Here is a 57671-nt window from a genome sequence, read left to right as displayed (position 1 = left end):
CTACTTTGAAAAAGTTTGGTATAAATTTTAAGTTTGTGGACCCCAGCAATCCTGAAAACTTTAAAAGTCAAATAACAGATAACACAAAAGCTTTGTACGTTGAGACTATTGGCAATCCAAAGATTGACGTGGCTGACATTGAAAAAATAGCAGAAATTGCCCACACTGCAGGAATTCCTCTCATTGTAGATAATACTTTTGCAACTCCTTACCTTGCACGGCCTATCGAGTTTGGGGCTGATATAGTGGTACATTCGGCGACTAAATTTATAGGTGGACATGGGACTTCTATAGGTGGAGTTATAGTAGATTCTGGAAAATTTAATTGGGACAATGGAAAGTTTCCAGAACTTACAGAACCAGATCCAAGTTATCATGGTATAAGGTATGTAAAAGATGTAGGCGAAGCAGCTTATATTGTAAAAGCGAGGGTGCAACTTTTAAGGGATTTGGGTACTGCTTTGAGTCCATTTAATGCATTTTTATTCGCACAAGGATTAGAGACTCTATCTCTTAGGATGGAAAGGCACAGTCAAAATGCTTTAAAAGTTGCAGAGTTTTTAGCTTCTCATCCCTACGTTTCGTGGGTGAATTATCCAGGACTTAAATCAAGTCCCTATTATGCTTTGGCACAAAAGTATTTGCCAAGAGGGCAAGGAGGAGTTTTGACTTTTGGCATAAAAGGTGGATTAAAAGCAGGCATTAAGTTTATAGAGAGTTTAAAATTATTTACTCATCTTGCTAATATAGGGGATGCAAAGTCTTTGGTTATACATCCAGCCAGCACGACCCATCAGCAGTTATCAAAAGAAGAACAGTTAGCTTCTGGTGTTACGGAGGATATGATAAGACTTTCTGTAGGGCTAGAAGATATAGAAGATATATTAGAAGACCTTGATAATGCCCTTTATGCATCGCAAAAATAGATAAGGAAAGGTTGATGCAGATGATAGTTGAGGAAAAAAAGGTTACACTAAAAGGGAAAAATATATTCACTACAGAAAGTGGGTATAGCTTTGATGAAGTTACTATTGTTTATGAAACTTATGGGAAATTAAATAAAGAAAAAAATAACGTGATACTTGTGGAACATGCTTTAAGTGGCAGTGCCCATGCAGCAGGTGTGAATCCTGGGAAAAATAACGTGGGCTGGTGGGACCCTTTAATTGGCCCCGGTAAATATATTGATACAGATAAGTATTTTGTCATATGCTCTAACTTTCTCGGCAGTTGTTATGGAACGACAGGACCTTCTTCTATAGACCCTAAAACAGGGAAACCATATGGGCTTAGGTTTCCAAAAATTAATATAAGAGACATGGTGAGAGTGCAGAAACTTCTTCTAGATTATCTTGGCATAGACCGGATAAAAGTCGCTATTGGAGGGTCTATGGGAGGAATGCAGGCTTTAGAGTGGGCAGTGACATACCCGGATTTAGTGGATAAATCTATTGTCATAGCTGCTGATTATAAGCTTACTCCTCTTAATATTGCGTATAATCATGTAGGAATACAATGCATACTAAATGACCCACATTTTTACGGCGGTGATTACTATGATAAGCCCCATAAACCTGATAAAGGATTGAGCACTGCCAGAATGCTGGGAATGATAACCTACAAAAGTGGTGATTTATTTGACTATAGATTTGATAGGTTAAGAGATGAAAACAATTTTGAAGTGGAAAATTACCTCAACTATCATGGTTTGTCTTTTATAAACAGGTTTGATGCAAATTCATATTTATATATTTTATGGGCTATGAATGAACATGACATTACGAAGCCTTATGGTTCTTTGAAGATGGCACTTAAAAGGATTAAAGCGGAAATACTTATGATAGGGATAGATACAGATATGATTTTTCCTTCTAAGTACATGAGGGATTTCATTAAAAAACTTAATGCTTCAGGAGGGTGTGGCAAATTTGAAGAAATATCTTCAATGCAAGGTCATGACTCTTTTTTGGTGGATATAGATAAGATTGGACCTATTATTTCGGATTTTATAGAAGAAACATACAATAAAGAAATGGTTTGTGTATAATTGTAAAAGAACAGTCCCTTTTAAAAGGGGTTGTTCTTTTTTATGCTTTATTAATGTTATAATTAAAATATATCGTAATTTTATAAAGAGGTGATTTGGATGTCAAAAAAAGAAATAAAACTTGGCTTTATAGGGCTTGGCTTTATTGGGACAATCCATTCTATAGCTTGTTTTTCAATGCCTTTAATATTTAAAAACCTTCCTTTTGAAGTGAAACTTGGACCTGTGTACAAGAATAACATAGAAGATATACCACATTTTTTTGAAAAAGGTGTAAAAAGTATTGAAGAAATGCTGGAAGAGGGCGGCCTTGATGCTGTCGACATATGTACCCCTAATTACCTTCATTATGAACAGGCGATGAAAGTGATAGAAAAAGGCATTCCATTATATCTTGAGAAGCCAATGGGAGTTAACGGCAAAGAAGCCTATGAAATAATGGAAAAGGCAAAAGAAAAAAGGATAATACATCAAACAGCTTTAATGTACAGGTTTATGCCCGCTGTAAACCAGGCAAGGGACATGATAAAAAATGGAGAGATAGGTGAAATTTTAAATTTTAAGGCGTTGATGCTTCATTCGGGCTATATGGATCCTAAAAGGCCTATGTCCTGGAAAATGAAAAAAGCTACTTCTGGTGGTGGAGCAATAGTTGACATGGGGATACACCTTGTGGATGCAGTAAGATTTATGATGGGAGAAATAAAGTCTTTAAGATCAAATTCTAAGACATATTTTAAAAAAAGGCCTGTATCCAAAGGCTCTGAAATTTATGAAGAAGTGGATGTAGATGACTGGACAAATGTAGAAATAGAAATGAAAAATGGAGGATGGGGAAGTATCGAAGCCTCAAGGATATCTGCCGACCTTGAGGAGGAGACTCGATTTGAAATATACGGTACAAAGGGCTCAATAAAAATATCTACAAAACATCCTCGTTATGCTGTATTATATAAAAAGCAAGATAATATCCAAATAATTGGCGATTACGATAAAAAAAGCAAATTTAGCGAGTATGTGGAGTCAATATATCCTACAGAAAAGTATTCTCTTGGATGGATGGTAGATTTACACATGGCAAGCCTTATAAATTTTTTTACAAATATAGTAGAGGATAAAATTGTATTTAGTGAGACACCCACTTTTGAGGAAGCCTACAAAGACCAGGTTATTTTGGATAAAATATTATTATCAGCTGAAAATAATGGGAAAGTTATTAGTAATCTAAAAGATTAGTTGTCAGTATATTATTCAATCAATAAGATAGGGGTAGTAATAAGATGAAAATTACAGTAAAAAAAGAGTTTTTGAAGAGAATGGAGCAATTACTTAAAGAAGAGTATGAAGATTTTTTAAAGGAATACGACAAAAAGCCTCAAAAAGGCTTAAGAGTGAATACATTAAAAATCGGTGTAGAAGAGTTTAAAAAAATTGTTCCTTTTGAGATAACCCCAATTCCTTGGTGCCCAACTGGGTTTTATTATGATAAAGAAGAAAAGGCGGGCAACCATTTGTACCATATTTTAGGACTTTACTATATTCAAGAGCCGACAGCGATGGCAGTTGTGGAGGTGTTAGACCCTAAACCAGGGGAAAAGATTCTCGATGTAAGTGCAGCGCCGGGAGGTAAAACCACCCACATAGCTACGAAAATTGGCGATGAAGGAATAATTGTTGCTAATGAAATAGATAAAAAAAGAATAAAAGCACTGGTGGAAAATGTAGAAAGAATGGGAATAAGAAATATTGTCATAACAAATGAAACTCCTGAAAAGTTGGCTACCGCATTTGAAGGATATTTTGATAAAATTTTGGTAGATGCTCCTTGCTCAGGAGAGGGAATGTTTAGAAAAGACCCTACAGCAAGGAAAATTTGGTCTTTAAATAATGTTATGAGTTGTTCTATTACACAGAGAAATATTTTGCGAAGTGTAGCTCCTTTATTAAAAAAGGGAGGCATTTTGGTTTATTCTACCTGTACTTTTGCTCCTGAGGAGGATGAAGGAGTTATAAAAAATTTTTTAGAAGAACATCCTGAATTTGAAATTGAAGAAAGTGAGATTAGCAAATTCTTTGACAGAGGGCATCCCGAATGGGTTGAAGGTCCTAAAGATATAAAAAAATGCATGAGATTATGGCCACATAAGGTGAGAGGAGAAGGACATTTTATTGCGAAACTGAGAAAAAAAGAGGAAGAAGAGCCAGACTCTAGATTTAAAAAAACAAAAGGCAGAAAAAAGCAAAAAGAATTACAACTATTTTACGACTTTGCTGATAAATATCTTAATTTAGACTTAGATAATCTAAATATTGAAGTGCATAATGATTTTGTTTACCATGTACCAGAGGGTTTACCGGATTTGAGTAATATAAAGGTATACAGATACGGTTGGCAGTTAGGAGAGCTTAAGAAAAACAGGTTTGAGCCTTCTCACTGGTTGGCAATGGGAATTAAAACTTTACAAGCTAAAAGACTTTTGGAACTTGAAAGAGAACAAAAGGAAAAATATTTAAAAGGAGAAACTTTTGAATTGGACTTAGAAGACGGCTGGATTTTTTTTACTATAGAAGGGTTTCCTGCGGGATGGGGCAGAATTGCAAAAGGGGTAGTTAAAAATTATTATCCTAAGTGGCTTAGAGATATAGAAGTATGGGAGGAATAAAATGATTAGGTGTTTATCATATTCACAAGGGGAAATTGTCAGTATTTCCCCTAATACTATTACAGAAAAAATTAACAATAAAAATCTTTTATGGGTTGATTTAGAAAACCCAACTGATTCTGAAATCAAAATATTAAGCGATGTTTTTAAGTTTCATCCTCTTACTATAGAAGATTGTCTCCATAGGAAGCAGCGGTCTAAAGTAGAAAACTACAAAGATTATTACTTTATAGTAATGAATGTTTTTAAAGGGAGAAAATTGGAAGAGGAATTTAGAATTTCAGAAATTTTTCTTTTTGTTTCTCAAAATTATATTGTTACAGTTCATTGGGGTAATATGGAAGTTGTGAATACTGTTTATGAAAAAGCAAAGAGCGCAGCGAATATTTTTGAGAGAGGAATTGATTTTTTGCTTTATAATCTTGCAGATGAAATTATAGATGATTATTTTCCTATTGTAGATGAAGTGGGAAATAAAATTGATGAAATTGAAGCAGAAATTTTTGAAAAAGAGAGTAAAGAAATTCAAAGTAAGATATTTCTTCTAAAAAAGAACATGTTGAAATTGAGAAAAATCATAACAGCGCAAAGAGAGGTTTTAAATACGCTTTTAAGGCATGACTTCGTTATAATAAAAGAAGAAAACAAATTGTACTTTATGGACGTTTATGACCATATAATGCGCTTGTTTGACTTTATTGATACTTACTATGACCTTCTCACTGGTACTTTAGACCTTTATATGTCTTACATATCAAATAGAATGAATGGGGTTATGAAGACTCTTACAATTATAGCGACTATAATTATGCCTCTAACCCTTATTACTGGTATCTATGGGATGAACTTTAAAAATATGCCTGAACTTAATACAGAATATGGTTATTTTGTTACTCTGGCGGTTATGGGAATTATAGCTTTTGCAGAAATTTTGTATTTTAAAAGAAAGGGATGGTGGTAATAAAAGCCTAAATATTAGGGGCTTTTATTTTTTTATGCTTTAAAATTTCAAACTTGAGGGAATAATATTTTTAGCACTAAATTGCAGTGAGGGAGTTGACATACTATGGAGTATGTGTTGATAGGAGCTATCTTGCTTTTAATAGCCGCGTTTGTTGTACATATTTCAAAAAAGCCTACATGGGGTAAGGAAGATTCTATAGGAGATTTTGACGATATTATTTTAAGTTCGGAGGAAATGGAAAAACATGCAGCAGAAATAGCGCAGAATCACAACATAATGAAGAGAACTAAATTATCCTATTTGCTAATTCCGTGGATGAATAAAAACTACAACTACATAAAGAATGTTTACAGAAATTTGAACAGCATTTTAAAAGAAGAGGATGTCTATATTTCTCAAGAAGAGGAGTGGTTGTTAGATAACTTTTATATAATCGAAGAGCAAGTTAAGGAAATAAGGAAAAGTTTGTCAAAAAGTTATTATTCGGGGCTTCCAGGGCTTAAAAATGGTTTATTCAAAGGTTACCCAAGAATATATGCTATAGCCTTTGAGCTAGTTCTTCACACTGATGGGAAAATTGATGAAAAAGCCATAATTAATTTTATAAAGGCTTATCAGACAAAGGCTTTGCTTTCCAGCTCTGAGCTGTGGGCTTTAAGCCTTATGATACGTATTGCTTTGGTGGAGAAAATAAAAAGATTTGCGAGAAAATTGTAGAAACTCGCCACCAAAGGGAAAAAGCAGAAAAGATACTCACATTGCTTTTGGAAAAAGAAATGAAATATGAAGAAGTGGAAAAGCTTATAAGGAACAATATCAATGTTGCAGACAGATTCCCTCTACAATTTATTGAACATTTGGTAAGTAGACTTAGAAAAGAAGGGAGTAATTCTGTTAATGTCATACAGTCTATAGAAAAAATTTTAATGGAGTATGATACTAGCATTAACGATGTAGCAGAAAAGGCTCATCAAATACAGGCAAAAAGGCAAATTTCTATAGGCAATGCTATTACCAGTTTAAAAACTGTTTCCTCTCTCGATTGGGCACAAATTTTTGAAAGTTTGAGTTCCGTAGAGCAAGTTTTGAGGCAAGACCCGGACGGTACATATCCTAAGATGGATTTTGAATCAAGAGATTATTACAGACATGAAATAGAAAAAATAGCTAAATATTATAATACTTCAGAAACTTATGTTGCTAAAAAGGCAATTGAATGTGCAAAAGAAGTGACAGAACAAGAGGGAAAACTAGGATATATAAACCATGTAGGATTTTACCTTGTAGGCAAAGGAAGAAGTATTCTTGAAAATAAGCTGAGTAACAAATCAAAAAGGACAATAAGCTGGGGAAAAATTGCCAAAAAATCTCCAGAGACTTTGTATGTAGGTTTAATTTTAATCTTCCTATTGGTGGAGGAGTTTTTTGCATTAAAATATATAGCATATTTTTCTAATAAGTGGGGGCTATTATTTATCTCTGGTGTAATTCTTCTAATACCTTTTAGTGAAATGTCAGTTCAATTAGTAAATTGGATTTTAGTGCATATTTTTAAGCCAGTAGTATTGCCAAAAATTGAGTTAAAAGAAGGTATTCCTGAAGATGCTAAGACAATGGTAGTTATTTCTTCTCTTTTGCCAGATGAAAAAAGGACAAAAGAGCTGATTGAAAATCTTGAGGTGTATTATCACGCCAACAGAGAAAAGAATTTGTATTTTGGCTTATTAGGGGATTTTAAAGACGCTCCTTTTGAGGTTATGTCGGAGGATGAGAAGATTGTAAAGTGTGCTTTGGAACAAATTGAAAAGTTAAACGAGAAATATTCTAAAAACGGCGAAAAGATATTTTACTATTTCCACAGAAAAAGAAAATACAATCAAATGCAAAAAAGCTGGATGGGCTGGGAAAGAAAAAGAGGAGCTCTTGTCGAATTTAATGAACTTTTAAGAGGGAAGGAAGATACGAGTTTTTATGTAGTTAGTGGAGATGTTGCCAAACTAAATATAAAATATGTAATAACTTTGGATGCAGATACAAATTTGCCTATTGATACTGCTAAAAAATTAGTAGGTACTATGTTGCATCCCTTAAACAAAGCAGTGATTGACAGAGATTATGGTGTAGTAGTAGAGGGATATGGACTATTGCAACCTAGAATAGGCATTGATATAGAAAGCGCAAATGCTACACTGTTTTCTAAAATCTATGCTGGAGAAGGCGGTATAGATCCATATACTACAGCAGTATCAGATGTTTATCAGGATTTGTTCGGAGAAGGCATATATACAGGTAAAGGAATATACGATGTAGATGTATTTAGAGAACTTTTAAGAGATACTATACCGGATAATTCTATTTTAAGTCATGACCTTTTAGAAGGGTCCTTTGTGCGAACCGGTCTTGTCAGTGATATAGAATTGATTGATGGCTATCCTGCTAAATACAATTCCTATACCATGAGACTGCACAGATGGGTAAGAGGGGATTGGCAGTTATTGCCTTATTTGAAATCTAAAATAAAAAATAGAAAAGGAGAAATGGTAAAAAACCCCCTTTCTTTAATAACTAAATGGAAAATTATGGACAACCTAAGAAGAAGTGTTGTTTCAGTTGCCTTGATGTTAATGCTATTTTTAGGATTTAGCCTTTTGCCGGGAAGCAGTTTTTTATGGTTAGGGGTTGCGATTTTAACTGTATTCTTCCCCATTCTACCTGCTTTAGTTGACACTATTTTTAAAGGCCAGTTCAGACACTATTGGGAAAAAAGACATAAAGCCGTGATAACAAGCATAGAAGCCGCTTTTTATCAATCATTACTTAATTTTGTGTTTTTACCCTATCAAGCTTATATGATGGCAGATGCAATAGTTAGAACACTGACGAGACTGTATATAACTCGAAAGAATTTATTAGAATGGGTTACGGCTGCTGACATGGAGAAGCGACTTAGAAATGACTTTGCAAGTTTTTTTAAAAGAATGTGGATAGTTTTAGTAGAGGGATTAGCATTAGTTGCATTAGTTATGTATTTTAAACCCCAAGATTTAATTGGGGCAATAGTGCTTTTTTTCCTTTGGGCAATTTCTCCCTACATTGCTTTTTATATAAGCCAGCCAATAATTTCAAAAGAAAAAACTGTGTCACAAGAGGAAATGGAGGAATTGCGCTTAATAACGAGAAAAACCTGGAGATTTTTTGAAGACTTTGTGACAGAAAGCCAGAATTATCTACCACCAGATAATTTTCAAGAAGACCCGCCTAATGGGATTGCGGAGAGAACGTCACCTACAAACATAGGACTTTACTTGGTTTCAGTAGTTGGAGCAAGAGATTTAGGCTATATAACCACAACTGAGATGGTAGAAAGAATCAAAAAAACCATCACTACAATTGAAAAAATGGAAAAATGGAACGGCCATTTGTACAATTGGTACAATACGAGGACTTTAGAGCCTTTAAGGCCCTATTATGTGTCTACTGTCGATAGCGGAAATTTAGTAGGTTATTTGATTACAGTAAAGGAAGCAATAGGTGAATTTTTAAATAAACCTCTTATAGATATTGAATTGGCAAAAGGCTTAAAAGATACTATCAAAATGTTGGATATAGAAGGAATTACTGAAGATATTTTTAGAAACATTTTAAATAAAAAAACTTTAATGCCATCTGATTGGGAGGTATTCTTAAGTAAAATTAGGGAGAAACTTTCAAGTACAGAAGATGAGGTAGGAAATATTGAAAGGTTAAAGAATATAATTGGGGCTTTAAAAAGGGAGATGAAAGAATTTTTAGCATGGACAGAATTTGATGAAAGACAGAAAGAGCAAGAAATTTTTAAAAGATATAAGGAGGTTTTTGAAGAACATTCATCTCCAAAAGAATTGGAAAAAGTCTATAAAAACTATTTATTAGAAATAGAAGAAGTTTTTGAAAAAGCTACAGAAGAGGAGAAAGCTTTGTTAAAAAGTCAAAAAGATAAAGTTGCCCAGGCTCTGGAGAAAATTAAAAAGTTGGAGGCAGAGATTGAAAATATAAAGAGTACAATTGAAAATTTGGTAGAAAAAACAGAGTTCAGGCATTTGTATGACGAAAAAAGACAATTATTCTCAATAGGGTACAATGTTGAAGAGGAAAAACTTACAAAGTCTTATTATGATTTGTTGGCTTCGGAAGCAAGGCAAGCAAGTTTTATTGCTATTGCAAAAAGAGAAATTGATAAAAAACATTGGTTTAAATTGGGCCGGATGCTTGCCATTGAAAATCGTTATAAAGGCTTGGTATCTTGGTCTGGAACGATGTTTGAGTACTTTATGCCCCTTTTAATAATGAAAAATTACCAAAATACTTTATTGGATGAAACTTATGCCTTTGCTGTAAGAGTGCAAAAAAATTATGCTAAAGAATTAGGAATTCCATGGGGTATATCGGAGTCCGGATTTTACGCTTTTGACATAAATTTGAATTATCAGTACAAAGCTTTTGGAGTCCCAAGTCTAGGTCTTAAAAGGGGATTATCCCACGACAAAGTAGTAGCTCCTTATGGGTCTTTGCTGGCTATTGGAGTAGATGTAGAAGGGGTGCTACAAAACATAAGGTTCCTTAAAAAAGAAGGAGTTGAAGGGAAATACGGTTTTTATGAAGCGATAGATTATACACCAGAAAGAGTTCCTTTTGGCAAGAAAAGTGCGATAGTCAAAAGCTTTATGGCTCATCACCAAGGTATGGCTTTTGTGGCTTTAGACAATTTTATAAATAACAATATAATGCAAAAAAGATTTCATAAAGACCCAAGTATAAAAGCTACTCAAATATTATTACAAGAAAAAATGCCAATGTATTTAGATATAACGAGGGAAGAAAGAGAAGAAGCAAGAAAAATTCAAAAAGTTCGCAAAGAAGATGGAGACTTTGTAAGGGTTTTAGGAGAATCAAAAACTTGGCTGCCAGAGGTTCATATTTTGTCAAGCGGAAGATATTTTGTAATGCTTACAGAAAAAGGGACAGGATACAGTAAAAATAACAAAGGTATTTTCTTGACAAGATGGAGGAAAGACTTGGCGCAAGATTTTGGTACCTTTATATTTGTTCAAAATATAAACTCTAATACTGTATGGTCAGCCACTTACGCTCCCTTTTACGAAAAAGGTCAGAATTACAGGGTTGTTTTCTCTGCAGATAAAGCAGAATACTTTAAAAGAGTTGGAAATATAGATACTCACTTAGAGATAGTCGTTTCACCAGAGGATGATGTGGAGATAAGGCGATTGACTTTAAAAAATCATAGTAAACATCCGAGAATATTAGAAATTACAAGTTTTGGAGAAATAAGCTTAATAGATTTGCCAACAGATGTGGCACATCCTGCTTTTAATAAACTTTTTGTAAAAACAGAATTTTTAAAGGAAGAAGATGCAATTTTAGTCTGCAGAAAGCCAAGGGAACAAGGAAAAAATAAACTATGGGCTGTGCACAAGGTAGCAGTTTTAAGTGGAGAAATTGTGGGAGATACTCAGTTTGAAACTGATAGAGCAAAATTTATAGGAAGAGGAAGAAGTCTAAAAAATCCAATTGCTTTAGAAGCTGATCAGCCCCTTTCCAATACAGAAGGAGCAGTCCTCGATCCTGTTGTAAGTTTAAGGAAAAGAGTAAAAGTAATGCCAGGGGAAGTAGCAAAAGTAGTATATATTTCTGCAATAACTGAAACTAAAGAAGAAGCCATAAAAATTGCTGCAAAATACAAAGAGGAAAATGTAGTAGAAAGAGCTTTTGAAGTGTCGTGGACAAGAAGTAGGGTAGAATTAGATTATCTTAATTTAAAACCCAGAGAATTAGGCCTTTTGCAAAGAATGTTGGCTCACATTTTATTTGTGAGTCCTCAGCGCAGGTATAGAGAAGAGATGATTTTGAAAAATGTAAAAGGTCAATCTGGTCTGTGGGCATATGGGATTTCAGGAGATTTGCCAATTGTGTTAGTAGAGATAGAAAAGATGGAAGAAATAGAAATGGTAAAGTGGTTTTTAAAAGCTTATGAATATTGGAAAATGAAAGGGATAAATATTGACCTTGTGATATTAAATAAAGATAAAAGCGGTTATCTACAGCCCTTACATGATAAGATAAAAGAATTAATTAATACTACCTTTTCTTATGACATTTTTGGCAAATATGGAGGCGTATATTTGTTACAGCAAAATAATTTAAAAGAGGAAGATGTATATCTTTTAAATACTGTTGTTGCCCTTAAGTTTGAAGGAGGAAATGAATCTATTTACGACCAGATAATGATTAAAGAGACAAAAAACGCTCCAAAACTTAAAAATCGGGTCAAAAAAGTACAAAATTTTGAAGAAATCAAATTAGAGGAATTACCATTAGATTGTTACAATGGTTTTGGAGGATTTAGCTATGATGGAAAAGAGTATATCATAAAGTGGGAAGGCAAAAGTACTCCTGCTCCTTGGATAAATGTGATTTCCAACCCTTCTTTTGGCTTTCAGGTGTCAGAAACAGGAGCAGGGTATACTTGGGCAGAAAACAGCAGGGAATACAAATTGACTCCATGGTACAATGACCCTGTTTTAGACCCCCATGGAGAGGTAATTTATTTAACAGATGAGGAAACAGGGGACAGATGGTCAATTACTCCTTTACCTGCTGGTAAAGCAAAAGTTCATTATATAAAACATGGTTTTGGGTATACTTCATTTGAAACAATATGCTGTGGTTTAAGCCAACACTTAAAGATGTTTGTAGCAAAGGAAGATTCTATAAAGATAAATTTAGTTACCATCAAAAATTTAGGGAATGAAAACAGGAAACTTACAGTATCTTATTACATAAGGCCAGTTTTAGGAGTAACTGATGAGATTACTTTTCCGTATCTATTTACAAAGTACGATGAAAAAATAGGAGCATTAATGATTAAAAATGTGTACAATGAAGATTTTGCTAATAGATTAGCATTTTTGTCAGCTTCAGAAAAGATAAATTCATTTACAGGCGACAGAGCAGAGTTTATAGGAGTTGCTTCAAGTTTAACTTTACCCCAAGCATTGGAATATGAGACTCTCTCAAATTCTACAGGAATATCATTAGACCCCTGTGCTGCAATACAATTTCATGTAGAAGTAAAAGCTAAAGAAGAAAAGCAATTTACAATCTTGTTAGGACATGGTAAAAACGAAGAAGAAGTAAAAAGGTTGATTTTAAAGTATACAAATGTTGAAAATTGTCAGAATGAATTGCGAAGAGTCCAAGAATTTTGGCAAGAGCTTCTAAGAAGGATACAGATTAAAACTCCTGACAAGTCAATGGATTTACTTGTAAATGGATGGCTGCCTTATCAAACAATTGCGTGTAGATTGTGGGCAAGGTCAGCTTTTTATCAATCGGGAGGAGCTTATGGTTTTAGAGACCAATTGCAGGATGCTATGAATATGGTATATCTAGAGCCAGAATTTACAAAAAATCAAATAGTCAACGCTTGCCAGCATCAGTTTGTTGAAGGAGATGTGCAACATTGGTGGCATCCTGTATTAAATAAAGGTATAAGGACAAAATTTGCCGATGACTTGTTGTGGCTTCCTTACGTCACAGCTGACTATATAGAAAAGACAGGAGATTGGTCTATACTGGACATAGAAGTAAATTACTTAGAAGATTTGCCTTTAAAAGAAGAAGAGGAAGAAAGATATTCAACACCTCGTATATCTGAAACAAAAGGTACAGTATATGAGCATTGCATAAGGGCTATAGACTATTCGTTAAAATTTGGAGAACATGGTTTGCCTTTGATGGGGGCTGGCGACTGGAATGACGGAATGAATAAGGTAGGAAACAAAGGAAAAGGGGAAAGTGTATGGCTTGGCTGGTTTTTGTACACTATTCTTCAGAAGTTTTCGCCCATATGTCAAACTAAAAAGGATGAAGAACATGCAAAAAAGTATCAAGAAATAGCTAATAAATTAATAAAAGCTATAGAAGAAAATGCATGGGACGGAAGTTGGTACAGAAGGGCTTACTTTGACGATGGGACACCTTTAGGATCTGTAGACAATTCAGAATGTAAAATTGATTCCATATCTCAATCTTGGTCTGTTATATCTAAAGCGGGAAAAGAAGTAAGAGTAAAAGAGGCAATGAAGGCTGTTGTAAATTATTTGGTCAATGAGGAAGAAGGGATAATAAAGCTTTTAACCCCTCCCTTTGACAGTGGCGAATTAAATCCAGGTTATATAAAAGGATATGTTCCAGGAGTTAGAGAAAATGGGGGTCAATACACTCATGCGGCAGCATGGGTAATACTCGCCTTTGCAGAGCTAGGAGAAGGAGATAGGGCATGGCAACTTTACAACATGATAAATCCTATAAATCACACCAGGACCCCTATTGAGTGTATGAAGTACAAAGTAGAGCCCTATGTCATTGCTGCAGATGTGTATGCGGTAGAACCTCATGTAGGAAGAGGAGGTTGGACGTGGTATACTGGCGCAGCAGGTTGGATGTACAGAATAGCAATTGAGAACCTCTTGGGTTTGAAAAAATACGGAGAAAAACTTATAATAGACCCTTGTATACCAAAAAATTGGGATAAATATGTGATAGAATATAACTATAAGAATACGAAATATCTAATAGATGTAAGAAATCCCAATGGTGTTAACAAAGGTGTAAAAGAAGTATATATAGATGGGGAGCTTGTTACAGATAAGACTATTGATTTAACAAAGAAGGGAAATAGTCATCAGGTTTTAGTGGTAATGGGATAATAAGAAGCTATGACGACTTTTGTCATAGTTTCTTATTATCATTTTGCTTTAAGTTACAATCTTAACTAATGCTTAACAATTTGTACACAAATTTTTAATAATTTTGTGATATAATTTCCACACTATGTAAAATGGAGGGTTGAGACTGCTATGATGATAGAGCTAAAAAACGTCACAAAAGTTTATGGTACTCGTAAAGCAGTAGATAACATAAGCTTTTCTGTCGATAAAGGAGAAATAGTTGGTTTTTTGGGGCCCAATGGTGCTGGTAAAACTACCACTATGAAAATGATAACAGGATATATGCCCCCTACCAGCGGTAATATAAAAATTGCAGGATATGATATTGTTGAACAACCGATAGAGGCAAAGAAACATATTGGTTATTTACCAGAGGTACCTCCTTTGTATTTAGATATGACCGTAGAGGCATATCTCCATTTTGTAGGAGGTATAAAAGGTGTTTCTCCAAAAAAGAGAAGAGAAGATGTTGAACGAATTATACATGAAGTTGGTTTGACTGATGTGAGAAAAAGGCTTATAAAAAACTTGTCTAAAGGTTATAAACAAAGGGTTGGACTTGCACAAGCAATCATAGGAGACCCTGATGTTTTGGTATTAGATGAGCCGACAGTAGGTCTTGACCCTAAGCAAATTAAAGAAATAAGAGATATTATAAAAGAGTTAGGGAAAAAGCATACAATAATTTTAAGCACTCATATATTGCCAGAAGTTAGTATGGTATGTGACAGAGTTATTATAATAAATAAAGGGAAAATTGTTGCAATAGATAAGACAGAGAATTTATCAACTGCATTGCAAAATTCAAGGAGATATTTTATAAAAGTGGAAGGACCTTATGAAGAAGTAGTAAACAGTGTAAAAGAGATTGAAGGAGTAACTAATGTAGAAGCAGAAGTTGATTCAGATAATACGATAAAGTTGACAGTGGAATCTTCTGCTGATAAAGATGTTCGAAAAGATATGTTTTTTGCTTTTGCCAAAAAAGGCTTTCCAATATTAGAACTTAAAATGCTAAATTATAGTCTTGAAGAAGTATTTTTAGAACTTACAACAGAGGAGGAAAGTTACGATGAAAATGTGGGAAATACTAAAGAGGGAGCTTAAAAGCTATTTCTTTTCCCCCCTTGCCTATGTGCTGCTAGGATTTTATCTTTTGATATCTGGATACTTTTTTTCAACCTATGTGTTATCTACTCATTATGCTATATTAACTCCAATCTTAGGTAGTATGGTCACTGTTTTTATGTTTATAAGTCCTATTTTGACAATGAGACTTATTTCAGAGGATATGAAGACGGGAACAGATCAACTTTTACTCACGTCACCCGTTACAGTTACTGATATAGTGATTAGCAAGTTTTTTTCTACAGTGTTTGTGTATTTGATAGCACTTGTAATAACTTTTTTATACCCTATTTATCTTAAATTGTATTCTTCACCAGATATGGGCTCTATCATAGCAGGTTATATTGGAGTGTTTCTAATAGGAGCAACTTTTATATCAATAGGGCTTTTTGCTTCTTCACTTACAGAAAATCAAATGATAGCTGGAGTAATTGGATTTGCTTTAATTCTTGTGCTTTGGTTGATTAGTTGGCTAGGAGACGTGTTTAGTGGAAAAGCAAAAACTATTTTTCAGAATCTGTCTTTCTTTGACAGGCTAAATAATTTTCTAAATGGATTAGTGAATTTAAGTGATGTAGTCTTTTTCATAAGTGTAATTATATTCTTTATTTTCTTAACAATCCGTGTTGTAGATAAAAGACGTTGGAGTTAGGAGGATTAAAGAATGAATAGAACAAGGCTAAAATATGGGACTAATGCTTTTGTAATGACTGCACTTTTGTTGGCTATTCTGATATTAGCAAATGTTATTGTGGCTCAAAAACCTATAAAGTGGGACCTGACAAAAAATAAGCAATATACCCTTTCTGACCAAACAAAACAAGTATTAAAAAATCTCAAAACAGATGTTACAGTTTATGCCTTTTTCCAAGAGGGCACAACTTCAAGAGACATGGTAAAGAGCTTGTTAGACCAGTATAGAAATGTTTCTAAAAGAATAAATTATCATTTTGTAGACCCAGATAAAGAGCCGGCAATTGCTCAAAGATATGGAATTACGGATTACGACACAGTGCTTTTTATTGCAGGAAGTGGTGCTAATGAAAAAAGACAGATAGTAAATTCTTATGATATTTTTGGCATGGGTAGTCAGCCTAATACTGCTACTTTTAATGGAGAAGAACAGTTTACACAGGCTATAATTGATGTTACACAACCTAAAAAGTTAAATGCTTATATCCTTCAAGGACATGATGAATTAAACAGTATTGACTATTTGGTGACTTTTAAAAACGCTTTGAGAGGAGAAGGATATAATGTAGAAGATTTAAATATAGGACAGGCAGGAGGAATACCAAAAAATACAGACTTATTAGTTATTGTTAACCCAAGAAGAGACTTTACTGACAAGGAAATGGCTGCTTTAAAAGAATACTTTGACAAAGGCGGAAAAGCAATCATTGCAATGGGGGCAGAATATGGGCCTTTGACTCAAAAATCTGTAAATGAGCTTTTGTCTACTTGGGGTGTAAAATTTGACAATGACGTTGTAGTAGATCAAGGAAGGAATTATTTTATGGACCCGCTTTCTCCAGTTCCTCAGTACAAATTTCATACTATAACTAATAAATTGGATTTATCAAACTTGTACGTTGTAATGCCAATGTCAAGAAGTATTTCTTATCCTGATAAACCAACAGAAAATATAACTATAGAGCAATTGCTTTCAACCAGTGATAAAGCTTGGGGTAAAACCGATTTTAACTCAAAAGATGCTAATTTTCAAAAAGGTGATATCAAAGGTCCTTTAAGCTTAGGCTTAGCTATATCCGATTCAAAGACAGGAATGAAGATTGTAGCTATTGGAAGTAGCATGATGTTTACTGATAAAATAATTACATTGGAAGCTAATAGAGACTTTTTAATGAACAGTGCTAACTGGTTAGCGGATAAGACAACACAGATTTCTATACGTCCTAAATCCCTTGAGTTTAATCAGATTTTCCTAACCGGCAAACAAGCTGCTATACTCTTTTATACCACAGTTGTAACTATTCCACTGGTAATGTGGATAATTGGAGGATACATGTGGTATAGGAGGAAGACATTATGAAGATTTTTAAAACCACTATTGTTTTGCTGGTAATATTCGCTGTTCTTTTTGGCTACTATTTTTATGAAAGTAAGACCAATAAACCTGTTAAAAAGGACAACAAAATTTTTACCTTCAAAAATAACGATGTAAATTCTTTAAAAATAGAAAAAGAAGGGAAAACTTTAATTGATTTTAAAAAAGAAGGCGATACATGGTTTATAAAAGAACCTATTGACTACAAAGCAGATAGCATTTATGTTGATGAATTATTAGACAGCTTGACATCTCTCACTTTTGATAGAACGTTAGAAGGTGATTTATCCACTTATGGTCTTGACAAACCTTCTTATGCGATAAAAGTATCTTTGAAAAATGGAAAAAGCTATTCACTTTTTATAGGTAATAAATCTCCTGTAAAAGAAAATTACCAAGAGGGTTATTATGCAAAAACTGATGGAGATAAAATTTACAGAGTCAATGCTTCTTCTTTAGAGAATTTCTTTCTGACAGATGATTACGTATATAAATATATGGAAAAATTTGTAGTGTCTATTCCAAAGAATGAAATAACTAAATTAGTTTTCTATCAAGATGGAAAAGAGTATCAAATACAAAAAGGTGAAAAAGATAACTGGCAAATTGATGGGAAAGCTATTAAAGCTGATGATGTGGACAATCTCTTAGACGGAATAGTGTTACTTCAAATTAGTGGATTAGATGAAGGAAAAAATATTTCACAAGCAGATCAGCCTTTTGCTTTTGATGTGTATGGCAAGGACAAAGTAGAAAAAATAAGCTTTGCTAAAAGAGATGCAGAAAATAAATATGTGCTTATTAATGGACATTGCATAGGACAATATGTAACTTTGAAAGACATAAAAAATCTGCAAGATACTTTTGATAAACTTATTAAGTAAAATTATAGAAAGGCAGAAACTGTATGTTTCTGCCTTAAATTTATACTAAGCTTTTAAATGCAAAGTGCGTTGTAGGAGTATTTAATGTAATTTTTAAAATTACAAATTATACGCTATGCGAAAACCTTCGTGAATGGCATCTATAAATTTTCTAGGCTTGACACAATCTCCAATAGCATAAACGGGTATATTTTCTTCTTCAATGGACTTCAATAAATCATTTTTAGGTTTGGAGCCAACTGCCATTACGACTGGATAATGATGATACTCCAATTATTAGTAATGTCAAGAGCTTTGTGTATCTTTAGTAAAACTTTGTTTGCTTTTTATGGGTTCATTCCATTTAATACACTAAGCTGAGGAAGACGACCATTTTCTCTTACTGTTAGACTTAGCATCAACTAAATAAAAGAGGAGCTTTTTCTCTAAGAGACCTTAAATTCTAGGTCATAATAGTAAGGTTAAGGTTTTATTCTTTTTTCTTATCTTCTATAAGTTTAATTATATATTTCACAGAATTTTCAGCTTTTTCAAATGCCTTGGTAGCATTATCTTTATTAGGTTTGCCACCAGGTAAATAGCCAATAGGAGCACTTGGATATCTTGTTGGAATATAATAGGAGTCTAAAAATTCCATATCATCTCTCAAAATTTCAAATTCTTTGTCCAAGTTTATACACAATTCTAACAAAGTGATCAAATTGTGTACTTTAGGAGGATTTATATTATTAAAAACCAAATAGGCTTTTAAAGCTTTTTCTACAGCTTGCTGCGAATGGACACAAACAATAAGTTTTTAACAGTTCTTTTGCTGCCTTCAAATCGTCATTAGCATAATCTAACCACTGACTATATTTATGAACTTCTGTCATACAATATGACCCCCTTCTTGAGTACCTCTTCGGTATAAAATAGGTCTCTATTCTTCTTAAACAACTCTTCTTCTGGTGTATATACTAAAAAATCAACTCCTACTCTAGGATGGGTAAGCCTCATTAAATATAAAGTTCTGTCAGCAAATCTTAAATCTGTATCCATTATCACGACTAAGTCAATATCGCTCCATTCCTTAGCAGTACCATTAGCCATTGACCCGAAAAGTATTATCTTCTCTGGATTGCACTTTTCAATAATAATATTCGTTATCCTCTTTAGCTCATCTTCTAAGGAATACTTTAATAATTCAGTAGCTTCTATCATAAAAAACACCTCTTTATTAGACTCTCCCTTTTATCCATCAACGTTTGACAGGAGTAGCGACTGTAACATTTTTAGTTCCGGAAGAAATGTTAAAGAAAAAGGAATTCAGTCTACACAAAATTTTCTACAGTATCAGTTTCTATTCATATTAGTACTGTTTTTAAATCAATCACAAGATCTTCAAAAATAGAAACTTTAACTTTATCATCTTGTGTATATATGTCGGGTCGTCCATATCTTTCATTATCCTGTAAAATAAACACACTTAGGATTTTGTTTTCGGGTTCTACTATCCAATATTCTTTCACACCATACTTTTCATACAAGTTAAACTTGTGGAGTTTATCTTTCTGTGCTGTTGAAGGCGAAATAATTTCGATTATCAAATCAGGAGCTCCCGTACATCCCTTCTCATCAAGCTTGGATTCATCACACACAACAACTATATCAGGCTGAACTACAGTCTTTATATTTTCCTCGTCCTTCTCATTTCCGTCAGGAAACCTTACATCAAAAGGTGCCATATATACTTCACACGATTTATCTTTGAGATAATCAAAAAATTGGTAAAAAAGCTGTCCCAAGATCCTTTGATGAGTTCTTGAAGGGGAAGTCATCAAGTAAATTTGGCCATCAACCAGTTCTATTCTTTCATTTTCTGGCCACGCTATATAATCTGCATAAGTATATATTTTATTTTCTTTTGACAACGGCATATTTAACACCTTCTTTCAAATTAGATTAAAAGCTTTTATTTCTCTTATGTAAATTGCCAAAACATCCACACCTTTTTCATCTAACAGTAAATACATTATTCACATTTAACTCCTTTTATATTTAATTATACCACAACAACCTTAAGTCTTCTTCAAATAATGTAAAATTTCACTTTTTGATTTTGCGCGTGGATTTACAATGCAAGCAGGATAATATTCAGTACGTCTCTGCCTATTTGTCTATGCTTGACATACATTGAAAATTAGGATACAATAAAAGAAGTACAGTTTATTACTTTATCACGTTACAAAGACAGAGTAAATTGTGGGGTGTTTTAATGATATATTTGCCTGATGGTGTACAAGATTTTTTGCCGGAAGAATATAGAGTTAAGCGCAAAATAGAAGAAAAGTTTAGAGAGGTTTTTATAAAATTTGGCTATCAAGAGATAATGCCTCCTACGTTTGAATATAGCGATAATTTTTCTGTTTTGTTTGATGAAAACAATTTGTACAGATTTTTCGATAAAAAGGGAAATATATTAGCTTTAAGGCCAGATGTGACTACTCAAATAGCGAGAATTGTCTCTACGAAGTTAAAAGGTAGTTTCCCACTTAAGTTATGCTATGTCGCTAATGTCTATCGCTATGATGATCCCCAGGTAGGAAAAATGAGAGAGTTTACTCAGGCAGGGATTGAACTTATAGGTACAAATCATGAAGAATCTGATGCAGAGATAATAACAGTTGCGATAGAGGCTTTAAAGAGTATTGGAATAGAGGACTTTAAAGTGGACGTGGGACAGGTGGAATTTTTTAAAAGAGTAGTGGAAGATTTAGAGCTACAAAATGAAGAAATAAACCTTTTAAGAGAGTTTTTGCAACAGAAAAATCAATCTGCGATAGAAGAATTCATAAATGATAAAGGAATTAGGGGCAAAAAAGCAAAGTTTTTAAGTGAACTTCCTCTTTTATTTGGTGGCGAAGAAGTGCTTAAAAGAGTAAAAGAGCTTTATGATACTCCTAAACTAGGTGAAACGATAGATTACCTTGAAAGAGTATATAGAATATTAAAAGATTTTGGTATGGAAGAGTATATAAGTTTTGACTTAGGAATGGTGCAAAATCTTAATTATTATACTGGTATCATATTCAGGTGTTTTGTTAAAGGGATTGGTTATGCTATATGTACCGGAGGAAGGTATGATGGTCTTTTAGGGATTTTTGGAGAGCACATTCCGGCGACAGGTTTTGCTATAAGTGTGGAAAGGTCAATGTTAGCACTTCAAAAACAGAAAAAAGATATTATTGATAAATCCTGGAGAGTTTTAATAAAATACAAGGAAAACTTAAGAAGTAATGCTTACAAGAAAGCCACTTTGTTAAGAGGTGAGGGAAAAATTGTAGAGATGTATAGCTATGAAAAAGCGAAGCATGTTGATGAAAATAGCTTTGACGAAATTATAGATATGGAGGAATAATATGGAAAATATTTCTATTGCACTGCCAAAAGGTAGAATGGCAGATAGTGCTATAACTTTGTTTGAAAAGGCAGGAATTGCTGAGAATATTTTAAAAGATATTTCTCGAAAGCTTGTGGTTAATGACTATAAAAATTTAATGAAGTTTATGTTGGTAAAGCCGATAGATGTGCCCACATATGTAGAGCACGGGGCAGCTGATTTGGGGATTTGTGGAAAAGACATTCTCTTAGAGCAAAAAAAAGATTGTTATGAAGTTTTAGATTTAAAATTCGGTTTTTGTAAAATGGTGGTTGCGGGGCCTAAAGAGGCAAAGGACAGTTTTCTTACTAATAAAAGAGTTGCAACAAAGTTTCCCAATATTGCAGAAGAATTTTTCAGGCAAAAGGGAGAAAATGTAGAAATAATTAAGCTGAATGGTTCTGTTGAGCTTGCACCTATCGTGGGGTTGTCAGAGGTAATTGTAGACATTGTAGAGACAGGCAATACTTTAAGAGAAAATGGTCTTATAGTCATTGAAGAAATTTTTCCTTCCAGTGCGAGATTGATAGTGAATAAAGCCAGTCTTAAAACTAAAAGCCAGAGAATAAAAGAGATAATTATAAAATTAAAAGAGGTTGTGGAAAGTTTTAAGGAGGTTTAAAATGATTGAGATATTTGATTTTCGAAAGGGAATTGACAATGGTATTTTACAAAAGCTTCACAACAGAAGTAAATTAGAGAATAAAGAAATAGCAAAAAAAGTGGAAGAAATAATTTCAAACGTAAGAGAGAGAAAAGACAAGGCTTTGTTTGAGTATACTTACATGTTTGACGGAATAAATCTTGACAAAAGTACTGTAAAAGTTACGAAAGAGGAAATAAAAAATGCTTATAAAGAAGTGGAAGGAGAATTTTTAAAAGCGATTGACAAAGCTATCAAAAACATAACAGAATTTCATGAAAAGCAAAAACAGTCTACATGGATGGATTTTAAAGAGGGAATAATTTATGGGCAAATAATAAGGCCCCTTTCTCAAGTTGGAATTTATGTGCCGGGGGGAACTGCTGCATATCCTTCTTCAGTTTTGATGAATGGAATACCTGCAAAGGTGGCTGGTGTAGAGAAAATAGTGATGGTTTCTCCGACTGGTAAGAAGGGAATAAACCCTTATGTGTTAGTGGCTGCAGACAAGATAGGAATAGAGGATATATATAAAGTTGGAGGCGCACAGGCTGTTGCAGCCTTGGCATTTGGGACAGAGTCAATACCTAAGGTTGATAAAATAGTTGGCCCGGGAAATATTTTTGTCGCACTGGCTAAAAGAGCTCTTTACGGACATGTGGATATTGATATGGTGGCAGGCCCCAGCGAAGTTTTAGTTATAGCTGACGAAACTGCTAATCCTAAATATGTGGCGGCGGACCTGTTGTCACAGGCGGAACATGATGTAATGGCATCTTCAATACTTGTCACAACATCTTTGGAGGTTGCGCAACAAGTAAAAATAGAAATTGAAAGGCAAATGGAATATCTTGAAAGGAAAGAAATAATTGAAAAGTCTTTAAAAAATTTTGGCGCGATAATTGTTGTAAATAATTTAAAAGAAGGAATTGGTATTGCAAATGACATAGCTCCGGAGCATTTAGAGCTTAACATTTCCAATGCCTTTGAAATAATTGGTGAAGTCAAGAATGCAGGAGCAGTCTTTGTGGGAGAATATTCTCCAGAACCCTTAGGAGATTACCTTGCTGGTCCTAACCATGTGCTTCCTACCAGTGGAACAGCAAGGTTTTTCTCGCCTCTTTCTGTGACGGACTTTATCAAAAAGATGAATATTCTCTATTATTCTAAGGATTCTTTAGAAGAGGTAAAAAAGGATGTAATCACTTTTGCAAATTCAGAAGGGCTTACCGCTCATGCTAATTCTATAAAAGTGAGGTTTTAAAATGATTGAGAATTTGGTGAGAGAAGAAATTAAGGGATTCAAAAATTATGAAGTCCACAGTGTACCTTATAAATATAAAATGGATGCAAATGAAACGCCTTTTGAACTTCCTGAAGAAGTGATAAAAAATATTCAAGAGATTGTAAAATCTTCTCAAGTAAATGTATATCCAGACCCTACTGCAGAAAAGTTAAAAGAAGAATTGGCACGATATTGTGGAGTAGAGCCTACAAACATATTTGTGGGAAATGGCTCGGATGAGATAATCCACCTTATTATGCTGGCTTTCATAAACAAAGGCGATGTGGTAGTATATCCTCATCCTTCTTTTGCGATGTACAGTGTATACAGCAAAATCGCGGGAGCAGTCGAAATACCTGTAAGGTTGAGAGAAGATTATAATTACGATGTTGATAGTTTTATTAAAGTTATAGAAAAATATCAGCCTAAATTAGTGTTTTTGTGCAACCCTAATAATCCAACAGGAAGTGTCATAGAAAGAGAAGATATAATGAAAATAATACAAAAAAGCCATGGAATTGTAGTTGTTGACGAAGCTTATTTTGAGTTTTATGGTAATACAATTGTAGATGCTATAAATGAATTTGAAAACTTAATTGTTTTAAGAACCTTATCTAAGGCTTTTGGACTTGCCGGTTTGAGAGTGGGATATGCTGTAGCTAACGAGAATATTTTAAAGTATTTAAACCTTGTGAAATCACCTTATAACATTAACTCTTTATCTCAGGTAATAGCTTTGAAGGTTTTAAGGACAGATGTTTTAAAAGAAAGAATTAACTACATTTTAGAAGAAAGAGAGCGTCTGATAAAAGAGTTAACTAAAATTCCTGGCGTTAAAGTTTATCCCTCAAAAACGAATTTTATATTGGTAAAATTTAAAGATGCAGATTATGTGTACCAGGGGCTTTTAGAAAGAGGAATTTTGGTGAGAGATTTTTCAAAGGTAGAAGGGCTTGAAGGAGCTTTAAGGATAACAGTAAGTAGCCGAGAAGCTAATGATTATTTAATAAATGGGTTAAAGGAGTTATTGCTATGAGGAAGGCGGAAGTTAAAAGAAAAACTAAAGAGACGGATATATACGTTGAACTTAATATTGACGGAAAAGGAAATTATGACATAGCTACAGGAATAGGTTTTTTTGACCACATGCTTTCTTTATTTGCCAAGCATGGACTTTTTGATTTAAAAGTGGTGGCAAAGGGAGATTTAGAGGTAGACACTCATCACACTGTTGAAGACGTAGGTATTGTATTGGGCAATGCTTTTTTAAAGGCTGCCGGCGATAAAAAATCTATTAAGAGGTTTAGTACATTTTATGTACCCATGGACGAAGCCTTAGTGAGAGTTTCTGTAGACATAAGTGGAAGGCCTTTTTTATACTGTGATTTGCCTTTAAAAGCTGAAAGAGTTGGAAATTTTGAAACGGAAAATGTGGAGGAATTTTTGAGAGCCTTTGCTTACAACTTTGGCATTACACTGCATGTAGAACTTTTGCACGGCGGTAACAGTCATCACATTATAGAGGCAACTTTTAAAGCACTGGGGAGGGCCCTTGATGAGGCATTGAGAATAGATGAAAGGGTAGAAGGTATACCTTCTACTAAAGGGATTTTATAAAGATACAGTTTAAGGGAGATTGCATATACTTTACACGTAACTTAAGTGAGGTGGTGAAAACTTGATAGGGATTATTGACTATGGAATGGGAAATTTAAGGAGTGTAGAAAAGGCATTTGAATACGTAGGCTATGAAGCAAAAATTATAAAAGATGTAGATTCGGTAAAAGAGGCTCATGCATTAGTTCTTCCTGGAGTGGGCGCTTTTCCTGATGCGATGGATACTCTCATTAAAACAAGCATGTTAGAAGAGATAAAAAGACAAATTGATAAAGGTAAGTTGTTTCTTGGGATATGTTTAGGGATGCAGCTTTTATTTGAAAAGGGTTTTGAGATAGAAGAAACTGAGGGCTTTAAGATTTTTAAAGGGCAAGTAATAGAACTTCCAAAGCATAATAAAATTCCTCACATGGGATGGAATAGTCTTGAAATAAAAAAGGAAACTCCACTTCTTAAAGGAGTGGAGAATGGAGATTATGCGTATTTTGTTCATTCTTATTATGTAGCCAACAATGAAGAGAAATATGTGTATGCAGTGACTGATTATGGTGTTCAGATTCCTGCAGTTATAATTAAAGACAATGTTTTTTCTTGTCAATTCCATCCTGAGAAGAGCGGAAAAGTGGGGCTTAAAATTTTAAAGAATTTTGGAGAGATGGCAAAATGGTTTTAATACCTGCAATTGATATTATGGAAGAAAAATGTGTAAGGCTTACAAAAGGAGATTTTAATACCAAAGAGGTTTATTATGAAAATCCCGTTGACGTAGCTAAAATGTGGGAGGAATTAGGAGCAAAGAGAATTCATGTGGTAGATTTAGATGGTGCAAAACAAGGTCATTTGGTAAATGGTAATATCATTGAACAGATTATAAAAAGTTGTAAAGCCGAGATAGAAGTAGGTGGAGGAATAAGGAATAGAGAAACTATCGATTATCTTTTTTCTGCAGGTGTTAAGTATGTAATTTTAGGTTCGGCGGCAATATATGACAAAGACCTTCTTCTTTATTCCCTTTCCAATTACGGAGAAAGGACGATAGTGGGTATAGATTCAAAGAATGGAGAAGTTGCCGTAAGTGGATGGCTTGAAAAGACTAAAATAAAAGATATGGAGTTAGCTAAAAAAATGAAAGAAATAGGAGTAAAAACGATAATTTTCACTGATATTTCTAAAGATGGAACTCTTAATGGACCAAATTTTAAAGCTTTAGAAAATATTTTAAAAACAGGTGTTCAAGTGATAGCATCAGGAGGAATATCCTCAATTGAGGATTTAAAAAAGCTTAAAGAGATGGGAGCATATGGTGCGATAATTGGAAAAGCCTTATATATTGGAAAAATAAACTTTAAAAGTGCTTTGGAGGTAATATAAATGCTTGCAAAAAGAATAATTCCTTGTTTAGATGTGAAAGACGGAAGGGTAGTAAAAGGAGTTAACTTTTTAAATTTAAAAGATGCGGGAGACCCTGTCCAGATAGCATCAGAGTACAATGAATTAGGAGCAGATGAGCTTGTATTTTTGGACATTACTGCTTCTTATGAAAAACGAAAAATAATGATAGAAGTTGTAAAAAGGACTTCTGAAAAAGTATTTATTCCTTTAACTGTTGGTGGTGGAATTTCAGACCTTGACGATATAAAAGATATTCTAAGAGCAGGGGCTGATAAGGTTTCAATAAATACCCAAGCTGTGAAACAACCAACCCTTATTCGTCAGGCCGCTGTGCGTTTTGGAAGCCAATGTGTGGTCGTAGCAATTGATGCCAAGAGGCGAAGTGATGGCTCGGGCTTTGATGTGTATATAAATGGCGGAAGGGTAAACACAGGACTTGATGCTGTTGAGTGGGCTAAAAAAGTAGAGTCTTTAGGAGCAGGAGAAATACTTCTTACAAGTATGGACAAAGACGGTACTAAAGATGGGTATGATATAGAACTTACAAGGAGGATAAGCGAGGCTGTAAATATTCCTGTTATAGCTTCTGGAGGTGCAGGAAAGAAAGAGCATTTTAAAGAGGTTTTTACTGAAGGCAAAGCTGATGCTGCGTTAGCGGCTTCTGTGTTTCATTACAGGGAGTTGGAAATAAAAGAAGTTAAAAAATATTTAAAAGAAGAGGGTATACCAGTGAGAATTTAAATTTATCGAAAGGATGTAGAGAATGATTGATATAGAGAAATTAAAGTTTGATGAAAAAGGACTTATTCCTGCGATTGTGCAAGACTACAACACAAAACAAGTATTAATGTTGGCTTATATGAATGAGGAAAGTTTAAAATTAAGCTTGGAAAAGGGAGAAACTTATTTTTTTAGCAGAAGTAGAAAGGAAATTTGGCATAAAGGGGAAACTTCAGGTAATACCCAAAAGATAAAAAACATATTTTATGACTGCGATGAAGACGCTTTGCTAATTGAGGTGGATCCAAAAGGGCCGGCATGCCATACAGGGAATGTAAGCTGTTTTTATAGAAGCTTTTTAGGTGAAATTGAAAATTATGACATGGAAATACTTAAAAAGCTATATGAACGGGTAAAAGATAGAAAGACAAACCCGGTAGAAGGGTCTTATACAAACTATTTATTTGAAAAAGGCTTAGATAAGATTTTAAAGAAAATTGGCGAAGAAACTACGGAGGTAGTGATAGCTTCCAAAAATGACTCCAAAGAAGAGATAGTGTATGAGGTTTCAGATTTACTTTATCATCTAATAGTTTTGTTAGTTGACAAAGGGATAAAACTTGAGGATGTATACAGTGAGCTTGGCAGAAGGTATTATAAGCCAAAGGAATTTAAAGAAGAACATAAAGAGAGAAAGAAATAGGGAAAGTCAGTAAAAGACTTTCCCTATCTTCTTTATATGAGGTCCTCATAAAGAGGGTATTTTTTGAGCAGATTTGCTACTCTTTCTTTTGCTTTTTCTTTATAGTTTTCATCCCTTATTACATTGACTATAATGTCCGCTATTTCTACCATGTCTTCAGGTTTCATACCTCTTGTCGTAACAGCTGGAGTTCCCAGTCTCACACCAGAAGTTATATTTGGCCCTAATGGGTCAAAGGGTATAGCATTTTTGTTGCAAGTTATGTTTACTTCATCTAATCTTGTTTCTAACTCTTTGCCTGTTATTCCTGTATTTCTTAAATCCAACAACATCAAGTGGTTATCAGTTCCACCTGACACTAAATTTATTCCTCTTTCCATTAATGCATTTGCTAAAGCTTTTGCATTTTCGACAATTCTTTTTTGATATTCTTTGAATTCATCGGTGAGAGCTTCTTTAAAACAAACGGCTTTTGCTGCTATTATATGCATTAAAGGGCCACCTTGTGTGCCCGGGAAGAGTGCTTTGTCTATTGCTTTTGCGTATTCTTCTTTACAAAGAATAGCTCCTCCTCTTGGGCCTCTTAAAGTCTTATGGGTGGTAGTCGTAACGACATCTGCATAAGGAACAGGATTAGGATGAAGACCTGCTGCTACAAGACCAGCTATATGAGCCATGTCTACCATGAGGTAAGCTCCAACCTTGTCTGCAATTTCTCTAAATCTCTTAAAATCGATTATCCTTGGGTAAGCGCTAGCACCTGCAACAATCAATTTGGGTTTGTGCTTTTTTGCAAGTTTTTCTACTTCATCATAGTCTATATATCCTGTATCTTCTCTTACTCCGTAAGATACGAAATTATAGATTTGGCCTGAAAAATTGACTTTGCTTCCATGAGTGAGGTGCCCTCCATGGGCTAAATCCATTCCCAGCACAGTATCTCCTGGCTTTATAAAAGCAAAATAAGCAGCCATGTTTGCCTGTGCTCCTGAATGAGGTTGTACATTTGCGTGTTCAGCACCAAAAAGTTTTTTGAGCCTTTCTCTTGCTAACTCTTCAGCTATATCCACATATTCGCAACCGCCGTAATACCTTTTATTTGGATACCCTTCTGCGTATTTATTAGTAAGAGGGGACCCCATTGCTTCCATTACAGCTCTACTTACAAAATTTTCAGAAGCTATGAGCTCTATTTTATTTCTCTGCCTTATAAGTTCCTTTTCAATTGCGTCTGCAATTTCTGGATCGGTTTTTCTTATTATTTCAATATCCATGACTTTACCCCCTATGTTTCATTTCTACTTCTATTATAAATTTTTTGTATACTATATTCAATAACAAATCTCTCATCGCAGTGTCATAATTAACAAAAATTTAATATAAATTTAACAAAATTAACGAGATTTTAATTTTAAAACTCACAAATTTGGTTATAATATAAGATGAGCTCCCTTAAAGATACCCCCTATCCCTCAAAAAAATTTTATTGAGGTCTTGATTTTTTTGAAAAAGGACTGTATAATGTATACTTGGTCAAAACAATGACTCCCCCTTTAACATATGCAAGCCCTTGGAATATTCCAGGGCTCCTTTTGTTTTTATATCAAAATTTTCTTTATGAGATTTTCAAAATTTTTGTGAGTAATTTTAGCAATTTGTTCTTCAGTATATCCTCTTTTTATTAGGCCTTCTACAATTTTAGGAAAGTGTGATATATCTTCTAAACCTTCTGGTGTACTGCTAATCCCATCAAAGTCAGAACCAAAACCTACATAATCTTCTCCTACTAATTCGCATATATAATCTATATGATTTAAAACATCTTCTAATGTAGCTTGACCTTCATCTCTTAAAAATTGTGGAGCAAAATTTATTCCAATTACACCGCCTTTTTGAGCTATCGCTTTTATTTGCTCATCTGTCAAATTTCTTCTGTGGGAGCATAGGGTTTTAGCATTAGAATGAGAAGCTATAATAGGTTTCTCACTAAGTTCTACTACATCCCAAAATCCTTTTTCATTAAGATGAGATACATCTACAATCATTCCTAGGCGATTCATCTCTTTTACAACTTCTTTGCCAAAGGAGGTAAGCCCCGATTCTTTAACACCGTCTACTCCGTCCCCTAAATCGTTTCTCAAACTCCATGTTAAAGTGAGAGCTCTTACTCCTAATTTGTAAAACATCCTAAGAAGAGAAATTTCACCTTCTAAAACTTCGCCACCTTCTATAGAAAGCAATGCTCCAATTTTTCCTTTTTCTTTTGCTTTATCTATATCTTCTCCTTTTAATATTAATCTAAATTCTTTTGTTTCTTCGATTACTTCATGCATTTTGTCAATCATCTTTAAAGCCATTGTAGCAGCATTTTTTCTCATCTGTGTTGGGTCTACAAATACAGCAAAAACCTGTAAGTGAACTTTACCTTCTTTCATCCTTTGTAAATCCACATGACCTTCTTTTGACCTTTCAGTGAAATCTATTTTTTTGTCCACTAAATGATAAAGAGTATCACAGTGAAAATCTACAAACATATTCATCCTTCCCCCTTTTTATTTTTTCTTCGTAGTATGATTGTATCACAACAAAATATTTTTCAAAATTTGAGATTATTAATTAAAAATTAATTATCATGTAATAATTTGTTCATAAATGTATAGTACAATAATAGCATGAATGGAGGCAGAGTAGCATGATAAATAAACGGACTATTTACTTTTCTTTGTTTATTGCTTTATTAATAGGAATATCCTATATAATGAATTGGGAAATGGCTATTGCAAACTTCGCAGAAAAAGGTACACTGCCAACTTTTGATGACCCTGGGCAAAGAATCCTCATTATAGTTCCTCATCCTGATGATGAGACTTTAGGAATGGCAGGAATTATTCAAAGAGCTGTAGAACTTAAAAGGCCTATTAAAGTAGTAATAGTCACAAGTGGAGAGAGTTACAAGAAAGCTGCAATGTCATTTTGTGGTAAAACAAATCCTACTCCTCAAGATTTTTATCGTTTTGGACTTGCAAGACAGCAAGAAAGTATTGTTGCCATGAGAGTTTTGGGATTACCGCGACAAGATTTAATTTTTTTAGGGTTTGCTGATGGAAGCATCAGATTTTTGTGGAGCCAATATTGGGATAATGGCCGTCCAAGAGTGAGTGGCGGAATTCATGTGGCATATGCTCCTTATGATACAGTTTATAAGCCGGGTATTCCATATACAGGACAAAATTTAGTTAATGAACTTACGGAAATAATTAAAGATTTTAAACCTACTGATATATATTATCCTTTAGCAGATGATATGCATCCCGACCATTGGGCAGTAAGCAATTTTGTGAGATATACTATTACCGCTGTGAATATAAATGTCCGTGAGCATATGTTTTTAGTCCATCATCCACAATGGCCAGTGCCATGGATGGCGGAGAAAAATAGGCCCATGTTACCTCCTGTAGATATGAAAGATAGTAACACAGAATGGCAATCTTTTGACTTAACTCCAAAAGAAATAGATTTGAAACAAGTGGCTATAAAACAATATAGGACCCAAATAGATGTTATGGAACCATTTTTAATGGCTTTTGTAAGAAAAACCGAATTATTTGCTACAAAACATGTCATCACTATTCCTGTAGTTGATTCAAAACCAGATTTACAAAGAAGAGCTTTGCCTCATACTCTTTTAAAAGTGTATACTGGTGGCATGTTAAATGAGGAAATATACAGAAGTGCAGCTTTAACGCGATTAGGAGCTTTTTATTACGACAATAAATTGTACATCGGCTTAGAATCGGCAAGACCAATATCTAAAAAAGTAATTTACCATGTTGAAATGAGGCTATTTTATAAAGATCAAAATGATATAAAACGTATTGATTTAGGAATTGTAAATGGAAAATTATATCAGTATAAAAGGGCAGAAAATTCTTTGACAGATGTCATAGCAGCAAAACCTACAATTAATGGAAATAAAATTTGGGTTGAAATAAAAATACCACAGGTGGACAATTTAAGATATATATTTATGGGAGCAGATTCTATTTATAGGAATCGTCTTATAGATAAAATACCTTGGAATATGTATAAAATAAGTGAATAAAAGAGAAGGCTTTTAAAGCTTTCTCTCAGACTGTAGACAAACTTTCGTAAAGGAGATATTTTGCATAAGGAGTGACTTGTTACAAAGCGATAACAAAACTTAGCAAGACCGAGGGCGGAGGCAGGGCCGAAGCCACGGATGGCGGAGGCGGGCACCTTAAGGTATGGATGCCACCTGACGTAGGTACCCTGCCGGAGCCTGAAGGTCGAGCTTTAGTTTTGTCGCTTTGGAACATCGGAACGACGATGCAAAATATCTCCTTTGAAAATTTTTTAACTTTGTCAACAAACTGAGAGAAGGCTTTTAAAGCTTTCTCTTTTCTTTTATGTTTAAAAATAGAAATGTAATCATAGGTAAAATTATTTGTAGAGGTACATGTATGTAAAAAGGAGTAAATTTAAGACCTATAAGTATGTGGGTTTGATAACTGTCGGCAATTATAAAAGAAGCAGCAAAAATCATCGACAAAACAGGGAAAAGCAGGTATTTATAACTTTTTAATTCCAACGCATTTTTTATCATGGTAAGTCCCGCATAAGTAAATACGCTAATCTTAAAAAATACCCCTATAATCATTATAAATACATACAAAGTGTCTAGGTTTTTTAAATTTCCTAAATTTATTAATCTTATAACTTGATACAATGGGAAATTTTCTCTTGAAGCTTCATCTGCTCCTAAAGAAGAAATTATAATGATATTGTTAAAGGACAATAGTAGACCAGTAAAAACAGTGGTTATCAGCATTATCTTTTTTATTTTTCCTTTTGTTTTACTTTATCAAAAACTGTAGTAAAAGCAATAAGTTCACCAAAGGGAAAAGTCACAATTAGAGGAATTGCTGCTTTGATTACGGGAACAATTCCATTTTCTAAAATTGGTAAAAGCCTTGAAAAACTAAAATTATCTCCCATCATTATCATAGTTGTTTGAAAAGCCATAATAGCTAAAATAAGAGGGAGCAAAATTTTAGCAACGCGGGCAAGTACACATATATCAAATAGGAGGTAATACATTACTAATATAAGCATAAAAGAAGAAAAAATATATGTAGGTGTTCGAGAATATATTGTATTTACACTGAGTTCTACATAGTCTCTTACGTTTCTCGAAGCAATGTATAAAAAGTACAGAGCATAAATTAGAGATAAAGTTTTACCTATATATTTCCCATAAACAAACTCAAGTAACTGTGGAAGATTTTTTTGCGATTTTTCAAAAGAGGAGACGTACATAAGTGTAATTGGCAGAGAAATAAGCATTGCAATTAAAATAGAAAGCCAACAATCTTGTTTTGCTTCAATTCCCAAACAAAAGAGTACTGATGTTCCAATCTCAAAAGTTATCATTAAAAACAATAAATTGCTAACTTCTAATCTTTTGTTCATTGTTACCACCTTGAAAATAAACTTTAATATTAGGATTCCTATTAATTGAATTTTTTATTTATTTACTAATTTATCTATTAAAACAAAAAGTTGCTTAAGAAAAGGAATTATCAAAAGTGCAGAAAAAAGATTAAAAAATGTGTGGGCGTTTGCCACCTGTCTTAAAGGATTGTGGGGGGAGATGAGTTTCAAAAACTCTGCAAAAAAATTTGTAAAAGGCAAAAAGAGTATAGTGCCCCCTATATTAAGAAAAATGTTAAAGAAAGCTATTTTTTTCCCTTCTTTGTTAGAGGCAAAGCTCAGTATGATAGCCTCTGAGCAAGTTCCAATATTTAAACCATATATTATTGGCAATGCTTGAGGCAAGGTTATTAGTTGAGAGGAGACCAAAACTTGTAGTGTTGCTATACCTACATTACTTGATTGAAGGATTAATGCTGCGATTATTCCAGCAAGAATTCCCCAGAAAGGATTTGAAAGATTAGCACTAATAAGCTCGAAGTTAGAATTTTTTTAAGAGGCATTGTAGCCAGTTCCATTATCTTAAGACCATAAAATACTAATCCAAACCCTAAAAATACATTTCCTACAAATTTTAATTTAGTATTGCAATTTTGGAAATGTAGTACAGAACCTATAAAAACTAAATAAGGGGCTATTTTAAACAGATTAAATGCGTAAAGCTGCACGGCAATGGTAGTTCCAATATTAGAACCTATAATTATACCTGCTGCGCTTTTAAGAGTTAAAAGCTCTGCTCCTGCCATTGTTACTGCGATTACAGTTACCATGCTACTGCTTTGAATAATTAAGGTTATAAAAAACCTATTATTATTGATTTTAATAAATTGCTTGCAAAATTGTTAATAATTTGAGAAATTTTTTGGTGTGAGAAGACCTTTAATCCCCTTGTTAAAGTAAAAATTCCCCAAATAAATACTCCTATTCCTGCCGCGAAATATATTAAAGAGATTATCATTTTTACTCCCCCGCAAAGTCCTTTCCTATTTCAATTTTATGTTGCCAATGTCTTAAAATGAATAATTTTTCATTAAATAAAAAACACTAAGAATTAGGGGTTAATAATATTTTTTAGAGGTGGTTGGATGAAAGGGATAATCATGGCGGGTGGAGAAGGAAGTAGACTAAGACCTTTAACAGCCGATATACCTAAGCCTATGGTACCTGTTGCAAATAAACCTGCGATAAAGCATATAGTGGAACACTTACACAAATATGGAATCAAAGATTTAGCTGTTACGCTTTTTTACTTGCCTCAAAAGATTAAAAAATATTTAGAAGAAGAATATGGGGATGAAATAAAGTTTTATATAGAGGATAAGCCGTTAGGGACGGCAGGCAGTGTCAAAAATGCTAGAGACTTTCTAAATGATACTTTTATTGTTATGAGCGGAGATGTAATTACTGATGTTAATATAAAAGAAGCTTATGAGTTTCACAGAAAGAAAGGGGCAAAAGTTACTCTCATTTTGACAAGAGTAGATGTGCCGTTGGAATATGGTGTTGTGATTGTGGATGAGGAAGGCAAAATAAAAAATTTTTAGAGAAACCTTCTTGGGGAGAAGTGTTTAGCGATACAGTAAATACGGGTATATACATAATAGAACCAGAAATATTGGAGTTTATACCTCAAGATAAGCCTTTTGATTTTAGTAAAGATTTATTTCCTATGTTGTTGAAAAATGATATTCCAATGTACGGTTATATTACAGGAGGATATTGGTGTGATATAGGAAATACCAATCAATACATCACTAGTCATTTTGATATTTTAGAAGGAAGAGTAGATTTAGGATATAAAGATAAGTTACTTAAAAAGGGAAAGGTAATAGGTAAAAATGTTACAATTTCTCCTGAAGCTAAAATCATCCCTCCTGTGATTATAGGAGACAATGCAATAATTGAAGCTAACGCTGTTGTAGGACCTAACGTAATAATTGGTAAAAATAACTATATAAAGAAAGGGAGCAGTTTAAAAAATGCTGTATTGTGGGATGAAATAATTGTAGATAAAAATTGTGAATTAAGGGGTTGTGTAGTTTGCAATAGAGTGAGAATCGGCAATAATGTCCGAATTTTTGAAAACAGTGTTATAGGGGAGAGTTGTAAAATAAAATCCTTTGCTGAAATAAAGCCAGAGGTAAAAATATGGCCCTATAAAATAATAGATGAGGGCTCTGTGATCACAAAAGATGTAGTGTGGGGGAATGGAAGGAAGCCTTTGACTTTTGGGTATAGGGGGATTAAAGGAGTTTTTAATGAGGATATTACTCCTCAAATTGCAGTTGAAATTGGAGAAGTTTTTGGAAATATAGTGAATAGCAGTGTGTTGGTAGGACACGATGGGGATATTGTATCTCAATTTATAAGCGATTTAATAAGTTTTGGGCTTGTATCTGGTGGTTGTGAGGTCTTAAAAGTCAATAATACTCTTTTACCCACTTTAAGATATGGAATTAAGAAAAATAAGTGTGGAGGAGGAATCTATGTAGAGGAAGAAGAAGGAAATTTAAGGATTTTGTTTCTCGATAAAGAAGGGTGTGATATCGATAGAAACTTAGAAAAGAAAATAGAGAACAAATTGAGAGTATATGATATTGAACGAGTTGATGGGAAAAATTTAAAACCTATAAGAGAAATTGATATAAACAACGATTATCTTAACTTTCTTTTTGAAAAAAGGACTGCATATAAAAGTTTTAAAATTAAACCTTACAATGAAAAAACAAAACTGCTATTAGAAGCCATAGGTAAAAATGAGTTTTTTATAGCAGAGGAGTCTTATGATGTAGGGGTACTTTTTTATAAAAATGGAGAAAAAGTTAAACTCTACGACGAAAAGGGAAGAGAATTTGATGAAGATGAACTTGAGTTTATAAGAATGTTAATTGCTAAAGAGCAAGGGGTTAAAAAATTTGTACTTCCTTTTGATAGTTCCAAATATTTGACAGAATTTGCGAAGGAATTTGCAATTGAGACTGTAAGCAGCAAAATTTCTCATAAAGATAGAATGAAAACAATAGTGTCGAAGGAAGGTATAGAAAAAGACCTACAGATTAATTTAGATTTTGACGGCTTTAGTTTTTTACTAGACCTTTTAGAATACTTACAACATACCTCTCAAAAACTTTCCTCTATAAAAGATAGTTTTCCTTTAAGATATAGAATATCCAAAAGTATAAAATGCGATTGGAGAGATAAAGGGAAAATAATAAGAATGCTTTTTGAAAAGGCTGATGAAGGGGCAGAATTTTTAGATGGTTTAAAGTTTAATAAAGAAGATTCATGGGTGTTAGTAGTACCGGATTATGAATTACCTGCTTGTAATATCTATATAGAAGCTCCTACAAAAGAGAGAGCTGAAGAGCTATTTTCAATGTATGAAAATGAAATTAAAAGTATTATACAAAAATAAAATTTCTTTTTGCGCTTTTATAAAAACAATTGGAAAGTGATGTAAAGTGATAGATTACATAGTATACAATAGTTGTAACGCTTTACATCCTATTTTTTTGCGCAAAAAAGGATTTAAAGGCGAAAAAGTCTTTTTGATGTTTATTGAGTTGAATAATATAATATATATGGTACAATGAATAGTAAATAAATTAACAAAAATGATGGAAGACATGGCAATATGTAAAAGTGTTGTCATGTAGTCCGCCTCATAAAGAAAGAGTGCGGGCTTTTTATGTTTAAATTTAATATTTTTATAAAAAATCGATAATAATAATTAGAGGTGAAGGAGAATATGGATTTTATAATTCTATTAGGATTTGTAACATTGTACTATGTTGTAAAAGGAATAGTTAAATGGTGTTGTGATTTGGTAGAAGCTAATTCTTATGAAGTAGGGGTGTATTAAAGGTGGCCTTATTGTATGTGGTTTTTTTCTTTTACTCCTTTATTTGTTTTATGCTTTAATACATCCGGAAGAATTTTAAGGGAGGAAAGTGCATGTATTCGAATATAGAACTTTTTACTATGATATTGGTTGTAGTTCTTTTAACTAAACCAGTTGGGACTTATATGTACAAAATATTTGAGTATAAACCGATGAAATTGGACAAAGTTTTTTTACCTGTAGAAAATTTTATATATAAACTTTCAGGGATCAATGCAGAAGAAGAAATGAGCTGGAAAAAATATGCATTGTCCTTTTTGCTTGTTAATACGGTAATGATGATAATTGGGTATATTATATTGCGAATACAAAGATTTTTGCCTTTAAATCCTACTGGAGTTAAAAACATGGAGTCTTCTCTTGCTTTTAACACGGCAATAAGCTTTACGACAAATACAAACCTTCAACACTATGCTGGGGAAAATGGCGTAACTTTTTTAAGCCAAATGATCGTAATAGTATTTTTGATGTTTACTTCTGCGGCTTCAGGGTTAGCGACTGCAGCAGCTATAATGAGAGGACTTAGCAGAAAAACAGATGGATTGGGAAATTTTTATGCAGATTTTGTAAGAGTAGTAGTAAGGCTTCTGCTTCCTATCTCTGCAATTGTCACTCTTATATTAGTATGGCAAGGAGTTCCTCAAACTTTTGCTGGGAAAGTAGTTGTGGATACATTAGAAGGTGGTAAGCAAACTATTATAACAGGTCCCGTAGCTGTATTAGAGTCAATTAAACACTTAGGAACAAATGGCGGTGGATTTTTTGAGGCGAATTCTTCTCACCCATTTGAAAATCCTACTTGGCTTACCAATATGATTGAGATGCTTCTTATGATGCTTTTACCTGCATCTTTAATTTACACTTATGGGTTAATGATAAACAATAAAAAACACGCTTTGGTATTATACATTTCCTTGTTTGTGATTTTTATTCTTTTGGCTGTTGGAGCAGTTTATGCGGAAAGTCATCCAGGAGTGGCTTATTCGAAATTACATATTGATGGTACGCCTTATGGAAATTATGAAGGAAAAGAAGTTCGCTTTGGAGTCTCACAATCTCCACTATTTGCGACTGTGACTACTGCTTTTACAACAGGTTCTGTTGACAGCATGCACGATTCTTATACACCTTTAGGAGGAGCAGTGCCGCTTATCCTCATGATGTTAAATACCATTTTTGGAGGAGATGGAGCAGGACTTCAGAATATAATAATGTATACAATATTGACGGTATTTTTGACAGGGCTTATGGTAGGAAGAACTCCAGAATATTTAGGAAGAAAAATTGAAACTAAAGAGATAAAACTTATAGCCCTTGCAATATTGGTTCACCCTTTTTTGATACTTTTTTCATCTGCTTTGACAGTGATGCTAAAAGTGGGAGCTTCTTCTGTAACGAATCCACTGTACCATGGACTTACACAAGTTTTGTATGAGTTTTCTTCTGCGGCGGCAAATAATGGTTCTGAATTTGCAGGATTTATAGGAAACACTGTGTTTATGAATATAATGACAGGTTTAGTTATGTTCTTTGGAAGATATATAACCATTATTCTTATGTTAGCTGTTGCAGGTTCTATGGCGGAGAAAATTCCTGCACCGCCATCGCCAGGTACTTTTAGAACAGACAATGCTTTGTTTGGAGCAATTTTTATAGCGATTGTTGTAATTGTAGGAGCTCTTACTTTCTTCCCAGCGATAATATTAGGACCTATTTCTGAGTTTTTGAGCATGACGTAATGGAGGTAACGCTTTATGAAAAGAAAAAAGAAATAAAAACGATGAGTAGAGAAATTGTATTAGGTGCTATCAAAAACTCTTTTTTGAAACTTAATCCTCTTAAAATGTATAAAAATCCTGTGATGTTTGTGGTAGAGGTAGGTATGTTTATTACACTGTTGGCTACAATATTTCCTACTTATTTTGGAAGTACTTACGACGAAGTGGGATATAACGCTTTAATCACTTTTATATTGTTTGTAACAGTGCTTTTTGCTAATTTTGCAGAAGCACTGGCAGAAGGAAGAGGGAAAGCTCAAGCAGATACCCTTAAAAAGACAAAAAAAGAGACTATGGCAAAACTCATTAAAAGTGATGGAAGCATAAAAATGGTTAAGTCCTCTGAGCTTAAAAAAGGGGATATAGTGCTTTGTGAGGCAGGAGATATAATTCCGGCTGATGGAGAAATAATAGAAGGACTTGCTGCAATTGATGAGTCTGCAATAACAGGTGAATCTGCACCAGTTATAAAAGAAGCTGGTGGTGATTTTAGCTCGGTTACTGGTGGGACAAAGGTAATAAGCGATAGCATTAAAGTCCAAGTTACTGTTGACGAAGGGGAATCTTTTTTAGACAGAATGATAAAAATGGTAGAAGGAGCCAAAAGGCAGAAATCTCCTAATGAAATTGCTTTGACTACTGTTTTAGTGAGTTTGACAATAATTTTTATAATTGTTGTTATGACCCTATACCCAATGGCTAAATTTGTCCATGTAAGAATAAGTGCTACTACATTGATTGCTTTGTTAGTTTGCTTAATACCAACTACAATTGGAGGCCTTCTTTCTGCGATAGGCATTGCAGGTATGGATAGAGTTACACGCTTTAATGTAATTGCTATGTCTGGAAAAGCAGTAGAAGCTGCAGGAGATATCGACACAATGCTTTTAGATAAAACAGGCACAATCACTTTTGGAAATAGATTAGCAGCTGATTTTATACCAGTTGGCGGCCATAAAAAAGAAGAAGTTACATATTATGCCCTTGTATCCTCTTTAAAAGATTTAACTCCCGAAGGAAGGTCAATAGTAGACTTAGCTAAGAAAATGGGCGTAAAGGTACCGGAAGATATTTTAGATGGAGCGGAAGTTATAGAATTTACTGCAGAAACAAGGATGAGCGGACTAAATTTAAAAGATGGGACTATTGTGCGAAAAGGGTCTTATGATAAGGTGAAAGAATATATAAAAGAACAAGGAGGAGAAATTCCGGAAGATTTAGATAAAGAAGTTGAGAAGATATCTTTATTAGGTGGGACTCCTCTTGTAGTAGTGAAAGACAAAGAAGTATTAGGAGTAATATATTTAAAGGATACTATAAAACCTGGTATGAAAGAGCGTTTTAAACAGCTTAGAGCGATGGGAATTAAAACTATCATGGTAACGGGGGATAATCCTTTAACTGCAAAAACAATAGCAGAAGAGGCTGGTGTTGACGAATTCATTGCAGAAAGTAAACCAGAGGATAAGATAAATGTGATTAAAAGAGAACAGGCGGCAGGAAGGCTTGTTGCCATGACAGGAGATGGAACAAATGATGCACCAGCACTTGCCCAAGCAGATGTAGGACTTGCAATGAATAGCGGTACAATGGCTGCTAAAGAAGCTGCAAACATGGTGGACCTTGATTCTGACCCTACAAAGATTATTGAAGTAGTAGCAATTGGTAAGCAGCTTCTCATGACGAGAGGAGCGTTGACTACTTTTAGTATTGCCAATGACGTTGCTAAATACTTTGCGATACTTCCTGCCATTATGTCTGATACTTTGCCATCAATAAAGGTACTGGATATAATGAAACTCTCCTCACCGACTAATGCAATATTATCAGCTTTAATATTTAACGCCATTATAATACCTATTTTGATTCCTATTGCTATGAGAGGAGTAAAATATAGGCCAATGAGTGCTAATGCGTTATTGGCGAGGAATTTACTGATTTACGGACTGGGAGGATTGATTGCTCCTTTTGTGGGGATAAAACTTATTGACTTAATAATATCTTCTATCTTTTAATTTGGAGGATTTGCTATGAGTGAAGTTAAGAAAGCAATTAAATTTACACTTGTCTTGATGATATTGCTAGGGCTTATATATCCTTTTATTATGACAGCAATTGCAAATTTAATATTTCCTTATCAGGCAAAGGGTAGTATAATTAAAGTAGATGGTAAGGCAGTAGGATCCGAGCTCATTGGACAAAAATTCACTGATTCTAAGTGGTTTATGGGAAGACCTTCTGCAGTGGATTACAATGCAGAGTCTTCAGGTGGTACTAATTACGCTTTATCCAATCCTAAATTTAAAGAAGAAGTGGAAAGAAATATTGAGGAGTTTTTAAAGAAAAACCCTGGAGTAAAAAGAAGTGACATACCTGCAGATATAGTTACTTCTTCTGCATCAGGATTAGATCCTCATATTTCTCCGGAAGCTGCATATTTACAAGTCAAAAGAGTAGCTCAAGCGAACAACTTGCCAGAAGAAGTTGTAAAAAAACTTGTGGATAAAAATATTGAAGGCAGATTTTTAGGCCTTTTTGGAGAACCACGGGTAAATGTGCTTAAATTAAATTTAAGCTTATTAGAAGAAATTAAGAAAAATAAAAAGTGAGGCTTTATGATGGCGAAGAAGTCCCCTGATTATTTTTTGAGAGAAATAGAAAGAGCTAATAAGGGAAGGTTGAAGATTTATCTTGGTGCTGCTCCTGGTGTCGGCAAGACCTATCACATGTTGCAAGATGCCAATGAAATGAAGGCAAGAGGTATAGATGTGGTAATAGGCTTTGTAGAAACCTATGGGAGAAAAGACACTGAGGAGCAGATAGGGGACCTTGAAATTATTCCGCTAAAGGAAATAAATTACAAAGGTGCAATTCTTAAGGAAATGGATTTGGAGGCTATTTTAAAGAGAAAACCCCAGGTTGTGGTGGTAGACGAATTAGCCCATACAAATGCTCCTGGTTCAAAAAAATGAAAAGAGATATCAAGATGTTTTGGAGCTTATAGATAACGGCATAAGTGTGATGACTGCTGTCAACATACAACATTTTGAAAGTCTTAATGATTATATAAACCGCATGACTAATGTAAAGGTGAGGGAAACTATTCCTGATAAACTTTTAGAAATATGTGATGAAGTAGAAGTAGTTGATGTTTCGCCGGAGACTTTGATAGAGAGGCTTAAAAATGGAAAGATTTATAGTCCCGATAAGATTGAAACTGCTCTTAACAATTTTTTTAGAATTGGCAATCTTTCCGCGTTAAGGGAACTTACATTGAGGGAAGTAGCAAATGAGGTTGACGATAGGCTTTTGGAATATAAAAATAGAAAAAACGTTATAGGATTAAAAGGAGCACAAGAAAAGATATTGGTTTGTGTAAATTTGAGATTTAATGCAGAGTATCTGATACGAAGAGGTTATAGGTTAGCTAAAATGCTTAAAGCAGACCTCTTTGTTTTGCATGTTTACAATGATGATGACTTAAGAGACCATAAAAAACTCAAAAAATTAGATGAAATCACAATGCTGTGCAACAAATTAGAAGCAAAGTTTTACATGGTCAAATCAAATGACCCTGCTAAGGCTATAATAAAATTTGCTGAAGAAAATGCAATTACTCAAATTGTAGTAGGACAGTCTGTGAGAAGAAGAATTGATGAAATAATAAGGGGTTCTATTGTTAGAAGAATAATGAAAGGTACTAAATTTATAGATGTTCTTGTTGTAGCCGATCCACGGGGGTAAAAATGGGTTTTACCCCGTTTTTTATATGGTATAATAAGTCTGTAAAAATATTGTTTTTAAAGGTGTTATATTATGAAAAAAGAGGATAAGTATATATCTGCCACAGAGATAAATCAATTTCTTTATTGCCCCTATCAGTGGTATTATATAAAAAAATATGGAATAGAGTATATCAATAGTTTGAGAGAGCCAAAAGAGCAAGATTTGCAATTTAGTAACTTTAAGAAAGGGATAGAATATCATGAAAAATATTACAAGGATATTGTAAAATTGCGATATAAAAAATATGCGATTATTTTTGGAATTATAGCTATTTTATTAATAATTGCGATTATGAGGGTTTAAAATGATTTTCAATATAATTTTTTATTTTTACTATATATTTGCTTATTCAATCAGTTATCGAACAGAGGCCTTTTTATAAAAAAATGAGAAGAAGCATAGGATTTCGAGGAGGTAAAATAATCTACATAGATAAATCGCAAGAGGTAAAAGAAAAGGGATTAATATATGGGAAGTTATTAAAATCTGACAAATATGGCTTATCTGGAAAGCCTGATTATATTTATCAGTTGGGAGAAGAATTAGTCCCTGTAGAATTAAAAAGTAGTGAAGCTGATGATTCACCTTATTATAAAGATGTTATGCAGTTAGTTGCATATTTTTTGATAATAGAAGATGTATACCAAAAAAGAGTAAAAAGAGGGCGAATAGTTTATAGGAATACTATGTTTGAGGTTTATAATAGGCGACACTTAAGAAAAGAACTTTTTAATATATTAAAGCAAATGGAAAAAATGCAAGAAGGAGATTACTATCCTGAAGTAAATCCTTCTTTTGCCTTGTGTAGATTCTGCCTTTGTAGAGATACTGTATGTGAAATATACAAAAATACTTCCAAATAAAAACAGAATATTATGTTTATATAGAGAAAAAATAAAAACGGAATATAGAAAAATTGAAATGAGGTATGGCTATGGTAAGAAAAATATTCTCTATCTTAATGGGAATTTTGTTGTGTTTTTCAATTGCTTCTTGTGGAATAGCTAAAAAAGACATTACAAGGGCAGAAGAACAAAAAATGCAAAATGAAGCTTTACAAAAGCCTTTGGAAAAACCTAAAGAAAAAATATCTAATACGGTCAACAATGCTGTTTATACCAATACAGAAAATCTGGATAACACTTTGTATAGCTGGGGACTAAGGGTGTTGCCAAATCATCAAACTCCAGAAATTACCCCTTTGGCAATGGAGCTTATAAAAAAATACGATGCGGTTTTTGTAGGAGATACGACAAAAAAGGTAGTTTATTTGACTTTTGACGAAGGATATGAAAATGGTTATACACCTAAAATATTAGATATACTCAAAGAAAACAATGTAAAAGCTGCTTTTTTTGTAACTGGGCCCTATGTAAAAGAACAGGCTGATTTAGTTAAAAGGATGGTGGAGGAAGGGCATATAGTTGGGAATCACACAGTGAATCATCCAAGCTTACCTACCTTATCTGATGAAAAAGTAAAAGAGGAAATAACTAAGTTAGGAGATATGTTTGAAGAGCTGACAGGGAAAAAGATGAAGTATTTTAGACCGCCAAAAGGTGAGTATAGTGAGAGAACCTTGTATCTTACAAAATCGTTAGGTTATAGAACGGTTTTTTGGAGTTTAGCGATGGCTGATTGGCAGCCACTTCCTGGAGGACCAGAGGAAAGCTATAATACTGTTATGAAAAGGCTTCACCCGGGAGCTGTCATACTTTTACATGCTGTTTCAAAAGACAATGCTTTAGCTCTTGATAGGATAATTAAAAGTATTAAAGCCGAGGGATATGAATTTAAAACCCTAGATGATATACCATGAAAAATGTAAAATAAAGCCTTTGTGATGTAGGTTTTTCTACATCGCAAAGGCAAAATTGGGGGAATTATTTTGGGGACAATTCTTGAGAAGAAAAATTTATATATGATGGCTTTTGCATTACTTTTAAGCATTGGTTCAATTTTAGTCTTGTTAAAAATTACAGGCGTTAAAGAAATTGAAATGGCTTTTCACATACCCCTTTTTTATCTTGGGGCGATTTTTGGCTTGATAATATTGAGCTTGATAGTGGATACTTTGCGAATAAGGGATTTATTGAGAGAATTAGGAGAAAACTTGCCTTTTGATTATCTTTTTAAATTTAACCTTGCGACTTTTTTTATAAGCTACATAACACCTTTTGGCTCAGGAGCTTTACCTCTCATTGTATATTTACTTAGTAAAAAAGGAGTTTCACCAAATAAAAGCTTAATGATTTTTACTGCCAAGCTTTTGTTCTCAGGGATTTTTTTTGGGACTGTGCCTCCTATATTACTTATTTTTTTTAGAAATCAATTAGAATTAGGAACTGTTCTTTCTTATTTTGCAGTGTTAGTAAGTATATTTTTGATGTTTTTGTTATTTATATTAATTTATATCATATTAAAACCACGCTTTGTCATTGAGATTGTTAATAAAATAAGCAATATCTCGTTTTTTAAAAAGCCTAAACTGGAAAAGTATTTTGAAAAAATAAAAGAAGAAATCATACTTTATCATAAAAATTTTAATGACCTTTTTATAGGGCCTTCCAGTTATAAGCTGTTTTTTTCTCAATTATTTTATGCAGTAGCTTATTGGTTGCTTTTTTACAGCATTGCTCCAGTTTTATTATTAGCTATGAATATACCTTTTAATTTGTTAGCAGTAATTGGAAGACAACTCATATTTTATGACATTTTGGCGTATAGTTTTATTCCAAGTGGTTCTGGTGTAGTAGAAATAGGTTTTGCAACAATTTTTTCAAATATACTTCCTCCCAGTAAATTAGGAATTTTTGTGGGCATGTGGAGGTTTTTTACTTATTATGTTTACTTGGGAATTTCGGCTATAGGATTTTTTATGGCAATAAAAAATCAAGATGCAAAGAGAATGTTAATTAAATAACATTTTGGTACTAATTATCATACAGGAATAATAACCTTTGATATTTTGTATCAAAGGGGTATTTTTTTATATGTATTTTTCAGGTTTATTTTTTGGCATATTACTTGCATAAAGAAAAGATGGGGGTATAAAAATGAGAGAAAAGATTCTGGATGCAATGAGAGACTTCCCGATAATAGCTGCAGTGCGAGAGGCAAAAGATTTAAATACGGCTCTTTCTTCAAATGCACAGGTGATATTTTTACTTACTGGTGACATAATGAACATTTCTGAAATAGTTCAAGAGGTCAAAAGACATGATAAAATTGTTTTTGTGCATTTTGATTTGCTTGAAGGTTTAGGAAAGGACAACAAAGCAGTAGAGTATTTGGCTGAAAAAATAAAGCCCCATGGTATAATCTCTACCCGCAATAATATTTTGATACACGCTAAACAATTTGATCTTTTCTGCATCCAGAGACTTTTCATTTTAGATTCCCAGGCATTAAAAACAGGGTTTGCTTCAGCAAAACAAATAGTTCCAGATGCAATAGAAGTAATGCCTGGGATAATTCCCTCAGTGATAAGTGAAATATCAGTAGATGTGCATCAACCAGTCATCGCAGGAGGTTTAGTCAAGACAAAAGAAGAAGTTATAAATGCACTTAAATCTGGAGCTATTGCCGTATCAACGAGTGAAAAAAATCTGTGGTTTATTGAGTGAAAGGAGTGTGAGAGACATAAAAATTGAGTTTTAAAAAATAAAACTTAATAAATTTTGGAATCATGGAGGGATATTTTATGAGTGACCTTGCAAAATATGTTGCTGAATTTTTTGGTACGATGATACTTATATGGTTAGGTGATGGCGTTGTTGCAAACGTTGTCTTAAATAAATCTAAGGGTCAAAACAGTGGTTGGATTGTAATCACAGCAGGATGGGGATTTGCAGTGATGGTGGCTGTTTATGTAGTTGGCTGGATAAGTGGTGCTCACTTAAATCCAGCTGTGACAATTGGCTTAGCAACGATAGGCAAGTTTTCATGGAGTTTGGTGCCAGGCTATATTATAGCGCAAGTTTTAGGAGCTTTTGTGGGAGCTATAATTGTTTATTTGATGTACATGGATCATTATGCAGCAACTGAAGATCCCACAGCTAAGCTTGGTACTTTTGCAACTATTCCAGCTATAAGAAAGTTGGGTAAGAATTTTATGACAGAGGCATTTGGCACTGCTATGCTTTTAATAGGAATACTGGGTATAACAAATGGCAACAATCAATTAGTTGGAGGATTAGGACCGCTTCTAATTGGTTTACTTATTTGGGCAATAGGGTTAAGCTTAGGTGGACCTACAGGTTATGCAATTAATCCAGCAAGAGACTTTGGACCAAGGCTTGCTCATGCTATTCTTCCTATCCCAGGGAAAGGAGATTCTGATTGGGGATATGGTTTGATAGTTCCAATATTTGGGCCAATAGTTGGAGGAATACTTGGAGCTGTAGTTTACCAGCTTATTATGAGTATACACTAATACAAAAGTTTAAAGAGTTTAAATCGGCGAGAATTTATCTCTCGCCGATATGATATTATAAAAATTGTAAGGAGGAAAAAAGATGGCAAAGTACATTATGGCTTTCGACCAGGGGACAACAAGTTCCCGTGCGATAATTTTTGACCGCAGCGGGAAAATAATAGCTTCACTAAACCAGGAATTTAAGCAAATTTATCCTAAGCCAGGTTGGGTAGAGCATGACCCAATGGAAATCTGGGGTTCACAAATAGTGTTGCAAAAGGTGTTATAGAAAAAGCGGGTATTAATCCGGAGGATATTGCAGCTATTGGCATTACAAATCAGAGAGAGACAACTGTTGTATGGGATAAAAATACAGGAAAACCTATTTACAATGCAATAGTGTGGCAATGTAGAAGGACAGCTCCTATATGCGATGAACTAAAAAACAAGGGTTTTGACAAGAAAATTAGAGAAAAGACAGGACTTGTAGTAGATGCATATTTTTCAGGAACTAAAGTAAAATGGATTTTGGATAATGTAGAAGGGGCCCGTGAAAAAGCAGAAAAAGGAGAATTGCTTTTTGGAAATATTGATACCTGGCTTATTTGGAATTTGACAAGTGGCAAGGTACACGTAACTGACTATTCTAATGCGTCAAGAACGATGCTTTTTAACATACATGAGCTTAAATGGGATAAAGAGATATTGGCTGAACTTAACATACCAGAGCAAATGCTTCCGGAAGTTAAGCCTTCCAGTTATGTATATGGCTATACTGATAAAAGTATATTTGGAGTAGAGATACCTATTGCAGGAGATGCGGGAGACCAGCAAGCAGCATTGTTTGGTCAAGCCTGTTTTAAACCTGGAATGGCAAAGAACACCTATGGAACAGGTTGCTTTATGCTTATGAATACAGGAGAAAAGGCTGTACCTTCCAATACTGGACTTCTCACTACAATTGCTTGGGGAATTGATGGGAAAGTAGAATATGCTTTAGAGGGTAGTATATTTATAGCAGGTGCTGCGATACAGTGGTTGAGAGACGAACTTAGAATAATTGACAATTCACCGCAAAGTGAAGAATATGCGCTGAAAGTTGAAGACACAAACGGTGTATATGTTGTTCCTGCTTTTGTAGGATTAGGAGCACCTTATTGGGATATGTATGCAAGGGGCACGATTGTAGGACTTACAAGAGGCGCAAAGAGAGAGCATATAATAAGGGCAACACTGGAGTCTATTGCTTATCAAACAAGAGATGTATTAGAGGCTATGCAAGAGGATTCAGGTATTAAATTGCAGGCTTTAAAAGTTGACGGTGGAGCAAGTGCTAATAACTTCTTGATGCAATTCCAATCTGACATTTTAGGTGTTCCAGTTGACAGACCTCAAGTAATTGAAACTACTGCTCTTGGCGCTTCTTATCTTGCAGGATTGGCAGTAGGATTCTGGAACAGCAAAGAAGAAATAGAGAAGAATTGGAATGTTGATAAACATTTTGAACCAGCTATGGATAATGAAAAGAGAGAAAAATTGTATAAAGGTTGGAAAAAGGCTGTAGAAAGGGCTATGAAATGGGCTGAAGAATAAAATAAAAAATTGATAAAAAGTAGCAGGAATTTTAAGATGTTTGTAGAATATATTTATTAAAGAGAAGAAAAAATAAATATGAGTATGGTGGAGATTTGGAGAACCATATATAGCCGACAGGGTCGGTTATATATGGTTTTTTTATCTTTTAAGGAGGTTTTATGACTATGAAAGAAATGTACGATGTTTTAGTAATAGGTGCTGGAGTGGTTGGATGTTCAATTGCGAGAGAACTTTCAAAATACAAATTAAAAATATTAGTTGTAGAAAAAGGTGAAGATGTGGCTTCGGAAGGAGCTTCTAAAGCTAATAGTGCAATACTACATGCGGGTTATGACCCTGTACCTGGTACTTTAAAAGCTATGCTGAATGTCAGAGGAAATGAAATGTACGATGAGTTGTGTAAAGATTTGGATGTTCCAATAAAGAGAACAGGTTCTTTAGTTGTGGCTTTTTCTGAAGAAGAGGTAAAAGAGCTCTATGAATTGTTTGATAGAGGAATAAAAAATGGTGTCAAAGGGTTGTCTCTCATTACAAAAGATATGGTCAAAGAGATAGAACCACACATAAATGACACTGTAGTTGCTGCTTTGTATGCCAAAACAGCAGGAATAATATGTCCTTATGGATATACTATTGCAGTGGCAGAAAATGCTGCACAAAATGGAGCAGAATTTGTTTTTAATTCAGAAGTAATTGATATCAAAAAAAATGGGGACTTCTTTATAGTAAAAACTCACAAAGAAGAATTTTACAGTAAATATGTTGTCAATGCTGCAGGACTTTATTCAGATGTCATAAATAACATGGTAGGGGCGAAGCCATTTTCTGTGCATCCTAGAAAAGGAGAATATTTGATATTAGATAAAGACCAAGGATATCTTGCAAGGACAGTAATATTCCAGGTTCCAACTAAAATGGGTAAAGGAATACTAGTTTCTCCTACAGTTGATGGAAATCTATTGATAGGACCTACTTCAGAAGACATACAAGATAAAGAATTTAAAGCAACTACCAGAGAAGGGCTCAATAAAGCAATTACAGTTGCAAAAAGAAGTGTGGATAAATTTGATGTCAGAAAGACTATCACTCAGTTTACAGGACTTAGAGCGACTCCTGATACAGAAGACAAAGACTTTATAATTGGAGAATCTGATGTGAAAGGATTTATAAATGCTGCTGGAATAGAATCTCCTGGTTTTACTGCAGCTCCTGCTATCGCTGAAATGATAAGGGATATACTTAAAGATGCTGGACTTCAGTTGATTGAAAAAGTAGATTTTAACCCAAAAAGAAAACCAGTCATAAGATTTACTGAACTTTCAGACGAGGAAAGAAACAAGCTTATAAAAGAAAATCCTGCTTATGGAAGAATAATATGCAGATGTGAGACAGTGACGGAAGGAGAGATAATAGATGCGATAAGAAGACCTGTAGGTGCAAAATCTTTAGATGGTGTTAAAAGGCGTGTAAGAGCTGGAATGGGAAGATGCCAGGGAAGTTTTTGTGGGCCGAGAGTTGTTGAAATATTAGCAAGAGAACTTAATATTTCTCCTCTTGAGGTTACAAAGCATGGAAGAAATTCGAATATATTAACTGCAGAGACAAAAAAATTTTTATTAGAAAAAGCGGCAGAGGTTTTAAAGAAAGAGGTGTATGAGAATGCTTAACTATGATATAGTCATAATAGGTGGCGGCCCTGCAGGCTTGGGTGCTGCTGTAGAAGCCTATGAAAAGGGTGTAAAAAATATAGTCATAATTGAAAGAGATAAATATCTTGGGGGTATTTTAGAGCAGTGCATACACAATGGATTTGGACTTCAGGAATTTAAAGAAGAATTGACAGGACCAGAATATGCACAAAGATTCATTGATAAAGTAGAAGAATATGGTATAAATGTGATGTTGGAGACTATGGTTTTGGAAATAACTCCTGATAGAATTGTAAAAGCTGTTAATTCTAAGGAAGGTGTGTTCACAATAAAAGCTGGAGCTATAATTTTAGCTATGGGATGCAGGGAAAGGCCGAGAGGTGCTATTATGATACCTGGCACTCGCCCAGCAGGTATTCTCACAGCAGGTACTGCTCAGAGGTATGTAAATATGGAAGGATATCTTCCAGGGAAAGAAATAGTGATATTAGGTTCTGGTGATGTTGGGCTTATTATGGCGAGAAGGCTTACATTAGAAGGAGCAAAAGTCAAAGCAGTTGTAGAACTCATGCCTTACTCTAGTGGACTTACAAGAAACATCGTTCAGTGTTTAGAGGACTTTAATATTCCTCTTCTTTTAAGTCACACTGTCATTGAAATTCACGGCAAAGACAGGGTAGAAGGAGTTACAATTGCCAAAGTTGATGAAAATAGAGAGCCAATTATGGAGACTGCACAGTATATAAGTTGTGATACGTTAATACTTTCTGTTGGCTTGATTCCTGAAAATGAGCTCTCTCAAAAGGCCGGTATAGAGCTAGACCCTATAACAGGAGGACCTATTGTAAATGAAATGTTAGAAACAAGTGTTCCTGGAATTTTTGCTTGTGGCAATGTCCTTCAAGTTCACGACTTAGTTGACAATGTTACTGCAGAAGCGAGATTGGCAGCTAATTCAGCAATACGATTTATTCGAGAAGGTGAATTTGGAAAAAGCAATATTGCCGTAAAAGCTGGTAATGGCATACGTTATGTTGTTCCGCAAAAGATAAATGTAGATAACATAGAAAAAAGGATAAAATTCAGAATGAGACCTGTTAACGTTTATAACAATGCTATGTTAGCAGTAAAGTCAGGAGACAAATATTTACTAAGACAAAAAAGGCAGCGCTTAACCCCTGGTGAAATGATTGATGTAAATTTAAGTAAAGACATACTAAAAAATGCAAATCTTGAAGAAGGTATTGTCTTTTTAGTTGAGGAGGGATAAAATGGAACTAAAAGAAATTACATGCATAGTTTGCCCCTTGGGCTGCAGGATACAAGTTGAAATGGAAGGAGGGGAGATAAAAAGCGTAAAGGGATATTCTTGTTCTAGAGGATTAGAATATGCTAAAAATGAAGTTACTATGCCTAAAAGGACTATTACTACAAGTGTGAGAGCGATAGGGGGACATCTTCCACTCTTATCTGTTAGGACAAAAGAGCCTGTTCCAAAAGAAAAGATACAAGAAATAATGCTTGAATTGGCTAAGGTAGAGGTTAAAGCTCCTGTAAAAATAGGAGATGTAGTGGTGAAGAACATTTTAGGTACGGGGGTTGACATAATTGCTACAAGAAACCTTTATGTAAAATAAGTTTTTGCGTGGTGATAAAATGGAGGGAAGAAGGGAAATATTAAGAACTCCTGTGAGTATCCATTCTCAGATTGCTGCCCATATTGTTCAAAAGGTTAGTCACATAAGCAGACAAAACAATGTAAGCATATTTTTAAGGAAGATAAATGACAATAGGTTGATTCCTGCAAATAGTATGTTATCAATGGTGACTTTTTTTTGCTTCTCGGGGAGAAGAAATAGAAGTAGTGGTAGAAGGAGCAAATGTGGACAATGCTATAAAAGAGTTTAAAGGCTTTTTTTACAACGAGTTAGGGAAAGAAAAGGAAGAAAAAACTACTTATGAACTTTTAAAAAATACCTCAATAGCCTATGAGAAAATATTTAATTCTATTGGCTCAGGACTTATAGTTACTGATGAAAATGGGGCAATAATGATTTTTAACAAAGCAGCTGAAAGTATTACAGGGATTAATATGGACCAGGCTATAGGGAAAAAAATACAAGAAGTGATGCCGGATATAAAAATTGCTGATGTGTTAAAAACTGGCAAAGAAGAGATGAATAAAAAACTAAAAATAGGCACAAATGTGGTGTTAACAAATATAACACCTATTTATACAGGTACAAAAATAGAAGGGGCGGTTGTAGTATTTTATGACTTCCCTCAAATAGAATATTTGGAAAATGAGCTGAAAAGAGATAGAAAACTTGACAAAGCTTTTGACATAATAATAGGCAATAGCGGAAAATTAAAAGACGCTCTTACTATTGCTTCTAAAGCTGCAGAAACTGATTCAACAGTCCTCATAAGAGGGGAAAGCGGAACGGGGAAAGAGCTGGTGGCTAATGCGATACATTACGCCAGTAAGAGAAAGGATAAACCATTTATAAGGGTAAATTGTGCGGCTATTCCTGTGACTCTATTGGAGAGTGAACTTTTTGGGCATGAAAGAGGAGCTTTTACTGGAGCTGTAACTCAAAAGATAGGAAAATTCGAATTAGCAGATGGAGGAACGATATTTCTTGATGAAATAGGAGATATTCCACCTGAGATTCAGGTAAAGCTTTTGAGAGTGATTCAAGAAAAGGAATTTGAAAGAGTAGGGGGAATAAAAACTATAAAAGTAGATGTGAGGATAATCGCTGCGACAAATAAAGATTTAGAAAAAGCAATAAAAGAGGGGACTTTTAGAGAAGATTTATACTATAGATTAAACGTTATACCTGTGATTTTGCCTCCATTAAGGGAAAGAAGAGGAGATATTCCTCTACTTGTCGAACATTTTATAGAAAAGCTGAACAAAAAACTAAACAAAAATGTAAAAAAGGTTACGAAAAAAGCTATGCAAGCATTGATATATTATGATTGGCCTGGGAATATACGAGAATTAGAAAATATAATTGAAAGGTGTATAACATTAAGTGATACTGATTACATCGATTATGAAGATTTGCCCCAATATATTCGAAATGAAACTACTACTGTATCAGATGATGATATTATTTATCTTGGAGAAAATAGTGAGCTACTTACAATGGAGGAATATGAGTATAAAATAATAAAGGCTGCGATACAAAGATATAAAAGCTTTAATAAAGCAGGAAAAGTTTTAGGACTTACCCATAAAACTATTGCTGCAAAAGCAAGGAAATTTGGACTTGTTGATAGATAATACCAAAAGAAATAAATAGTTGATACTTTTTACCAAGATAGTCTTTCGAGGCTATTCTTTATTGTATGTTTGCTACAATTTATTTGGCACGTAAATTGCATTTAAAAACTAACAAAAGTAAATTTAGGAGGAGGTAAATTATGAAAAAGTTGATTAATAATCCTAATGATGTCGTGAAAGAAATGATAGAAGGTTTGCTGTCTGCTCACCCATCTTACCTGAGAAAACTTGACAACATAGATGTAATTGTCAGAAAAGACGCACCTGTAGAAGGAAAAGTTGGACTTGTAAGTGGTGGTGGCAGTGGCCATGAGCCTGCTCATGCAGGATATGTGGGCTATGGAATGTTAGATGCGGCTTGCCCTGGTGCTGTCTTTACTTCACCTACACCTGACCAAATTTATGAAGCGATTAAGGCAGTGGATGGAGGAAAAGGAGTATTATTGATTATTAAAAATTACACAGGTGACGTAATGAATTTTGAAATGGCTAGAGAAATGGCACAGATGGAGGGAATAGAAGTAGATGAAGTGATAGTTAACGATGATGTTGCAGTAGAAAATAGCACTTGGACGCAGGGAAGACGTGGCATTGCTGGAACTGTGTTTGTTCATAAAATTGCTGGAGCAAAGGCACAAGAAGGGGCTAGCTTACAAGAAGTAAAAAGAGTGGCTGAGAAAGTAATTGCAAATGTAAGGTCAATGGGAATGGCACTAACACCCTGTACTGTTCCAGCAGCAGGGAAACCCAGCTTTACTCTTGCAGAAGATGAGATGGAGATTGGTATAGGAATACATGGAGAGCCTGGAACTCACAGAGAAAAAATAAAACCTGCAGATGAAATAGTAGAACATTTAATGGAGAAGATAATAAATGACCTGCCTTATAAAGAAAATGACGAGGTTGCTGTTATGATAAACGGGCTTGGTGCAACTCCTTTAATGGAGCTTTATGTCGCGAACAGGAAAGTAGCAGAAATCTTAGAGAGTAAGAAGATCAAAGTTTACAAAACATACGTGGGAGAATTTATGACCTCTCTTGAAATGAGTGGATTTTCTATAACATTATTAAAATTAGATGAAGAACTTAAAACATTGTTAGATGCAAAGGCTGATACACCTGCTTTCAAACAATTATAAATTTTTAGGAGGTAGAAGATGGTTATCACAAAAAATGATGTCCTAAAAATTGTGGACAAAATTGTAGAGGTTATAAAAGAAAATAAAGAGTACCTTACAGAGTTGGATGCTGCTATTGGTGATGCGGACCACGGAATAAATTTAGATAGAGGATTTGATGCCGTAAAGCAAAAATTGACCACATTGCCTGAAACTACTGATATAGGGACAATATTAAAAACTATAGGCATGACTCTTGTATCTACGGTGGGAGGAGCTTCTGGTCCTTTATATGGTACAGCTTTTATGAGGGCTGGACAAGTAGTTCAGGGTAAAAATGAACTTTCTGAAGAGGATATAGTTAAAATCTTTGAAGCTGCTTTAGATGGCATCAAACAAAGAGGAAAAGCCGAAGCAGGAGACAAGACTATGATAGATTCTATTGAACCTGCATATAAAGCTTTAAAAGAGAGTTTAGAAAATAACATTGCATTACCTGAAGCATTAAATAGAGCAGCTAATGCTGCAAAAGAGGGAATGGAATACACTAAGAATATTTCTGCAAGAAAAGGAAGAGCAAGTTACTTAGGAGAAAGAAGTATTGGACACTTAGATCCAGGGGCAACATCAGCATATTTGATGATAAAGTCTTTTTCTGATGTTGTCAATTTATCATGATGGTGGAGGAAAAAATGGTTGGAATAGTGTTAGTCTCTCACTCAAGAAAAATAGTAGAGGGGATTTATGAACTTGCAAGCCAAATGACAGGTGGAAAAGTTCCTATAGGGATAGCTGGCGGGACACAAGATGGCAGATTGGGAACAGATGCTACAGAGATAATGGAGGAAATTAAAAAAGTAGACGAGGGAGAAGGAGTAGTAGTTTTAGTTGATATTGGAAGTGCTGTAATGAGTGCGCAAATGGCGATAGAACTCCTGGGAGAGGAATATGAAGGTAAAGTAAAAATTGCTGATGCACCTTTAGTGGAGGGAGCAATTGCAGCTAGTGTAGAGGCTTCTATAGGTAGTGATTTTGATAAAGTTCTTTTAGTGGCAGAAGAAGCAAAAAAACTTAATAAATTTTAATATTTTTGAGTCTGGACAAAATCCAGACTTATTTTTTGTGTAGAATTTTTACTCAAAAGGTATTAAAATAAAATAGGGATGTGCAAAATTAATTAAAATAATCATAATCAAAAACCAAAATATGTATGACATACAATATATAGTAATCAACACTGACAATCAAACATAAAGGAAGTGGTAAGGGAAAAGAAAAGACAAAAAGAGGAGCTAAAAAAGGGCATAAATATCCTGTAGAAGTCAAATGTTAAAAAATGGCATGAACTAAATTCAGCAAAAGTTAAGCCGATTGCATCAGAGCACTAAGAGACTTAAACTCATCAAATTTACCCAGTTTAATAGCTACAATAGCGACAGTAAGCAAAGTAATATGGCCAAAAGTATTAAGGTTGCTGACAGAATTAATATTTCTAACATAAGCCTTTTCAAAATCCAGAGCTTCAAAGCGGGAATTATATCTTTCTGATTCAATTCTCAATTTGTAGACGGACTTAAAATCTAGGGAGTCTCTATTAACAGACGACCTATAATCAAAAGATCTAATAGCGTACTTAGTACACCCTCTATACTTCCTGCCCTTTTACTATCTCCCATGCTCCATCTCCTATGCATAATCTCCCTTACAATTCCGCAACTTTCACACGATTTTTCCCTTCAAACACCCAATCAGATCCTCCCTTTACGTCTTCCAATTTTTTTGCTTCCCCCCTCCCCCCGACCCCAAAAAAATTCATTATGTGGGTAGGGGGGCTCTCTAAAGAGTGCCCCTCCCCCTTAAAAAGAACCAGTTTTTTCCCCCCCCTTTGAAGAATTGGAATCCCAACTTTTTTTTTTTAAAAAGGTGGATCTTCTTTGTTTTCCAAACTTTGAAAAAAACAACTTAAAACCCCCCCTTTCCCGGGTATTTTTCAATTTTTTGGGTTTTAAAAAAGGGATTTTTTGCCCCAAATTTTCCCGCCCCCTAATTTGCGAGTAAAAAAAAGAGGGAGCTCTTATTTTTTAGAAAAAAAAAAAATTTTTTACCCCGCGGAAATTTTTTATAAAACAAAAAAAAATATTTTAAAAGCCCCTCTATATACAAAATATTTTTTTAGGGTGGTGGTGCCTCTTTTTTTTTTTTGCCTCGGCGGAGAAAAAAAAATAGTGTTGCCCCTCCGCGCCCGAGACGAACCCACCCCCCCCTCCCTCTCTATTTATTATTTTTATTGTTGTTTTATTTT

Annotated in this window: 42 protein-coding genes and 8 pseudogenes (1 of these 50 only partly in view); 40 read left to right on the top strand and 10 right to left on the bottom strand. The window is 34.1% G+C overall.

Annotated features, from left to right (window positions below):
- The 10 genes and pseudogenes from THESIDRAFT1_RS03150 to THESIDRAFT1_RS03105 all read left to right on the top strand — a co-directional run.
- On the top strand, positions 1-926 hold the 3' portion of the coding sequence (locus tag THESIDRAFT1_RS03150; RefSeq protein ID WP_006569537.1) for a homocysteine synthase. It extends 358 nt beyond the left edge of the window; 926 of the gene's 1284 nt are visible here — the last part of the coding sequence; its start codon lies beyond the left edge, outside the window; its stop codon occupies positions 924-926.
- A 20-nt stretch (positions 927-946) separates the two neighbouring features.
- Positions 947-2047, top strand: a complete 1101-nt coding sequence (gene metX, locus THESIDRAFT1_RS03145) for a homoserine O-acetyltransferase MetX (RefSeq protein ID WP_039929128.1) — start codon at positions 947-949, stop codon at positions 2045-2047.
- A gap of 99 nt (positions 2048-2146) precedes the next feature.
- Entirely contained in the window at positions 2147-3283 is a 1137-nt protein-coding gene (locus THESIDRAFT1_RS03140; protein ID WP_006569535.1) for a Gfo/Idh/MocA family protein, read from the top strand.
- Between the two features lie 44 nt (positions 3284-3327).
- Positions 3328-4710: an RsmB/NOP family class I SAM-dependent RNA methyltransferase gene (locus THESIDRAFT1_RS03135; RefSeq protein WP_006569534.1), complete on the top strand. Its 1383-nt coding sequence runs from the start codon at positions 3328-3330 to the stop codon at positions 4708-4710.
- Between the two features lies 1 nt (position 4711).
- Positions 4712-5671 carry a magnesium/cobalt transporter CorA gene (gene corA / locus THESIDRAFT1_RS03130; RefSeq protein ID WP_004404430.1) on the top strand — a complete coding sequence of 320 codons (960 nt, stop codon included), beginning with the start codon at positions 4712-4714 and terminating at the stop codon, positions 5669-5671.
- 105 nt (positions 5672-5776) lie between these two features.
- Positions 5777-14442: pseudogene (locus THESIDRAFT1_RS03125) on the top strand (glycoside hydrolase family 94 protein).
- Positions 14443-14592: 150 nt separating this feature from the next.
- Positions 14593-15570, top strand: coding sequence for an ABC transporter ATP-binding protein (locus tag THESIDRAFT1_RS03120; RefSeq protein WP_006569532.1), 978 nt, complete (start codon positions 14593-14595; stop codon positions 15568-15570).
- Entirely contained in the window at positions 15536-16243 is a 708-nt protein-coding gene (locus THESIDRAFT1_RS03115; protein WP_006569531.1) for an ABC transporter permease, read from the top strand. The genes THESIDRAFT1_RS03120 and THESIDRAFT1_RS03115 overlap by 35 nt, the downstream gene beginning before the upstream one ends.
- Positions 16244-16255: 12 nt before the next feature.
- Positions 16256-17644: a GldG family protein gene (locus THESIDRAFT1_RS03110; protein WP_006569530.1), complete on the top strand. Its 1389-nt coding sequence runs from the start codon at positions 16256-16258 to the stop codon at positions 17642-17644.
- On the top strand, positions 17641-18543 hold the full coding sequence (locus THESIDRAFT1_RS03105) for a DUF4340 domain-containing protein (protein ID WP_006569529.1): 903 nt from the start codon (positions 17641-17643) through the stop codon (positions 18541-18543). The genes THESIDRAFT1_RS03110 and THESIDRAFT1_RS03105 overlap by 4 nt, the downstream gene beginning before the upstream one ends.
- Before the next feature lie 469 nt (positions 18544-19012).
- Here the strand turns inward: THESIDRAFT1_RS03105 and THESIDRAFT1_RS03100 are convergent, their stop codons facing one another.
- The 4 genes from THESIDRAFT1_RS03100 to THESIDRAFT1_RS03090 all read right to left on the bottom strand — a co-directional run bounded on the left by THESIDRAFT1_RS03100 (position 19013) and on the right by THESIDRAFT1_RS03090 (position 20459).
- On the bottom strand, positions 19013-19282 hold the full coding sequence (locus THESIDRAFT1_RS03100) for a HEPN domain-containing protein (protein WP_029687510.1): 270 nt from the start codon (positions 19280-19282) through the stop codon (positions 19013-19015).
- Entirely contained in the window at positions 19272-19415 is a 144-nt protein-coding gene (locus THESIDRAFT1_RS13805; protein ID WP_003867495.1) for a hypothetical protein, read from the bottom strand. Before THESIDRAFT1_RS13805 ends, THESIDRAFT1_RS03100 begins: the two co-directional genes overlap by 11 nt.
- A complete protein-coding gene (locus THESIDRAFT1_RS03095) occupies positions 19399-19743 on the bottom strand; it encodes a nucleotidyltransferase domain-containing protein (protein ID WP_006569527.1) in 345 nt (114 codons plus the stop codon). Before THESIDRAFT1_RS03095 ends, THESIDRAFT1_RS13805 begins: the two co-directional genes overlap by 17 nt.
- 143 nt (positions 19744-19886) lie before the next feature.
- Positions 19887-20459, bottom strand: coding sequence for a Uma2 family endonuclease (locus THESIDRAFT1_RS03090; RefSeq protein ID WP_003867497.1), 573 nt, complete (start codon positions 20457-20459; stop codon positions 19887-19889).
- Between the two features lie 338 nt (positions 20460-20797).
- Between THESIDRAFT1_RS03090 and hisZ the strand changes: the two genes are divergently transcribed.
- The 9 genes from hisZ (at position 20798) to hisIE (ending at position 28321) form a co-directional block, all read left to right on the top strand.
- A complete protein-coding gene (gene hisZ / locus THESIDRAFT1_RS03085) occupies positions 20798-21940 on the top strand; it encodes an ATP phosphoribosyltransferase regulatory subunit (protein WP_006569526.1) in 1143 nt (380 codons plus the stop codon).
- 1 nt (position 21941) lies between these two features.
- Complete coding sequence (gene hisG, locus THESIDRAFT1_RS03080; protein ID WP_006569525.1) at positions 21942-22583, top strand: ATP phosphoribosyltransferase; 642 nt, start codon at positions 21942-21944, stop codon at positions 22581-22583.
- A gap of 1 nt (position 22584) precedes the next feature.
- A complete protein-coding gene (gene hisD, locus THESIDRAFT1_RS03075; RefSeq protein ID WP_006569524.1) occupies positions 22585-23868 on the top strand; it encodes a histidinol dehydrogenase in 1284 nt (427 codons plus the stop codon).
- A gap of 1 nt (position 23869) precedes the next feature.
- On the top strand, positions 23870-24925 hold the full coding sequence (gene hisC, locus THESIDRAFT1_RS03070) for a histidinol-phosphate transaminase (RefSeq protein WP_006569523.1): 1056 nt from the start codon (positions 23870-23872) through the stop codon (positions 24923-24925).
- Positions 24922-25506, top strand: a complete 585-nt coding sequence (gene hisB / locus THESIDRAFT1_RS03065; RefSeq protein WP_006569522.1) for an imidazoleglycerol-phosphate dehydratase HisB — start codon at positions 24922-24924, stop codon at positions 25504-25506. Before hisC ends, hisB begins: the two co-directional genes overlap by 4 nt.
- A gap of 61 nt (positions 25507-25567) precedes the next feature.
- Complete coding sequence (hisH, locus tag THESIDRAFT1_RS03060) at positions 25568-26179, top strand: imidazole glycerol phosphate synthase subunit HisH (RefSeq protein ID WP_006569521.1); 612 nt, start codon at positions 25568-25570, stop codon at positions 26177-26179.
- Entirely contained in the window at positions 26170-26877 is a 708-nt protein-coding gene (gene hisA, locus THESIDRAFT1_RS03055; protein WP_006569520.1) for a 1-(5-phosphoribosyl)-5-[(5-phosphoribosylamino)methylideneamino]imidazole-4-carboxamide isomerase, read from the top strand. The genes hisH and hisA overlap by 10 nt, the downstream gene beginning before the upstream one ends.
- On the top strand, positions 26878-27639 hold the full coding sequence (gene hisF / locus THESIDRAFT1_RS03050; RefSeq protein WP_006569519.1) for an imidazole glycerol phosphate synthase subunit HisF: 762 nt from the start codon (positions 26878-26880) through the stop codon (positions 27637-27639). It abuts the gene before it with no gap.
- Positions 27640-27661: 22 nt separating this feature from the next.
- Positions 27662-28321, top strand: a complete 660-nt coding sequence (gene hisIE / locus THESIDRAFT1_RS03045) for a bifunctional phosphoribosyl-AMP cyclohydrolase/phosphoribosyl-ATP diphosphatase HisIE (RefSeq protein ID WP_006569518.1) — start codon at positions 27662-27664, stop codon at positions 28319-28321.
- A 32-nt stretch (positions 28322-28353) separates the two neighbouring features.
- Here the strand turns inward: hisIE and THESIDRAFT1_RS03040 are convergent, their stop codons facing one another.
- A complete protein-coding gene (locus THESIDRAFT1_RS03040) occupies positions 28354-29595 on the bottom strand; it encodes a serine hydroxymethyltransferase (RefSeq protein WP_006569517.1) in 1242 nt (413 codons plus the stop codon).
- 324 nt (positions 29596-29919) lie between these two features.
- A complete protein-coding gene (locus THESIDRAFT1_RS03035) occupies positions 29920-30855 on the bottom strand; it encodes a dipeptidase (protein WP_006569516.1) in 936 nt (311 codons plus the stop codon).
- Between the two features lie 158 nt (positions 30856-31013).
- Here THESIDRAFT1_RS03035 and THESIDRAFT1_RS03030 point away from each other — a divergent pair, with 158 nt between their 5' ends.
- Positions 31014-32423 carry a PIG-L deacetylase family protein gene (locus THESIDRAFT1_RS03030; protein ID WP_006569515.1) on the top strand — a complete coding sequence of 470 codons (1410 nt, stop codon included), beginning with the start codon at positions 31014-31016 and terminating at the stop codon, positions 32421-32423.
- A gap of 303 nt (positions 32424-32726) precedes the next feature.
- Here THESIDRAFT1_RS03030 and THESIDRAFT1_RS03020 read toward each other — a convergent pair.
- From THESIDRAFT1_RS03020 to THESIDRAFT1_RS13795, 3 genes and pseudogenes are all read right to left on the bottom strand, one after another.
- Positions 32727-33772: pseudogene (locus THESIDRAFT1_RS03020) on the bottom strand (GerAB/ArcD/ProY family transporter).
- Between the two features lie 93 nt (positions 33773-33865).
- On the bottom strand, positions 33866-34255 hold the full coding sequence (locus THESIDRAFT1_RS13800) for a Na/Pi symporter (protein WP_244262789.1): 390 nt from the start codon (positions 34253-34255) through the stop codon (positions 33866-33868).
- Entirely contained in the window at positions 34255-34602 is a 348-nt protein-coding gene (locus THESIDRAFT1_RS13795; RefSeq protein ID WP_244262737.1) for a Na/Pi cotransporter family protein, read from the bottom strand. The genes THESIDRAFT1_RS13800 and THESIDRAFT1_RS13795 overlap by 1 nt, the downstream gene beginning before the upstream one ends.
- A gap of 315 nt (positions 34603-34917) precedes the next feature.
- On the opposite strand from THESIDRAFT1_RS13795, the pseudogene THESIDRAFT1_RS03010 reads away from it, so the two are divergent.
- From THESIDRAFT1_RS03010 to dhaM, 20 genes and pseudogenes are all read left to right on the top strand, one after another.
- Positions 34918-37247, top strand: a pseudogene (locus tag THESIDRAFT1_RS03010) (sugar phosphate nucleotidyltransferase).
- 442 nt (positions 37248-37689) lie between these two features.
- Positions 37690-37773: a potassium-transporting ATPase subunit F gene (locus tag THESIDRAFT1_RS15075; RefSeq protein WP_081621997.1), complete on the top strand. Its 84-nt coding sequence runs from the start codon at positions 37690-37692 to the stop codon at positions 37771-37773.
- Positions 37774-37786: 13 nt separating this feature from the next.
- Positions 37787-39472, top strand: a complete 1686-nt coding sequence (gene kdpA / locus THESIDRAFT1_RS03005; protein ID WP_006569511.1) for a potassium-transporting ATPase subunit KdpA — start codon at positions 37787-37789, stop codon at positions 39470-39472.
- Positions 39472-41526, top strand: a complete 2055-nt coding sequence (gene kdpB / locus THESIDRAFT1_RS03000; protein WP_006569510.1) for a potassium-transporting ATPase subunit KdpB — start codon at positions 39472-39474, stop codon at positions 41524-41526. Before kdpA ends, kdpB begins: the two co-directional genes overlap by 1 nt.
- A gap of 15 nt (positions 41527-41541) precedes the next feature.
- Positions 41542-42120 (top strand): potassium-transporting ATPase subunit KdpC, encoded by a 579-nt coding sequence (gene kdpC, locus THESIDRAFT1_RS02995; RefSeq protein ID WP_006569509.1) that lies wholly within the window; start codon positions 41542-41544, stop codon positions 42118-42120.
- Between the two features lie 6 nt (positions 42121-42126).
- A pseudogene (kdpDN, locus tag THESIDRAFT1_RS02990) lies at positions 42127-43255 on the top strand (KdpD-like non-kinase potassium sensor).
- 72 nt (positions 43256-43327) lie between these two features.
- Positions 43328-43600 (top strand): hypothetical protein, encoded by a 273-nt coding sequence (locus THESIDRAFT1_RS02985; RefSeq protein ID WP_006569508.1) that lies wholly within the window; start codon positions 43328-43330, stop codon positions 43598-43600.
- Between the two features lies 1 nt (position 43601).
- A pseudogene (cas4, locus tag THESIDRAFT1_RS02980) lies at positions 43602-44160 on the top strand (CRISPR-associated protein Cas4).
- 71 nt (positions 44161-44231) lie between these two features.
- Positions 44232-45116, top strand: a complete 885-nt coding sequence (gene pdaA, locus THESIDRAFT1_RS02975; RefSeq protein WP_006569506.1) for a delta-lactam-biosynthetic de-N-acetylase — start codon at positions 44232-44234, stop codon at positions 45114-45116.
- 69 nt (positions 45117-45185) lie between these two features.
- A complete protein-coding gene (locus tag THESIDRAFT1_RS02970) occupies positions 45186-46220 on the top strand; it encodes a lysylphosphatidylglycerol synthase transmembrane domain-containing protein (RefSeq protein WP_003871136.1) in 1035 nt (344 codons plus the stop codon).
- Positions 46221-46353: 133 nt separating this feature from the next.
- Positions 46354-46923 carry a glycerol-3-phosphate responsive antiterminator gene (locus tag THESIDRAFT1_RS02965; protein ID WP_003871376.1) on the top strand — a complete coding sequence of 190 codons (570 nt, stop codon included), beginning with the start codon at positions 46354-46356 and terminating at the stop codon, positions 46921-46923.
- 77 nt (positions 46924-47000) lie between these two features.
- Complete coding sequence (locus THESIDRAFT1_RS02960) at positions 47001-47732, top strand: MIP/aquaporin family protein (RefSeq protein WP_006569505.1); 732 nt, start codon at positions 47001-47003, stop codon at positions 47730-47732.
- Positions 47733-47814: 82 nt separating this feature from the next.
- Positions 47815-49307 (top strand): annotated as a pseudogene (glpK, locus tag THESIDRAFT1_RS02955) (glycerol kinase GlpK).
- A 167-nt stretch (positions 49308-49474) separates the two neighbouring features.
- Positions 49475-50977 carry an NAD(P)/FAD-dependent oxidoreductase gene (locus THESIDRAFT1_RS02950; protein WP_006569503.1) on the top strand — a complete coding sequence of 501 codons (1503 nt, stop codon included), beginning with the start codon at positions 49475-49477 and terminating at the stop codon, positions 50975-50977.
- Positions 50970-52229, top strand: a complete 1260-nt coding sequence (locus THESIDRAFT1_RS02945) for an NAD(P)/FAD-dependent oxidoreductase (RefSeq protein WP_003871380.1) — start codon at positions 50970-50972, stop codon at positions 52227-52229. Before THESIDRAFT1_RS02950 ends, THESIDRAFT1_RS02945 begins: the two co-directional genes overlap by 8 nt.
- Position 52230: 1 nt before the next feature.
- Positions 52231-52596 (top strand): DUF1667 domain-containing protein, encoded by a 366-nt coding sequence (locus THESIDRAFT1_RS02940; RefSeq protein ID WP_003866565.1) that lies wholly within the window; start codon positions 52231-52233, stop codon positions 52594-52596.
- 19 nt (positions 52597-52615) lie between these two features.
- Positions 52616-54251, top strand: a pseudogene (locus THESIDRAFT1_RS02935) (sigma 54-interacting transcriptional regulator).
- Positions 54252-54391: 140 nt separating this feature from the next.
- Positions 54392-55390, top strand: coding sequence for a dihydroxyacetone kinase subunit DhaK (gene dhaK, locus THESIDRAFT1_RS02930; RefSeq protein WP_006569501.1), 999 nt, complete (start codon positions 54392-54394; stop codon positions 55388-55390).
- Positions 55391-55408: 18 nt separating this feature from the next.
- Positions 55409-56047 carry a dihydroxyacetone kinase subunit DhaL gene (gene dhaL, locus THESIDRAFT1_RS02925; protein WP_006569500.1) on the top strand — a complete coding sequence of 213 codons (639 nt, stop codon included), beginning with the start codon at positions 55409-55411 and terminating at the stop codon, positions 56045-56047.
- Positions 56048-56061: 14 nt separating this feature from the next.
- Complete coding sequence (dhaM, locus tag THESIDRAFT1_RS02920) at positions 56062-56454, top strand: dihydroxyacetone kinase phosphoryl donor subunit DhaM (protein ID WP_004400541.1); 393 nt, start codon at positions 56062-56064, stop codon at positions 56452-56454.
- Positions 56455-56731: 277 nt separating this feature from the next.
- Here dhaM and THESIDRAFT1_RS12865 read toward each other — a convergent pair.
- Positions 56732-57028: pseudogene (locus THESIDRAFT1_RS12865) on the bottom strand (transposase); the annotation flags it as partial.
- Between the last annotated feature and the right edge of the window lie 643 nt (positions 57029-57671).

This window comes from Thermoanaerobacter siderophilus SR4 (assembly GCF_000262445.1).
In the GTDB taxonomy this organism is placed as follows: domain Bacteria; phylum Bacillota; class Thermoanaerobacteria; order Thermoanaerobacterales; family Thermoanaerobacteraceae; genus Thermoanaerobacter; species Thermoanaerobacter ethanolicus.
This window is presented reverse-complemented; position numbering and strand designations above follow the sequence as displayed.

Coding starts and splice junctions, on each gene's coding strand:
- THESIDRAFT1_RS03095 (WP_006569527.1), bottom strand. CDS start 19,743: ATGATAGAAGCTACTGAATTATTAAAGTATTCCTTAGAAGATGAGCTA.
- THESIDRAFT1_RS03110 (WP_006569530.1), top strand. CDS start 16,256: ATGAATAGAACAAGGCTAAAATATGGGACTAATGCTTTTGTAATGACT.
- THESIDRAFT1_RS03135 (WP_006569534.1), top strand. CDS start 3,328: ATGAAAATTACAGTAAAAAAAGAGTTTTTGAAGAGAATGGAGCAATTA.
- hisIE (WP_006569518.1), top strand. CDS start 27,662: ATGATTGATATAGAGAAATTAAAGTTTGATGAAAAAGGACTTATTCCT.
- THESIDRAFT1_RS03035 (WP_006569516.1), bottom strand. CDS start 30,855: ATGTTTGTAGATTTTCACTGTGATACTCTTTATCATTTAGTGGACAAA.
- dhaL (WP_006569500.1), top strand. CDS start 55,409: ATGGTTATCACAAAAAATGATGTCCTAAAAATTGTGGACAAAATTGTA.
- THESIDRAFT1_RS02940 (WP_003866565.1), top strand. CDS start 52,231: ATGGAACTAAAAGAAATTACATGCATAGTTTGCCCCTTGGGCTGCAGG.
- metX (WP_039929128.1), top strand. CDS start 947: ATGATAGTTGAGGAAAAAAAGGTTACACTAAAAGGGAAAAATATATTC.
- hisZ (WP_006569526.1), top strand. CDS start 20,798: ATGATATATTTGCCTGATGGTGTACAAGATTTTTTGCCGGAAGAATAT.
- hisB (WP_006569522.1), top strand. CDS start 24,922: ATGAGGAAGGCGGAAGTTAAAAGAAAAACTAAAGAGACGGATATATAC.
- corA (WP_004404430.1), top strand. CDS start 4,712: ATGATTAGGTGTTTATCATATTCACAAGGGGAAATTGTCAGTATTTCC.
- kdpA (WP_006569511.1), top strand. CDS start 37,787: ATGTATTCGAATATAGAACTTTTTACTATGATATTGGTTGTAGTTCTT.
- THESIDRAFT1_RS13795 (WP_244262737.1), bottom strand. CDS start 34,602: ATGGTAACTGTAATCGCAGTAACAATGGCAGGAGCAGAGCTTTTAACT.
- THESIDRAFT1_RS03030 (WP_006569515.1), top strand. CDS start 31,014: ATGATAAATAAACGGACTATTTACTTTTCTTTGTTTATTGCTTTATTA.
- THESIDRAFT1_RS03120 (WP_006569532.1), top strand. CDS start 14,593: ATGATGATAGAGCTAAAAAACGTCACAAAAGTTTATGGTACTCGTAAA.
- THESIDRAFT1_RS03140 (WP_006569535.1), top strand. CDS start 2,147: ATGTCAAAAAAAGAAATAAAACTTGGCTTTATAGGGCTTGGCTTTATT.
- dhaK (WP_006569501.1), top strand. CDS start 54,392: ATGAAAAAGTTGATTAATAATCCTAATGATGTCGTGAAAGAAATGATA.
- THESIDRAFT1_RS02945 (WP_003871380.1), top strand. CDS start 50,970: ATGCTTAACTATGATATAGTCATAATAGGTGGCGGCCCTGCAGGCTTG.
- kdpB (WP_006569510.1), top strand. CDS start 39,472: ATGGAGGTAACGCTTTATGAAAAGAAAAAAGAAATAAAAACGATGAGT.
- hisA (WP_006569520.1), top strand. CDS start 26,170: ATGGTTTTAATACCTGCAATTGATATTATGGAAGAAAAATGTGTAAGG.
- THESIDRAFT1_RS02965 (WP_003871376.1), top strand. CDS start 46,354: ATGAGAGAAAAGATTCTGGATGCAATGAGAGACTTCCCGATAATAGCT.
- THESIDRAFT1_RS03105 (WP_006569529.1), top strand. CDS start 17,641: ATGAAGATTTTTAAAACCACTATTGTTTTGCTGGTAATATTCGCTGTT.
- hisF (WP_006569519.1), top strand. CDS start 26,878: ATGCTTGCAAAAAGAATAATTCCTTGTTTAGATGTGAAAGACGGAAGG.
- THESIDRAFT1_RS03115 (WP_006569531.1), top strand. CDS start 15,536: ATGAAAATGTGGGAAATACTAAAGAGGGAGCTTAAAAGCTATTTCTTT.
- dhaM (WP_004400541.1), top strand. CDS start 56,062: ATGGTTGGAATAGTGTTAGTCTCTCACTCAAGAAAAATAGTAGAGGGG.
- kdpC (WP_006569509.1), top strand. CDS start 41,542: ATGAGTGAAGTTAAGAAAGCAATTAAATTTACACTTGTCTTGATGATA.
- THESIDRAFT1_RS13805 (WP_003867495.1), bottom strand. CDS start 19,415: ATGACAGAAGTTCATAAATATAGTCAGTGGTTAGATTATGCTAATGAC.
- hisC (WP_006569523.1), top strand. CDS start 23,870: ATGATTGAGAATTTGGTGAGAGAAGAAATTAAGGGATTCAAAAATTAT.
- THESIDRAFT1_RS02960 (WP_006569505.1), top strand. CDS start 47,001: ATGAGTGACCTTGCAAAATATGTTGCTGAATTTTTTGGTACGATGATA.
- hisG (WP_006569525.1), top strand. CDS start 21,942: ATGGAAAATATTTCTATTGCACTGCCAAAAGGTAGAATGGCAGATAGT.
- THESIDRAFT1_RS02950 (WP_006569503.1), top strand. CDS start 49,475: ATGAAAGAAATGTACGATGTTTTAGTAATAGGTGCTGGAGTGGTTGGA.
- THESIDRAFT1_RS03040 (WP_006569517.1), bottom strand. CDS start 29,595: ATGGATATTGAAATAATAAGAAAAACCGATCCAGAAATTGCAGACGCA.
- hisD (WP_006569524.1), top strand. CDS start 22,585: ATGATTGAGATATTTGATTTTCGAAAGGGAATTGACAATGGTATTTTA.
- THESIDRAFT1_RS02985 (WP_006569508.1), top strand. CDS start 43,328: ATGAAAAAAGAGGATAAGTATATATCTGCCACAGAGATAAATCAATTT.
- pdaA (WP_006569506.1), top strand. CDS start 44,232: ATGGTAAGAAAAATATTCTCTATCTTAATGGGAATTTTGTTGTGTTTT.
- THESIDRAFT1_RS03090 (WP_003867497.1), bottom strand. CDS start 20,459: ATGCCGTTGTCAAAAGAAAATAAAATATATACTTATGCAGATTATATA.